Raw genomic sequence first — 57,671 nt, forward strand, 5'->3', positions numbered from 1 at the left:
AAGTTGGTATAAATGTCGCCACTCCCTCAAGGACTTTGCTAAGGTCCTAGTGGGGATACTCATTTTTGAAGTTCTGATTCTCTATATTGAAAAGAAGGGCTTTATGTCTGTTTTTGAAACCACTCGGATGGCCCTCTTTTTGTTGATTTTCTCCTCAAGCCTGCTGGTGCTTGTTCAGAATTCCATTTATATCAGTAAGGAAAGAGCTATTTTGGAGCGGGATTTCTTTTCCATTCTCAACCGAACAGATTATGCCCTAGCTAGTCTCCTCTTTAATGCGGGTTATGCCCTTGTAGAATCCCTAGTCTTCACGCTTGGTTACCAGGGACTCAGCCAATGGTTTGCTAAGGATTTACCCAGCAAGGGGCTGGTCTTCCATAGCTTCACTATTGAAGTCATCCTGGTCAGTTTCTTACTCTTCTTAGCTTCTCACTATATGGCTTTATTAATTTCGGCCCTGGTCGGTGAGAGTGAAATTAGCTCAGTCATCTTGGCGGTCATTGTGGGTATTGCCCAATTTTCTTTATCTGGGACCATCCTCCAGTTACCCAAGTCCATCGAGAAGGTTCAAGATTTCATCTTTTTGGGTTATGGTCACAAGGTCTTCGGTGCTACTAATAATTTACGGGATATTCCGGGAATGATGGCCAAATATCATGTCCCCATTGAGCAAACGGCTCTCAAGCATTTCCAACTCAGTCGTGGAGATATGGTGGGGGATTTCTTTATCCTCTTTGCCCACGCCCTTGTCTATGGTCTCCTCTTCTGCCTAGTCTTGCGTTTTAAGAAGGAGAAGTGATATGACAAAACAAGAATGGCTGGTAGAGTTTCAGGTCATACATGGCCGGCGACCGACAGAGCTTGAAGAAGCTGCGGCAGCAATTGACGGTTACAAATCGACTGGCCTGTCTAAATCTGGAAAATCAGCAAAATTCAGGTTCCCGAAATTGGATGGTCAGTTTTTCTTTAAAACATTTATTTTGCTTATCTTAGCTGTCTTTGGTTATGTGGTCGGCTTCTTATTTGCTTAGGGAGGATTGGAAATGCAAAAGCAAAAGAAATTTATTGCCCTTGCTATTGTTGTTTTCCTAGCTTTTTTAGCCCTGGGGAAATATAAGCAGTCAACTGTCCTAGCTAGTGCGGATGTCCTTTATACAACAGAGGTTCGAGATAAAAAAACGGGTCAGACCATTAAGTTTGAAATCCAGCAAACGAAGAAGCACCATTATCGTGTCAAAAATACCAAGTCCGGTCAGATTTATGAGACCAAAGCCAAAAAAGAGGAAGGCAACTATCTGCTTATCAGCCTGCCTAAGCGCCAGGGGGACATTGTCATCCGACAAGGTCTCAATCCTTTCCGTCAGCCAACGGTTCAAATGGAAAACTCGGACAGGTATGAACAGATTGAAGGCTCCTCAACGGTTAGCCCTGCCAAGCCGGCCGAAGATGGAACTACCGTTTCGCAGGACGACATAAGGAAACAAATCGTTTCCCTGAGCAAGGATCAGGAAGACAAGGTCGTCAGCGACTTTGGCGACTGGCTTTACCAGAGCGACTACGGCAAGGATGCCGTCGTGACGCGGGGGAAAATTTTTGACAACCTAGGAGCATCTGCGACAGATGCAGTTTTTTGGAAGATTAAAACTTCAGATGATACAGAGATTTTGACACGATTGATTGGCTATTCCGGAGGTGACTTGAAAGATTTGGATCGTCCGGCTTACGTTGATGGCAAACAAGGCAACGGCCAAGACCTCATCAATTACAAGAATAAGTTCAAGGTTACCATGTTGGGTAATGACTTATCAAGTGATGCTGCCGAAGACTTCCAGTCAACAGCCAGTTTCAGGCTCTACACTCTCAAGGATAAGAAACATAAATATTACGCCAAGTCCGAAGATGAAGAATCTCAGCTTCTAGGGAGTATGAATATCCCCTTGGAACACCAAAGCATGGCTGAAAATATTGGCTATGATTACTTCTATAAGAATTTTGTCGACCAATCTAAGGCTAGCTACCAAATCGTTCTAGCCACTGATGGTAAGGTCTATTACGTCAAGGACTACTGGTTTAAGCCATCCAAGTCTCTGGCCGACTATGTCTACGAAGAAGCACCAGACGATATGCAGAAGGCCTATTCTGATGCCATCAGCAAGTATGCTTCCAATACTGATAATGAGAATACTATCGAGTCGTCGGATGATGGAGTTGTGCCTGCTAATTTAGTTGGAACATGGTCTGGGAAAGCCCAGGATGTGAAACAGACCATGACTTACACTAAAGATGGTAAAGTTACAAAAAAAGTTGATGGTAAAACAACAACGACAACCCTAACAAAGGTGGAGAAAGTTTCAACTGGTCTCTATCGTTTTGCCGCCGGTGCTGAACTTGCCAGCACTATCCCTTCCTTTGGTATTGGAGGAGCAGGCTTTGATATGGAACTAGGGGTTCGATTCAATGATGACGGTTCTATTACCTATATTGAATGGACCGGTCCTTATAATTCCGACTTTGACCCTGAAACTTACAAATTAACTGAGTTGGGCACTTTCACCAAAGGAAACAATTAGCTATTTTTTAATCTTTAGCCAGTCCCTGCGGCTGGCTTTTTTACAGAGTTTTGATAGGAAAGTTTGTCTGTAAATTGCTATTTTTTTACCAAATTTTGAACCGAATTTTCGGAAATTGTTGATTTTTTTCCTTTTAGTCCTTATTTTTTATGGAAATCCTAAACTTTTATGCCTCAAGCTATTTATTTTTTGCCAGAATGGGAGTATAATAGTTTCATATTTAATTTTAAAAGGAGGAAAAGCCTATGAAGAAGAGCTTTATTCACCAGCAGCAGGAGATTTCTTTTGTTAAGAATACCTTCACCCAATATCTGATTGATAAGCTTGATATCGTTGAAGTGCAAGGCCCTATTTTGAGCAAGGTCGGGGATGGTATGCAAGATAATTTGAGTGGGATTGAAAATCCTGTGCGTGTGAATGTCCTCCAAATTCCTGATGAAACCTATGAGGTTGTTCATTCTTTGGCCAAATGGAAACGCCATACCTTGGCACGTTTTGGTTTCAATGAGGGCGAAGGTCTCTTTGTCCACATGAAGGCTCTGCGTCCTGATGAAGATTCTCTGGATCAGATTCACTCGGTATATGTTGACCAGTGGGACTGGGAAAAGGTCATTCCAGATGGCAAGCGGGACTTGGCCTATCTCAAGGAAACGGTTGAGAAGGTCTATAAGGCTATCCGTCTGACCGAGCTGGCTGTCGAAGCTCGCTTTGATATTGATGTAGTCCTACCTAAAAAGATTACCTTTATCCACACCGAAGACTTGGTTGAACAATACCCTGATTTAACACCTAAGGAACGTGAAGATGCTGTTGCCAAGGAATTCGGGGCTGTCTTCTTGATTGGTATCGGTGGTATCTTGCCGGATGGCAAACCTCACGATGGTCGGGCACCTGACTACGACGACTGGACCAGTGAGTCTGAAGACGGTTATCACGGTCTCAACGGCGACATTATCGTTTGGAATGAAAGCTTGGGTCATGCCTTTGAACTCTCCTCTATGGGGATTCGGGTTGATGAAGATGCCCTCAAGCGTCAGGTCGAAATTACTGGCGACCAAGACCGTCTCAATTTGGAGTGGCACAAGTCCCTCCTCAACGGTCTCTTCCCGCTGACTATCGGTGGCGGTATCGGTCAATCACGGATGGCCATGTTCCTCTTGCGCAAGAAGCACATTGGCGAAGTCCAATCCAGTGTTTGGCCAGACCAAGTCAGAAAAGACTATGATAACATTCTATAAAGCAATGCGAGTGGGCTCAAAATTCCCACTTGTTTTTTTGTCCAAACAAGGCTGAGGAGAAATAAGAACCACGGATTTTATAATAATCCTTTTCATTTTAATACTCTTTAAAGTTTAAAACCTGCTATTTTTTGCTCCATCATGGACACAATTCGCTAAAAAGCCGAGTACTTTAATTGGATGACAGAATGATAAAGTGATACTTTCGCCAAAGTGGTATTATTAGCGACAACTACAGTTTTAGCTAATAACGGGAATTTTCGAGACAATGGCTCGAAAATTAGCAATGAAACTTCGTGAGAAGTTTGCTTGCGTCCGCACATTTTAAGAAAGTATCAAAAATAAAAAATTTTGATGTTAAATGAGTATAAGCTGGTCTTCATTTTTCGTCACGACTGGGTGGCTGAAATCTGCCCAGGCTTTTTGTTATAATAAGAGAAAGTTGAAAATTGATAGGGGCGATAGAATGACCTTTGAAAGTCAATATTTTAAACGCAAAAGTCCGAATCCTCAGAAATTATTGGACTTTGGTTTCAAAAAGGATGAGACCAACTACCGCTATAGCCAAACCATTATGGCGGGGAACTTTGAGGCTCAGATTCTGGTGAGCCAGCAGGGCCAGGTAAGTGGACGGCTCATGGACACCGACCTTGATGAGGAATACACCGCCATCCATGTGGGCAGTCAAATCGGTTCCTATCTGGGCCAAGTTCGAGAGACCTACGGCGATCTTCTGCAAGAAATTGCAGCCAACTGTTTCGAAGACACACCCTTTGACCAAGCTCAGACCAATCGGCTAGTTCAGCATCTCAAGGAAAAGTTTGCGGATGACTTCGATCATCCCTTTGCCAAGTATCCCCAATATGCTTCTTTTCGCCATCCTGCCAACAATAAATGGTATGCCCTGGTCTTCCCGCTTAAGTTAGATAAATTAGATAGCCAGGCCAAGCCTTTGACAGAATCTGATTTGCAACGAGAGACAGAGGTTATCAATATCAAGATTGACAAGAAAGACTTAGATGACCTCCTGAAAAAGCCCGGCATTTATCCCAGCTACCATATGAACAAGCAGTCTTGGATTTCCTTGCTTATGGACGACAGTCTGCCGGATAAGGAGGTCTTTGACCTAGTAGAGACCAGTCGGGATCTGGTTGGCCCCAAGTCCTTTAGGGCAGAGTCGGGACCAGATTATTGGCTGATTCCAGCCAATCCTAAATACTATGATATTGATGCTGAGTTTGCAACTACAGATACTGTTTACTGGACTCAGAAAGCTCAAATTAAAAAAGGCGACTGGGTCTGTATCTATATGACCAGCCCTATTCAGGCGGTTCGCTATGCCTGCCAGGTGCTTGAAAGTCAGATTCCAAATGAGGTTTATCAAGACCGACCAGATGTTAAGGAGATTATGACGCTCAAGCGGGTTAAGACTTTTGCCGACCAAGATTTTCCCTTAGCAACCCTCAAGGAGGCTGGTGTCAAGGCCGTTCGTGGCCCCAGACGCATGACAAAGGCTTTGATTGACAAGCTTAAAAAAGCTCTTTAAGCTAAGGGAAAGTGGAGAATAGGTATAGGTGCTAATCTAAGCAGCCATCTTTGTCGGTGTGAGAAGATGGCAGAGGGATTAGGCCTAAATAACCAGTCCCAATAACTTCTAGGCTGTCTGCTTTTCGACCTTTTAATTCTTTATTGATTGGGAAATTTTGCTATAATAGCTTTTATGAGAATTATTGCAGGTAACTTTGGTGGCCGTCCGCTTAAGACCTTGGAGGGCAAGACCACTCGGCCAACCTCGGACAAGGTTAGAGGGGCCATCTACAGCATGATTGGCCCTTTTTTTGCTGGAGGGCGTGTTTTGGACCTCTATGCTGGTAGTGGCGGTCTTTCTATTGAGGCCATTTCCCGAGGTATGGATCAGGCCGTCCTAGTGGAAAGGGACCGACGGGCCCAGGCAGTTATTGAGGCTAATATTGCAATGACCAAGGCTCAAGACCAGTTCCGGTTGATTAAACGAGATGACAAGCAGGTTCTGCCGACCTTGACTGGTCAGTTTGACCTAGTTTTGTTGGATCCGCCCTATGCTAAGGAAGAAATTGTCAAGACTATTGGAAAACTGCAGGAGCACGATTTGCTGTCCCCAGAGGTCATGATTGTCTGTGAAACGGATAAGTCGGTTGACCTGCCGGAGACTCTGGGTGATTTGCGACTATGGAAACAAAAAGTGTATGGAATTAGTAAGGTGACGGTTTATGTCAAATAAAATCGGCTTATTTGCAGGCTCTTTTGACCCTGTGACCAAGGGCCACCTAGATCTTATCAAACGGGCTAGCCAACTTCTTGATCAGCTCTATGTTGGTATTTTTTATAATCAAAATAAGGCGGGCTTTCTCCCCCTAGCTAGGCGTCAGGCCCTGCTGGAAGCGGTAGTCAAAGGCCTTCCCAATGTTTCGGTCATTACCTCCCATGACCAATTGGCGGTTGATGTGGCCAAAGACGTGGGGGCTAGTGTCCTGGTTCGCGGTCTTCGTAATGGTCAGGATTTGACCTATGAGGCTAGCATGGACCACTTCAATCACGACCTGGCACCAGAACTGGAGACCATCTACCTCCTAGCTAAGCCAGGTTTGTCTTATGTTTCCTCGTCAAGAGTGCGTGAATTGACGCATTTTGGTGCAGACATCCGGCCCTATGTTCCAGAACCTGTGGCCTTAGAATTGGAGAAAAAACATGACAACAAGTAAGTCAAGCCAGGCCGCCTCTAAAAAGGGAGTTTGGGGCTTTATCAAACGGATTAAATGGTGGCTTCTGGGAGGTTTTGCCCTTCTGGCTCTGCTCTTTTGCTTTCTCGTTCCTCTGCCCTATTATGTTGAGGCTCCTGGCGGCGCCTATGATATCGATCAGGTCATGACCGTAAATGGCAAGACTAATAAGGACAAGGGTTCCTACAATTTTGTGGCAGTCGAAGTTCGCCCAGGAACAGTCTTTAATCTGGCCTATTCCTGGCTCAATCCTGATACCACCCAGATTGTTTCCAAAAAAGAACTAACCGGTGGCACCAGCACCAAGGACTATGAGCTGATTAATCAGTACTACATGGAAAATTCCCAAAATACGGCTATTTATCAGGCCCTCAAGCTGGCTGGTAAGGATGCCAAGTTGGATTACAAGGGGGTCTATGTGCTTCAGGTCGCTGATAATTCAAGCTTCAAGGGGACTCTCAATATTGCGGATACGGTGACGGGAATTAATGGCAAGAGCTTCAAGTCTTCCAAGGACCTGGTCAAATATGTCACAGGCCTCAAGTTGGACTCTCAGGTGACCGTCCAATACACCAGCCAAGGTAAGAAAAAATCAGCTGATGGCAAGGTGGTCAAGCTCAAGAATGGCAAGAATGGTATCGGCATTACTCTGACCGACCATACCGAAGTCAGCTCAAACGATAAGGTGAAATTCTCCACCCAAGGCGTTGGCGGACCTAGTGCAGGACTTATGTTTACCCTGTCCATCTACGACCAGCTCAACAAAGATGACCTCCTCAAGGGACGGATGATTGCCGGAACAGGAACCATAGAGCCGGATGGTTCGGTTGGTGACATCGGCGGAGTTTCGCAGAAGGTCGTTTCCGCTGATAAGTCAGGTGCCGAAATTTTCTTTGTTCCTGACAATCCCGTTGCCAAGGCAGACAAGAAGTACTACCCCAAGGGGAACAACTACCAAGAAGCCAAAAAAATGGCCAAGAAGCTGGGCAGCAAGATGAAAATCGTTCCCGTCAAGACGGCTCAAGATGCTATCGACTACCTAGAAAAAACCAAATAAGACCAAGCAACTGTTCAAAGTAGCAGTTGTTTTTTTCTGTCCTAAAGTGTCACAATCTAGCTGAGTCAGGCTTAGCGGTAAAATCTCAAATCAGGCTGAGGACTTCCAAAAAGTCATAATCATCAGCTTACAAACCGCCCAAAATAGTGTATAATATAAAGGTTCTAAACTAGATTACAATCATTATTAAGAGAGGACCCCATGAGAAAAGATATTACCCCTGATATGCTCAATTACAACAAATTTCCGGGGCCCAAATTCGTTCATTTTGACAACCAGGTCCGCTCGGAAGGTATCGAGTTGGAGCTGGTTGATAATGACAAGGAAGGCTTCAAGCTGGAGAATTTTCAGCAGCGCTTTTCCGATATTCTCCTCAAATATGACTATATCCTTGGGGATTGGTCCAGCGATGAATTACGCCTGCGGGGTTTCTACAAGGACGAGCGGGTCGTGAAGAATGACAGCAAAATCGGTCGCTTGGATGACTATCTCAAGGAGTACTGCAATTTTGGCTGTGCCTATTTTCTCCTAGAAAATCCCGAACCAAAAGAGCCTCAGCGAGAAGAAGAGGAGCAACCTCGTCGTAAGCGGGACAACCGTAAACGTCGCTCACGCCAGAAATCCAATCGAGATAGGCAAGATCTTAGGGTTCACTGGCAAGAGGACAGGGGCTATAAGAGATCCAAGCAGGATAAGCAGGACTTCAAGGTGCGCGAGCAAGACAGGTCCTACAAAAAATCTGAGCAAAAGCGTCGTCAATCAAGGTCAGATAACAAAGGGCGTGACGATAAGAATCAAAACCAGCACTTCACCATAAGAAAGAAGGGGAACTAAGATGCCAAGAAGCAGCAAGACCAAGCCAGAAAATCCGGAAATGAAACCATCTATCTATAGCCTGACTCGGGATCAGTTGATTGACTGGGCTCTGGAGCATGGGCAAAAGAAATTTCGGGCAACCCAAATCTGGGATTGGCTCTATAAGAAGCGGGTTCAGTCTTTCGATGAGATGACCAATATTTCCAAGGATTTTATCGCTATCCTCAAGGAAAATTTTGACTTCAACCCCCTCAAGCAACGGATTGTTCAGGAGTCAGCTGACGGCACCATCAAGTATCTCTTTGAATTGCCAGATGGCATGCTGATTGAAACGGTTCTGATGCGACAACACTACGGTCTGTCAGTCTGTGTGACTACCCAAGTCGGCTGCAATATTGGCTGTACCTTCTGTGCCAGTGGTCTGATTAAGAAGCAGCGAGACCTCAATAATGGTGAAATTACAGCCCAAATCATGCTGGTGCAAAAGTATCTGGATGACCAAGGCAAGGGTGAGCGGGTCAGCCATGTGGTTGTCATGGGTATCGGCGAACCCTTTGATAATTATGACAATGTTATCCGCTTCCTGCGAACCATCAATGATGACAATGGCTTAGCTATTGGAGCCCGTCATATCACGGTTTCCACCTCTGGTCTGGCCCACAAGATTCGCGAGTTTGCCAATGAAGGGATTCAGGTCAATCTGGCCGTTTCCCTCCATGCTCCCAATAATGAACTGCGGTCCAGCATCATGCGGATTAACCGTTCCTTCCCCTTGGAAAAGCTCTTTGATGCTATCGAATACTATATCCAGACAACCAACCGGCGGGTGACCTTCGAGTATATCATGCTCAACGAGGTAAATGATAATCCTGAGAATGCCCAAGAATTGGCCGACTTGACCAAGCCTATTCGCAAGCTTTCTTATGTCAACCTCATTCCTTACAATGCCGTTTCTGAGCACGACCAATACAGCCGTTCGACCAAGGAGCGGGTTGATGCCTTCTATGATGTCCTTAAGAAAAATGGTGTTAACTGTGTGGTTCGTCAAGAGCACGGTACGGACATTGATGCGGCCTGCGGACAATTGCGTTCCAATACCATGAAGCGGGACCGCCAAAAGGCGATGGCCAAGGCAGCGAAACATGACTAAATTATTTGGCAGATTATTTGATAAAGAGGCAGAAGTAACGGATTTAGGACGCAAGCTCGTTTGGTTTTTGCTGGCAGGCTATTTTCTCTGCCTGCTCTACCTCTGTTTCAGCCCGCAGCCCCTTGGTTTGACAGGAGTTGATACCCCCAATATTCATTACTGGGGTCGGGTTCCCTATCTTTTGGTTCCCTTTAATTCCTTTGTCTCCATCGGCAAGCTAGACACCTTTAAAAAGCTCTTCTGGGTCATCGGTCAGAATTTTTCTAACCTGCTCTTGCTGGCCCCTTTAGTCTTGGGAATCTTGGCCCTTCGTTCAGATTGGCGACGCTGGCCCAGGGTTCTCCTGATGAGTTTTGCCATGAGCCTGAGCATTGAAACGACCCAAGTCATCATTGACCGGCTCTTCAATGCCAACCGGGTCTTTGAAATAGACGACCTCATCTTTAACAGCCTAGGCGGCTTGCTTGCCCTCTGGCTGGTCCCCGTGGTAAAATTTTTAATAAAGAAAATCAGAAAAGACTAGGTGACGGGTTAACTCCTTACTTCTCAAAGTTGGAGCATCGGCCGCAAGCTCTTCATAAAACAAAAAAGGTTGGGAAGTCTTCCCAGCCTCTTGTTGTGATTAAAATTTTCTAAGCGGGAGCAGGACTGTCGAATGTTTCTGTTCATCCAGGTTCTGACCTAAGTAGGCACAGATTTCTGAGATGACAAGCGTTTATCCGTTTAAAGCTCGTTGGCACCTCTTCATCCTATTTATCAATTTTGAAGGAAATAACATGATTATCAAAAAACTCTGGTGGTTTTTCCGGCTGGAAAAAGCCCGCTATTTAATTGGGATTCTCTCTTTAAGTTTTGTCAGTATCCTCAACTTGATACCGCCCAAGGTCATGGGGCAGGTCATTGACTCCATTGATGCCAAAAATCTGACCATGGGCTCGCTTTTGACCAAGCTGGTTATCCTCCTTGCTGCAGCCATAGGCATGTATCTGCTACGCCTAATCTGGCGGGTCTTCTTGCTAGGAACTTCCTACCGCCTGGGAACGATTCTGCGTGGCCGGCTTTTTGAGCATTTCACCCAGATGTCTCCATCCTTTTTTCAAAAGTATCGGACAGGGGACTTGATGGCTCATGCCACCAATGACATCAATGCCTTGACTATGTTAGCGGGAGCAGGGGTCATGTCGGCAGTTGATGCTTCGATTACGGCTTTGGTCACTCTTTTGACCATGTTTTTGACCATTTCTTGGTTCATGACCTTGATTGCTATTATTCCTTTTTTCCTCATGGCTTTGACAACCTCTTGGTTGGGTCGCAAGAATCATGAATCATTCAAGGCAGCTCTAGCCTCATTTTCTGACCTCAATAATAAGGTTCAAGAAAGTGTTTCCGGCATTAAGGTGACCAAGTCCTTCGGCTATCAGGCTGATGAGTCCGCCAGCTTTGCCAAGACCAATCAGGCTAATTTCAAAAAGAACTTGATTAGCATGCGCTACAACAGCATGTTTACCCCAGTCACCATGATTTTTGTCGGGGCTTCCTATGTCCTCACCCTCCTAGTCGGTACCTATCTGATTTCAGCAGGGACGGTCACGGTCGGCAGTCTGGTTACCTTTATTACCTATCTGGATATGCTAGTTTGGCCCCTGCAAGCTATCGGATTTCTCTTTAATATTAGCCAGCGGGGAAATGTTTCCTACGACCGGATTTCTAAACTTTTGTCCGAAGACAGTGATGTTCAAGAAACAGCTCATCCCCTTGCCAGTATTGAAAATGGCCCTATCACCTACGATATCAAGGACTTTGCCTATGAGGACGAGACCACCCTATCTGACATTCATTTCCAGCTAGAAAAAGGTCAAACCCTAGGCCTAGTCGGTCAAACGGGTTCGGGCAAGACCACACTATTGAAATTGCTCCTGCGGGAATACGATGTGCAGGACGGTTCCATTAGCCTCAATGGCCATAATATCAAGGACTACAAGATCTCTGACCTCCGCAGTCTTATGGGCTATGTTCCTCAGGACCAATTCCTTTTTGCTATGTCTATCTTGGAAAATATTCGATTTTCAAATCCCGATTTGACCTTGGACCAAGTCCAGCAAGCGGCCAAGCTGGCCCAGGTTTATGATGACATCGTGGCCATGCCAGATGGCTTTGAGACCCTGATTGGCGAGAAGGGTGTGTCCCTCTCAGGAGGTCAAAAGCAGCGGATTGCCATGGCTCGAGCTATGATTATGGATCCAGAAATTCTGATTCTGGACGACTCCCTCTCGGCAGTTGATGCCAAGACTGAAAATGCCATTATTGAGCACCTCAAGGAGACACGTCAAGGCAAGACTACCATGATTACCGCCCATCGCCTCAGTGCCGTGGTCCACAGTGATTTAATTTTGGTCATGCAGGATGGTCGGATTATTGAGCGGGGGCGTCATGAAGACTTGTTGGCCCAAGGTGGCTGGTACGCCAGAACCTATGCCTCTCAACAATTAGAAATGGAAGGAGGAGACCATGGAGAATGAGTCCCAACTCATGGGCCAATGGCAGATTTTTAAACGCCTGCTGGCCTATCTTAAAACCTATAAATGGCTGACCTCTCTGGCACTAGCCTTCCTGCTCTTGACCTCGGTGGTGCAGACGGTCATCCCCCTGGTGGCCCGCTATTTTATCGATCACTATATCCAGCACCTTAGTCAACTGGCCCTGACAATTTTGGCTGGTTACTTCCTGCTTTACATCCTCCAGATGATTTTTTCCTATGTAGGGAATTACCTCTTTGCCAAGGTGGCCTATTCAATTGTCCGCAATATTCGGCAGGATGCTTTTGACAATATCCAAAGTCTGGGCATGGCTTATTTTGACCAGACCCCTGCGGGCTCCATTGTTTCTCGCCTGACCAATGATACCGAGGCCATCAGCCAGATGTTTACAGGTATCCTATCTAGCTTCATCTCAGCAATCTTTATCTTTGCCACCACCCTTTATACCATGATAGTTCTGGACCTGCGTCTGACTATCTTGGTGGTCCTCTTTCTGCCTTTTATCTTTATTTTAGTTGATCTCTACCGCAAGAAATCAATGACAGTGATTGAAGCAACTAGGGCCCGGCTCAGTGACATCAATACCAAGTTGTCTGAGTCCATTGAAGGGATTCGGGTCATCCAGGCCTTTCGTCAGGAAGAGCGACTCAAAGAAGAATTTGATACCATCAATCAGAGTCATCTGGCTTATGCTAACCGTTCGGTTCTGCTGGATTCTGTCTTTCTAAGACCGGCCATGTCCCTGCTTAAATTGCTGGGTTATGCCGTCCTCATGGCCTACTTTGGCCTGACTTGGAAGACCTTTGGCATCACGGCAGGACTCATGTATGCCTTTATCCAGTATATCAACCGCCTCTTTGACCCTCTGATTTCGGTCACGCAAAACTTCTCGACCCTTCAAACCTCCATGGTTTCAGCAGGACGGGTCTTTAAATTGATTGACCGCCAGGACTACGAGCCCCAGCAGGCCAATCAGGACCTCCAGGTTACTCAGGGCAGTATCGAATTCAAAAATGTCAGCTTTTCCTATGATGGCAAACGGCAGATTTTGGATAATATCAGCTTTAGCGTCAAGAAGGGCCAAACCATCGCCTTTGTCGGTCCGACTGGTTCGGGCAAGTCCTCCATTATCAATGTTTTCATGCGTTTTTACGAATTTGGCTCGGGTCAGGTTCTCCTGGATGGCCATGATATCAGAGATTATTCGCAAGCCGAGCTTCGTCGTTCGGTCGGTCTGGTTCTCCAAGACCCCTTCCTCTATCACGGGACTATTAGCTCCAACATCCGCATGTATCAGGATATCTCTGATCAGGAAGTTCGGGCAGCAGCAGAGTTTGTTAATGCCGCTGACTTTATTGAGAAACTGCCCCAGGGTTATGATGAACCAGTTACCGAAAGAGGTTCGACCTATTCGACTGGCCAACGGCAACTCCTAGCTTTTGCCAGAACGGTTGCCAGTAAGCCCAAGGTTCTAATTTTGGATGAAGCTACGGCCAATATCGACTCGGAAACCGAGGATGTTATCCAAAACTCCCTCAAAAAGATGCGGCAAGGGCGGACCACCATTGCTATCGCCCACCGCCTCTCAACCATCCAGGATGCCAACTGCATTTACGTCCTGAACAAGGGACGAATCATTGAATCTGGAACTCACGAAGAACTCCTAGCCAAGCAGGGCACCTACCACCGCATGTATCAGCTTCAGGCCGGCATGATGGACTAATCTTTATCTGTAAAAAAATAGCCTTCTATTCCTGAAAGAATAGAAGGTCATTTTGTGAGAATAGCAAACTATCGTTAGTATTATAACTAATAATGTGTTATAATATCCTTGTAAAGAAGTGAAGACGGTAGTTACGTTCTTTTCTGAAAGTGAGGTGATGCCTATGCGGTATTCATCAAAATCTAACAGAAGGGAGGTAACTTCTTGACTGCTTTTGAAGTGGTAGAGACTATTCTAGGTTTCGCTATGTTTACCATAGCCTTAGTAGGTCTCTGTTACCAAATCTTCAAAAATAGCAAAAAATGACCGTCATCGCTTTGGACTGCATGACGGTTAAATAAAAATAACTGTGATGTAACCACCGTTAAACGGCTTTACTTTGGGTCTTGTTGGTAGCAAGGCCCTTTTCTATTTATATTCTACCATAGTTGACTGATATTGCAAGTTTTAGGAGAATGGCTAAAGTCCTATATACAAATTTCAAGATAGTGGTTAAAGCTACTGCTCTTAAATAGAAGTGTATGCACCCCATCGCATTCATCATGCCAAAGGGAGAAGCAATTGTCTGGGCTAGAAATCTTGAATATACAGCCTCACTTAAAAACACCCTGGCTTTTGGCCGAGGGCGTTTTCTAGACTAGTCCGATATGAGTAATCTAAGACGATTAGTCTTGCTCTTTGATTTTGCGTTTAGCAGCAAGTCCAAGTCCGGCCATAACCATTACAGCACCGATAGCTGTTACAGCTGTTTGAGCGGAATCACCTGTAGATGGCAGATTCTTGTCGTTCTTGCTAGCGGTAGCAGAAGCGCTGCCCATGCCAGCTCCCATGTTTTCCATTTCAGCAGTTTGAGGAGCTACAGGAGTAGCATCTTGACCATTGCCGGCTGCCCCATTACCAGAATTTCCAGCAGCTGGGTCATTGGCTTGTTCGCTCTTGTCGGAACTTTTAGCATTAGGATCTTTGGTCACATAGTCTTTGGTCACATAGTGGAAGGTTGTCTTAGGCAAGAACTTAACGGGATTACCATTGTAAGTCAAAATCCAGTTGCCGTTAGCGTCCTTAGTTGTGGAAGCGAAACCATCTTCATTCTTGACATTGGAATTGCTACCAATTTCCAGCATAGCATAGAAGCCGCCAGTTTCCTTACCAGTACCATTGGCAATGCCGAGGGACATACCATCACCGCTGTTAGAGAGGATAGAAATAGCGTGACCGAATGACTTCAAGCCGTTAGCATCATCTTTGCTACCCGCAATATTGAAGTAGTCGGCAAACCAGTTGAGGGCCAGGTAATAGGCTGTTGCTTGGTCAGACCCCAAGTTTTTACCATCTTTAGTTGGTGTAATAGTGCTAAGGGAATCTTCATGGCCATCTTCGGAATAAATTTGTACGCCAGAAGGATAGGCTAATTTAGTCTCATGGTCAATGCTATCAGACTCTTGGGCCTCTTCATCAGCACGGCTTTGTGCCCAGTTCTTCATCAAGTCGTTAGCATCTGGAACGGGAACATTGATACCATTGATTTGACGCAATTGGGTCAAGTATTCGTTTAAATATTTGGCAATGTTGTCAGCATTTGGTGTATAAGCTTGGCTTGGGTCATCGATAGTGATGTAGACATCCTGAGAACCATCATAATTGACATCGGTAACAGGAGCGGTCTTAGCAGTGCTAGTTAGCGTCTTGTCAAAGTCAACGCTACCGTATTCAGTTGTATCTTCTGGCTTAGTCGTCACGGCTGGAGCAGGCTGGGTTGTAGTTGCAGATTTTGGTTTATCAGCTGTTTGGCCTTGCTCGGCTTGCCCATTTTGACTGCCGCCAGCAACAGTAGCAGGTTGGCTAGCTGTTTGTGCTGCATCTTGAACAGGAGTTGCACTAGTCGTAGCTTGACTTGGTGCTGCTTGTTGAGCTTGGTTTGTTTGAGCTGGTTGGTCAGCAGTGGCAGTAAGAGAAGCCGCTGGACTTGTTAGGGCTGTATCTTGATTTTGAGCACTTGTATCAACAGGTGTATTTTCAAAGGTAGGTTGATCTTGCTTGGTATCAGCAGTCTTGCTTGTCTGAGCAGCTGTATCTGTTGCTGATGTAGCACTTGCTTCATCGGCATGAACAGTTGCACCAACACCCATGGCAATCGTAGTTGTTGCAAGGATGGCTCCACAGAGACCGGCGAATTTAGTTTTGCGTTTGCTGAATGTGTTCTTCTGCATAGTAAATCCTATCTAAATATATTTTTATTTTAACAGTAAAATATTCTATCACAGTTTTTAGAATAAGCAATAAGCTATCGGGTGCTGAAAGGTCATCTACAGCTAAATAAGACAAAATATTGCTAGGCGAAAATCCTTGTTAAATAAAGCAAAAAATTCTTTTTTCGCTTGATGGCATTTGAGCTAAAAGGTTAGAAAATTAAAAAACCATGTCTAGTTTGTTACAAAGTTCTTAAATGTGACCAATACCTATTAACTTCCCGATTTCAAGGGCTTTATAGATGATAGTCTGCTTAATGTCGAACGAAATACTGCCTTTAAAATTTTTTGTCTAAAACAATAAAAGGTGTCAGAAAATTTAAGGATGCCTATCAAAACCAATAGAAGTTTAAATTAGCTTGATTCTTCAAATTTTCTTTGATACAATTAAGTAGATTTTAAGGAAAAGGAGAGCTTAGGAAATGAAATTTAAGGTCTATGATTTAAACACCATTAATCAAGCTAAGGCTGAATTGGGTTTCAATCCCAATAGTCTTAATCTGACAGTCTTTTTAGGGCCCGGTAATACTGCAGCTATGATTTCTTATTTAACCATGTTTGCTCGGGACTACTACAATCTGTCTTTTGAGCAAAACGGCCTGCTTCTCATTAAACGTAGCAAGGCAACCAATAAACTAATCAAGGAGGACTACACCTTTATCCCTAACGAGGAGATTCAATCCATCCAATTTAAGTCAGGCCTACTCATGCATCGTTTGTTTGTTACTGATAGGAGCGGTAAGAGGACAATATTTCGGACCAGTCGTTTTTGGCTAGGTATTCCGTGGCAGGCTCAAAGTGTCAAACAGGTGGCAGATTCCTATGGCAGGCAGTAATTTAGCAGAGGTGAGGCGGGAGTCCCGTCGGCTCACCCTGACCATGTTCAGTTATATTCTCCTCTGGCTAGGTTTCTGGCTAATCTTTGTTCAAGCTTGGCTGAGTTTAATCTTGCTTCTGATTAATATCGGACTTTTGATTTGGGCCTTTATTCTCGCTAAGGGAAGGAAGATTCTTGCCTTAGTCATTTCTTTGTCTTTGACTTTAGGTGCCCTGCTCTTTGCTTTGATTGTGGGAATTATTCTTTCAATCAGCTAGTTAGCGAGTTTGTCAAGTGTTCTACAAGGCCGTCTTCGTTGAAGGGCCTTGTTTTTTCTGCTAAAATAAGGGCAAGAAAAGGAGGCAAGTAGTGGCAACACTCATTAAGCACAAAAAAGTCGAATTGACCGAGCTTTTTTATGACTTGGTCTATGTTTATGGCATCAGCAAGATGACATCTTTGATTCATCATATTCACCATGGTGGCTTATCTTGGTCTAATTTTCTGGCCTTTGCTGTCGGTATGATTATCATGATTAATTCCTGGATGATTCAGACCGTCTTTACCAATCGCTTTGGTAAAAATTCCTTGACCAATATAGCCTTCATGTTTGCCCAGATGAGCCTCTTAATGATTTCTCTGACATCTGTGACTGGAAATTATGGTAGCCGGGAGAGCTTTATTTATTTTTATCTGCCTTTTACCCTGATTTCTCTGGTGCTTCTAGGTCAATATGCCCTAGAATACTATCGGTCGACTGATTTGGTGGATAGGAGTCTTATCAAGCGTTTCTTCTATATCTTGGGCCTGCGTTCTTTAGGCCTCTTGATTTCACTTTTTCTGCCCTTAAACCTCGGCTTGACTGTCGCTGTTATTAGTGTTTTAGGAACTTGGATTTTACCGGGGCTGATAACCGGTCGGAGAACTCAGGTAGCTGATGAAGCAGCTAATCTGACCAGCTTTCCCCATCTGGCTGAAAGACTTTCCCTTCTAGTTATCATTACCTTTGGTGAAGCCATTATTGGCATCGCTGATTATTTTTCCGCTGGGCACCTCAGTCCCCTTTCCTTTCTAGTCTTTACGGTCATCGCCAGTCTCTTCATGGTTTATATTGTCGAGATTGACCACATGCTGGACATTGAAACAGACGATAAGGAGGTCAATGCCTTGATTTATTGGCATTATCCGATTTTCTTTGGCATTAGTTTCCTCAATGTTTCTCTAGCCTACTTGGCTAATCAGGAAGTGGAAAATAGCTTTGCAGTCCTCATGGCCTACTTGGGTGTCTTTCTTGTCACCCTAGGAATATTTGGCTGTCAGCGCTTCAATAAGGAAAGCCATAAATTCACCAGTCATCTGGCTCTGGGCATGTTTCTTCCTATCCTGTTTGGTTTTGCTGCCAGCTGGCTGGTCCTTGGTCAGAGTCAGCTCCTAATTGCCATTCTTTTTCTAGTTACTCTGGTCATGTCCATCGTCTTCATACGTTTTAATCTCAGTCGCCTGGCAGATACTAATTCATAAACATAGCAACTATATGGCCCTCGTTAGGATTATATTTCTAATAAGGGCTTTTTAGCTTTCTTAATCTGACGAGCCCATTTAATGAAACCAAGTTTAGAGCAGTTGATGCAGTAGTGAAAACTATCTTTCCAACTGGTCCATAGTGATTGTGGAGCAGAGATTAGGGCTGTTAGTTTTGTTTTGCGAAATGAAGAATAAGAGCTACAGGCTCGTTAGAGCTAGAACGAACTTTTTAAATCTCTTAATGGAGGAAGTCTGAACGGCAGAGCCGACTTTAGAGTTAGAGATGACCTGTGATCTGTGCGAGTCCGTTCTTTAAAAATAGAGAGTGCTTTTTAAAGAACCCAGTTCGGTCTTGAGTCCGAATTTGGGCAGAAGCCCCCAAAAATACTCAGAATTTTGATATAATGAAAGTGTTTTATTAGAAAGAATGAAGTAGGAAATAGCAATGTCTAAAATTAAAATTGTAACGGATTCCTCAATTACCATCGAACCAGAACTAGTGGAGAGCTTGGGAATTACCGTTGTTCCCTTATCGGTCATGATTGATGGGGTTATATATAATGATAATGATTTGAAGGAAGAGGGCAAATTCCTTAATCTTATGCGTCAGAGCAAGGAATTGCCTAAAACCAGTCAACCTCCAGTTGGTGTCTTTGCGGAAGTCTATGAAAGCCTAATTAAAGAGGGCGCGGATAAGATTGTTTCCATTCATATCACCAGCAGTCTTTCAGGAACGGTGGAAGCTGCTCGTCAAGGAGCGACCATTGCTGGGGCTGATGTGACGGTTATTGATTCCACCTTTACCGACCAGTCCATGAAGCATCAAGTTGTTCAGGCTGCTATTCTAGCGGAACAAGGTGCTAGTCTGGATGACATCTTGGCTAAGATAGAAGAAGTGCGGCAAAAATCTGAACTCTTTATCGGGGTTTCTACCTTGGAAAATCTGGTGAAGGGTGGTCGTATCGGCCGAGTATCAGGGATGATTTCTTCCTTGCTCAATATCCGAGTGGTGATGGAACTCAAGGATTCTACCCTCAATCCCGTGGCCAAGGGGCGTGGTCAAAAGACCTTTGTCAAATGGCTAGATAGTTTTATTGACCATGCCAAAGGGTATCAGGTTGCTGAAATCGGCATTTCCTATTCGGGAACTCCTGACTGGGCCAATACCATGAAGAATAAGCTAGAAGTCCTAGTTGCTGGTGAGCATATCTCTGTCTTAGAGACCGGCTCCATTATTCAGACCCACACAGGCGAAGGTGCCTTTGCAGTAATGGTGCGGTATGAATAAGTGGCTTAAACGGTTTTTTATCGTTCCTGCTTTCTTTGTTGGTTGTCTACTGGTCTTTGCTTTTCTGATTAATTTGGCTTTACCGAGGGCTGACAGTCATTTGACGGTGTCTGACCTCAAGTATCGGAGCAAAATTTCTGCTTTTAAATATGTAGCTCTGGGTGATTCTCTGACTCAGGGGGTTGGCGATACGACCAATCAAGGTGGTTTTGTGCCCATCCTGTCAAGACAGGTTGAGTCTGATTATCACTATCGGGTGACTGCTAAAAATTATGGGGTGGCCGGCAATACCAGCCAGCAAATTTTGACTCGGATGAAGGAAAAAACTGATTTGCAGGATGATTTGAAAAAAGCGGATTTATTGACTTTGACTGTCGGAGGTAACGATGTCATGGCTGTCCTGCGCAAGAATTTAGCCAATCTGACAGTTGATAGTTTCACCAAGCCTTCTGAGGAATATCAGCAGCGTCTGCGAAAGATTATTGCCCTCGCTCGCAAAGACAACAAGGACATGTCTATCTATATTTTAGGTATCTACAATCCTTTCTATCTAAATTTCCCCGATATGACCCAGATGCAAGATATTGTTGACAACTGGAATAAGGGAACCAAGGCCGTTGCTGACGAGTATGACAAGGTCTACTTTGTCGAAATCAATGACCGCCTCTATAAAGGAATTGATGGCAAGGAAGGTGTCGCCGAGTCGGGAGACACCTCTGACACGTCTAATAAGAAGAATGATGTCCTCTTTGAAAAGGATCATTTCCATCCCAATAATACTGGTTATCAAATCATGGCCAATGCCGTTTTGGAGAAAATAAATGCAACAAAAAAAGACTGGTAAATTTAACTTCTGGAAGTGGGGCTTCCTAGTTCTTTTAGCTCTAAATATCGCCTTCATCGGAACGGTCGCCCTGCGAATTGGAACCTTCCAAGGCTCTGACACTCATGTGAGTCAAAAGGTCTCAGAATCTGATGTTAAGGTGGGAACCTTCAAGAGTTCCCGTGACCAGCTCAATGATACAGTTGAGGCCTATCTCAAGCAGTATCAGACTAAGAACAATACCTATAGCTTCAAGGCTACCTCAAAAAATGTTATGTTTGAGGGAACCTACTCAGTCTTGGGTTATCAGGTTCCTCTCTACGTTTATTTCACACCGGTTGTTCTGGGTGATGGTAGTGTCCAGCTCAATGTCGATTCGGTTTCAGCAGGAACTCTTTCCTTGCCAGTATCTGATGTCTTGAAATTTATCGCTAGTAATTATAAGCTCCCTAGTTTTGTGGAAGTCGACAGTAAGAAAGAAGCAGTTATCCTCAACCTTCCGAAGATGGACAATAAGGCGGGCCTCTTTGCCAAGGCGACAGATTTTGACCTAATCAATGATAAAATAACCTTCGATGTCTATAAGAAAAAATAAGTTCTCTTCAGAAGCTTAATCGGCTAAGAGAGCTTAAATCCCCCTATCTCCAAGATTTTCAACAGTTTTGGAGTTTTTGTTTACTTTTTTCAATTTCTCCCTGATTTCTACTAAAAAATCCCCTTTAATTGGCTAAATATGGCTCAAACTAACGTTTTATACTTGACCAAAGTGGGAAAATCAGATATGATAGTCTTTGTTAAAGCCGTTAGTTTCGACTTGATGGCTTAATAATATTTGGAGGATTAGTTAAATGGCTAATAAACAAGATTTGATCGCAAAAGTTGCTGAAGCAACAGAATTGACTAAAAAGGATTCAGCTGCAGCAGTTGATGCAGTCTTCTCATCAATTGAAGGATTCCTTTCAAAAGGTGAAAAAGTTCAATTGATTGGTTTCGGTAACTTCGAAGTTCGCGAACGTGCAGCTCGTAAAGGTCGTAACCCACAAACAGGTGCTGAAATCAAAATCGCAGCTTCAAAAGTTCCAGCATTCAAAGCTGGTAAAGCTCTTAAAGACGCTGTTAAATAAGAACGATTTCTTAATACAAAAGAGGCCGGGACTTGTCCTGGCCTCTTTTTAGAAAAGTAGAACGATGACAAAAACTACATTTTTAATTATTCTTCTCATCCTGTTGATTTTCACGATTACGAAATTTCTCATCTTTGGCTATATGTTCAAGGTTTTCAAGCCCAAGGAAATGACCGATAAGGAAAAAGAAGCTTTCGATAGGGAGATGGATGGTGATGATGAAGATGATGACTTCGATGATTTGACCTGAAATAAAGACCTTCTCTATCCTAATTAACTGTGCAGGGGTGAGAAATAAAAAGGTGCAGTGTGTACCTTGAATCCTGAGCCTAGAAACGAGAAAGCGAAGATAGTTTGAATAGACTAGACTTCCTGTGACACTCTTTTTGACTCGTCGATAATACTAGCCAAAAAGAGATAGTAAGGGAGGTAGACAGGTACACTAGTACTTGTCGTAAGTCTCCCTTAAACCTTAAAATGGGAGAGTGAGGTAAATTGATTTGACGAAATCACAATTTTTGTTCCCCCCTTCTGCCTTTTTAGTGGTTGAAGTTTTTGCCTCTTGCAATTTTTGATTTTCATTGGGGATAGGCTAGTTACTTCGTCAGTTCATAGAAAAAAGCTTGGAACCCCAAGCTTTTTTCTGATGTTTTGTTTTTTAATTGAGATAATTGACTTTGCCACGGAAGTCTTCTAGGCTTTGGTAGCCTTTTTCTACCATAATAGCTTGGAGTTCCTTAGTGATGCGTTCAAAGGCCTTAGGGCCTTCTTGGTGGAGAGCGGTTCCGATTTGGACCATGCTGGCTCCGCAAAGAATATGCTCAAAGGCATCACGACCGGATTTCACGCCACCAGTTCCGATAATTTGGATAGAAGGATTGAGGCGTTGATAGAAGGCATGGACATTAGCCAGAGCAGTCGGTTTGACATAGTCACCTCCAATACCACCGAAACCATTCTTGGGTTTGATGACCACAGTCTCATCATCAATAACCAATCCATTACCAACTGAATTGATACAGTTGACAAAGGTCGGCGGGTATTTATTGAAAATCGCAGCAGCTTGATCGAAGTGAACGATATCGAAATAAGGGGGGAGCTTAATTCCCAGTGGTTTGGTGAAGTAGCTGAAAACCTCGCTCAAAATCTTGTCGGTTGTTTCAAAATCATAGGCAATCTGTGGCTTGCCTGGTACATTTGGGCAGGAGAGATTGAGCTCAACCAAGCCCTGGTAGTCGCTGTCTTGAACAGCCTTGAGGATGGTGTGGGTCTCTTCTTGACTCATGCCGACTAGAGATAGGAAGTGGTTTTTGCTGCTAGGCTCTTTCTGGAGTTCGATGACATAGTCTAGATAGTAGTGGAAGCCCTTGTTGGGCAGGCCCATAGAGTTAATGGAACCCAGCCGAGTATCAGCGTAACGAGGTTCTGGATTACCAGGGCGTGCTTCCAAGGTTCCGGTTTTAGTGACAAAAGAACCAGCTGCAGACTTTTCGATTTCTGCTAATTCTTCCTTGGTCATGCAGTAGACCCCTGCTGCATTCATCAGGCAATTATCAAAGGAAAAGTTGCCGATATGTGTTGCTGTTGAAACCATCGTATCCTCCTTAAGTAAACGGTTTTTAAATTACCTACATTCTACTATTTCGTTCTACCAAAGACAAGTTTAAACGAATCATTTTATAAAAATTATTTACAATATTCGTGTTTTACTTAAAAAATTCTACTAAGCTTGCTTGAGTTAAGACTTTTATCTGAGCTAAGACTAGCTTTTTTAGGTATTTTCTTGTAAAATATAGGAGTAATGGCGTAATGCCGTAACCAAATTTAACCCTCGGGGCTATATTTTAAAAGGAGAATTACTAATGGTAAAATTGGTTTTCGCTCGCCACGGTGAGTCAGAATGGAACAAAGCTAACCTTTTCACTGGTTGGGCAGATGTTGACCTTTCAGAAAAAGGAACACAGCAAGCAATTGATGCAGGTAACTTGATTAAAGAAGCTGGTATCGAATTTGACCTTGCTTTCACATCTGTTTTGAAACGTGCTATCAAGACCACTAATCTTGCTCTTGAAGCTGCGGATCAACTTTGGGTTCCAGTTGAAAAATCATGGCGTTTGAATGAACGTCACTACGGCGGTTTGACTGGTCAAAACAAGGCAGAAGCTGCTGAAAAATGGGGTGACGATCAAGTTCACATCTGGCGCCGTTCTTACGATGTATTGCCACCAGCTATGGCTAAGGATGACGAATACTCAGCTCACACTGACCGTCGTTACGCATCACTTGATGATTCAGTTATTCCAGATGCAGAAAACTTGAAAGTTACCTTGGAACGTGCCCTTCCATTCTGGGAAGATAAAATTGCTCCAGCCCTTAAGGATGGTAAAAATGTCTTCATCGGTGCACACGGGAACTCAATCCGTGCCCTTGTAAAACATATCAAACACTTGGGTGATGATGAAATCATGGGCGTTGAAATCCCTAACTTCCCACCATTGGTATTCGAATTTGACGAAAACCTTAACGTTACGAGCGAATATTACCTTGGAAAGTAATCTTTGCCACTGGTAAAGATTAGCCTCTCAACTTAAAATAAAGATTTGAGAGGAGAAAGCCCGCGGAAGGCGAAGTAGAAATAGGAAAACAGGTGATGAAGTAGTAGACTTCAAGCCTGTTTTTTCTTTTTACACAGTCTTTAGGGCGGGTTCAATTGAAGAAGTATTTTAGGTACATGGCTTGTTTAACTATAGTTTTTAGTTCTGGTTGCCCTTTCTAATTTTAAAGAGTGCAGGTATACTCAATTCGGATAAGGAAGCGTTAGAAGTAGTAAAAATTGGTCTCTTAATTTGAAATAATGATTTGATAGAGTGAACCTAAGGAATAGTAATCTTAGAGACGAAGCGAGAGTACAAGACATTTTGATTTACTAGTATCTTTTTTGCAACCTTTTGGCTGATTTCAATTTTTTATAACTTATGGCTATTAGTCTTGTCTTACTAAGGGGGAGACGCCTTTTGTTTTTAAGGAATAGAAATTTTTGTCGGCTTTTCTGGAGGCCTTTTCATTGCTTTTAGTCAAACTTTTATCATGTTTCTTGATAACCGAATTTTTTAAATTCCCGTCTAAGAAGTCAAGTTTTTTTACCTGATTTGTGATAGAATAATACCGTTAGACTTTATCGAAATGAGGAGACTATGGACCTGAAGAATCCGTTTAAAAAAGGAAAAAAAGCAAAAGAAAAATCTGAGAAGAAGGGTGATACTAAGGCTTTAGCAAGGACAACACGAAAAAAGCTGAGGAGACGGACAGGTTTTCTGTCTAGTCTGACCAGTCGGCTCTATATCATTTTTGCCTTAGTGCTGACCCTGCTGGCGGTTTTAATCGGCCGCTTGGCTTATATGCAGATCAGCCACCACTCTTTTTACTTAGGTAAATTGAACAAGCAGACAACCTACACCGTTAAACAGTCTTCAGAGCGGGGACAAATTTATGATGCTACGGGACAGGCTCTGGTTGATAATGAAAAAAAGACTGTCGTAACTTATACGCGAAGTAACAAGGCTACAGCGGCGGATATTCTTAAGAATGCTAATGACTTATCAAAAATGGTTAATCTAACCGAGACTAAGGTATCTGACAGGCAAAAACGAGATTATTATTTGGCTGATAAGAAGCACTATCAAGCGATTGTAGAGAAGTTACCTGACAAGAAAAAGTTCGATAATTATGGTAATAATCTGACTGAGTCTGAAATTTATAAGAATGCTGTTAAGGCAGTACCTAAAAATAAGATTGATTATTCTGATGAGACCTTAAAGAAAGTTTACATCTTCAATCAAATGAACGGTGCTTCAAATTTTAGTACAGTGAATTTGACGACGGGAGATTTGACTGATGACCAAATTGCCTATATCACGGCTAATAAGTCGAAATTGCATGGTATCAGTATTGGGACAGACTGGAATCAAGAGATAACGACCTCTTCGTCATCCCTGTCTGACATCATCGGAACCCTCTCCAGCGAAAAGACAGGTCTACCGGAAGAAACTGCCAAGGAATACTTGGCTAAGGGGTATTCTCTCAATGACCGCGTAGGAACCTCTTATCTGCAAAAACAATATGAAGATGTTCTTCAAGGTACACGGACAACAACTAAAATCAGCGTAGATAACGATGGGAATGTTGTCAAAAACAAGCAGACTTCTAAGGGAAGTAAGGGAAACAATCTGAAACTGACCATTGACCTTGGTTTTCAAAATGGTGTTGAAGGCATCCTCAACCAATATTATGGTTCAGAAGTATCATCAGGAACGGCAGCTAATTCAGAAGGGGTTTATGCAGTCGCTCTTAATGCTGATACGGGTGCTGTCTTGGCCATGGCTGGTCTCAACCATGATACGGATACCGGTCAACTGTCTTCAGATGCCTTGGGCAATGTTACCAATGTCTTCGTCCCAGGATCTGTTGTCAAGGGGGCAACTCTGACGGCTGGTTGGGAAACGGGTGCTATTTCTGGCAATCAGGTCCTGACTGACCAGACCATCAGTGTCAATGGATCAAATGCTATTAAGTCTTGGTTTACCGACCAAGGCAGCCGCTCAATTACGGCTACTCAGGCCTTGGAATATTCCTCTAATACCTACATGGTTCAGGTTGCTTTAAAGATGATGGGACAAGAGTATTACCCAGGTATGACCTTGACTGATACAGGTGTTAATGAAACCATGAAAAATTTGCGGAATACCTATGCAGAATATGGTATGGGAACCAAGACAGGTATTGACTTACCCAATGAATCAGCAGGTTATACGACTGATGATTATAAGCCAGGTAATGTCCTAACCGAAGCCTTCGGTCAGTTCGATAGCTATACACCAATGCAGCTGGCTCAATATGCAGCGACAGTTGCTAACGGTGGCAATCGGATTGCGCCCCACCTGGTTCAAGGTATTTACGGCAACAATGCCGATGGTGGTCTGGGCGACCAAATCAAGGCCATTGATACCAATGTCCTCAACAAGGTTAATATCTCTGACGACCAAATGAGCTTGATTCAACAAGGTTTCTATGCGGTAGTTAATAGCTCAGATAGCTATGCGACTGGTAAGGGTATGCAAAGTTCTTCCATTTCTATCTCTGGTAAGACTGGTACAGCTGAAACTTTTGCAACGACAGCTAGTGGCAATAGTGTTACGACCGTTAATCTCAATGTTGTTGCCTATGCGACAGCCAATGATGGTACTAAGGTAGCCGTAGCAGTTATGTATCCTCATGCTGGTAACTCAGATACCAAGGCTCACCAATACATCGCCCGTGATATTTTAAATCTCTATCAATCCATGTATGGTGGTGGCCATTAAAGTAAATAAAAGCTATAATAGAAGGGCTGGAAAGAATTTCCAGACCCTTTTAATTACGAAAAGGAGAGAGATGTGCTTTATCCAACCCCTATTGCAAAATTAATAGATAGTTTTTCCAAATTGCCCGGTATCGGGACTAAGACGGCGACCAGACTGGCCTTTTACACCATCGGCATGTCCGATGAGGATGTCAATGACTTCGCCAAAAATCTCTTGGCTGCTAAGCGAGAGCTGACCTATTGCTCAATCTGTGGCAACCTGACTGATGAAGACCCCTGTGCTATCTGTACTGACGACACTAGGGATAAGTCGGTCCTCCTAGTTGTTGAGGAGAGCAAGGACGTGACCGCCATGGAGAAAATTCAGGAGTATCACGGTCTCTACCATGTTCTCCACGGTCTTATTTCGCCTATGAATGGGGTGGGACCTGACGATATTAACCTCAAGTCTCTTATCAATCGGCTTATGGATAGCGAAATTAACGAGGTCATCGTGGCAACCAATGCTACGGCAGACGGGGAAGCAACCTCCATGTATATCTCTCGAGTCCTCAAACCCGCTGGTATCAAGGTGACCCGCTTAGCGCGTGGCCTGGCTGTCGGCAGCGATATCGAATATGCTGACGAAGTCACCCTGCTTCGAGCTATCGAAAATCGGACAGAATTGTAAGAAGAAACTCGGATTGTTAAGGCAGTCCGAGTTTTTGATGCTTAAATTTTTTGAGCCAACTGGCTGATTTTATCCAGTTGCTTTTTAATTTTACTATCAGAGGTTCCCCGAACATAAGGGATGGAAGTTAGTTTTGTTGGCTTAATACCGCACATACCCAAGACCTGTTTTTTGAGAATACGGCCATAGTCCTGTACAAAGAGTTTCGCGAAGATAGCTGGTGTATCGTGAGTCGTGATAATCCAGGCTTTTTTCCCTTTGAGGTGAGCGACTGGAGTAATTCCCTTGTAGGAGTATGCGAAGTCTGCTGCAAAGACACGGTCAATAAAGCCCTTAAGAATGGCTGGCATACCACCCCACCAAATCGGGAAGATAAAGATGAGCTGGTCGGCCCATGTGATCAGTTGGCGATAGTTTTCCGTACTGGGGTCATCCTTCATGTCTCGTCTTTGTTCATAGCGAAGGACAGGGTCGAAATTTTCTTGGTAGAGGTTTAGCAGCTTAATGCTGTGAGATTTTGGCAGATTAGCTTGGATACGTTTAAGAATCTCTCCATTGAGGCTTGCTTCTTTAGGATGGGCGGTAATGATTAAAATATTCATGCTTTGGCTCCTTTGATATAAATGTCTAGCATATTAGCGATATTGCTTTTAATAGTTGAGGAATCAATAGTTTCTCCCCCTTGACTTTGACCTAGAATTGCTAGTCCAGCAATGTAAGACCAGAGATGAATAATAAGCTCTCTCTCAGGCAGGTCCAAATTTTCTTGAGCTTTCAAGTTTTGAACCATGGCCTTAAAGGTCTGAAAACCTGGCAGCTCGCAATCGAAGTCAATCTGATTTTGTCTAGTCTCCAGATAACCAAGGGGGGACTTGATTAATAGGATTTCAAAAAAATTAGGATAGTCCTGAGCAAAATTGAAGAAATTAGCCCCCATCACTTGTAGTTGCTGGTGGGCCGAATCCTCCTGATTAATATTGACCTTGAGTGCTTGGGCAAGTCTTTCTGAAATTTCGGCCAGTAGGACCTGAAGGTAGCCTTCCTTGCTACCAAAGTGGCGGTAGGGAGCACCGTGGCTGACCCCACACTTTTGAGCCACCGTCCGAATGGACAGCTGATTAATCCCCTTTTTCTCAATCTCGGCTACACCAGTCGCAATCAATTTCTGCTTGAGTTTTTCCGTATCTCTTTTCATGGCCTTCCTTTCTAGTTATTTGATATAAATTTTCAAAAAAAGTAGACAGTGATTACTTTTTGATTTGTGAATAGTTTACACTGTCTACTTTTTTATGTCAAGAGAAAATTGACAAGCTATTTTATTTTTGATATTTTTATTAAGTAACTTAACTAATAAAAAGAGGGCGAGTAAGAATGGTAGACCAACTATTAGACTTTAGTCAAAAACTTCAAAGCTTTCTTGCTAGCTATCAAAAGCTGGAGCAAGAGCAACATAGGATTCCCAATCATAACCTAACTGTGGCAGAAGTTCATCTCCTGGTTGCCTTGTCTAAGAATAATCGGATGAATCTTTCTCAGCTGGCTCAAAAAGAGCAGGTTTCTCGTAGTGCCGTGACCCAGTTGGTTAATAAACTAGTAAAAAAGGGTTATCTGAAAAAAGAAATTTCCCAACTAAAGAAGAGTTCTTATCACCTCCACTTAACCCAGTCGGGGCAGGAGGTTATTGGTTGGCACCAGAAGCAACATGACTTTCTTGCTACTCAGTTGGAAGAGGTATTGCAGGCCTATTCCAAGAACTTTTTAACTAATCTTGCTCACTTAATGACTGATGTAGAGGCAGTTTTAGAAGAGCTAGCCAGGAAAAAATACCCAGGGGTGGTCAGATGAGGATTCATTTAGTAAGTCAGGATAATCTAGCCGATAGCCCTTTTGATATTCAGATAAGTGGACTTGAAGCCAACGTGACCTATCTTGTTCGGATGACCTTAGTTGATTATTATAATATCAATGCTCCTATGGATTTGGAGGCGACTGTGCCTTGGCAGTCTCAAGGAATTTACACCGCAGATGAACTGGGACAGATTTCGGTCAATAAAACTTACTGTCAAACAGGCTCTTATCAGGGTCAGGTTGAGATGGGGCTATTTTTTAATAGCAAGCCTACAGAAAATAAACGGATGAGCTTGCAGTCCAACTTGTCTGATATTCCTCTGAGGGATAGCTTTGAGATTCAGGTAGAGCTACTTAAAAATGAGGAAGCCTTGGAGAAAGCTCGATTTAAACGTTATTACCAAACCCCTCAGATTAGACATGAGGAGTTGCATTTTTCTAAGGCTCAGGCTCGGATCTTTTATCCAGAAAGGGCTAAAAATCTTCCAGCCATCATCGTTTTGAGTGGTAGTGATGGAAGGATTGAAAAGGCTCAAAATATTGCACAAATACTGGCCAGTCGTGGCTTTGTCACTATGGCTGTGGCTTATTTTGGGTTAGAGAGGCTTCCTAAAGATTTAGATAGAATTGACCTAGATTCCATCGAGAAAGCTCTATCTTATCTAGCTTGTTTGCCTCAAGTTGATGGGGAAAGGATTGGAATTTATGGGCGTTCTAAAGGTGCCGAATTAGCCTTACTAGCGGTCTCGTTTTTCCCAGAACTAAAATGCCTTGTTGTTAATTCACCATCTTGTGCTGTCCTAGAAGGCATGAAAGGGTATCGGAACTCGGGCCATTCTTCTTGGACTTATAGGGGAAAGGAATTACCTTATACAAAATTTTCTTTCAAGGATTTTATCATGAGTAAATTACTGAGGAGGCCTCAAATCCATTATCAGACTGATAGTTATATTCCAGTTGAAAAAATTCAAGGTCACCTCTTTCTCATAGGTGCTGAGAAGGATGAAATCTGGCCAGCCTATGAGTCTATTGAAAAGATTGAGGAGCGGTGGAAGCGAAGAGGGACTTCTGCCTATAAGCTAAAAAAGCTAATTTTAAAAAGTAGTGGACACATGCTGACCCTTGCCTACCAACCCAATAGCCGATATAAGAAGTTGGCATGGAAAGGGGTGTTGGCTGATAGCGTCAAGTCCTGGCAAGCCACAGTGGAGTTTTTTAAGAGATACTTGTGAGTTCACATTTGCTTGCCCAAACTTTGACTTTTTTCCAAAATTTGCTATAATAATCTTGCGATGAAATAGTATTTCCCAATACATGGGATAACGGAAAAGCCCCAGCAGTACTAGTGCTGAGGCTTTTTATGTTATCTGAGATTAGCGACCTCCACCTCCTGACCGCCGTCTCTCTTGCTGGCCACTTGAAATCTAGGTTTATCCCTTTACCTGCCACCTCCAATCATCCGGCGATTTATGCTATAATAAGGGGCGAATAATTTGCTAGAAAAGAGAAATCATGTCTAAGAAAACTTTGATTTTATTGTATGGTGGTCGCTCGGCTGAGCATGAGGTTTCGGCCCTGTCGGCTGAGAGTGTCATGCGGGCTGTTGACTATGATAAGTTTAGTGTCAAGACCTACTTTATCACCAAATCCGGTGACTTTATCAAGACTCAGGAATTTACCAGCCAGCCTAGTCAAGACGAAAAGCTCATGACCAATGAGACTGTGGTCCCTAGCCAGGCTATCAAGCCCAGCGATATTTACCAAGAAAATGCTATCGTCTTTCCGGTTCTCCACGGGCCGATGGGGGAAGATGGCTCCATTCAAGGTTTCTTAGAAGTTCTCCGCCTGCCTTACGTGGGGACCAATGTCCTCTCCTCTAGCGTGGCTATGGACAAGATTACGACCAAGCATGTACTTGAATCCGCAGGTGTCCCTCAAGTGGCCTATGTAACCTATATGGAAGGTCAAGCCCAGTCAGAAGCCATCGCTAGAGCCAATCAAAAGTTGACCTACCCTGTCTTTGTGAAGCCAGCCAATATGGGCTCATCTGTTGGGATTTCTAAGGCTGACAACGATGGAGAATTGGCTGATGCCCTTGATTTAGCCCTCAAATACGATAGTCGGATTTTAATTGAGCAAGGTGTCGTGGCCAGAGAAATTGAAGTCGGTATCCTGGGCAATAGCCAAGTTAAAACAACCCAGCCCGGTGAAGTCGTCAAGGATGTGGCCTTCTACGATTACAAAGCCAAGTATATTGACAACAAGATTAGCATGGATATTCCGGCCAAGGTGCCTGAGGAAGTTATGGATAAGATGCGGGGCTATGCTGAGACGGCCTTCCGAGCTATCGGTGGTTGTGGCCTCTCCCGTTGTGACTTCTTCCTGACAGAAGACGGTGAGATTTTCCTCAACGAGCTCAATACCATGCCAGGTTTCACCCAATGGTCTATGTATCCTCTCCTTTGGGAAAATATGGGCTTGTCCTACAAGGATTTGATTAGCGAGTTGGCTGGCTTAGCTCAGGAAATGTTCGACAAGCGAGAAAGTCATTTGTTATAGACGAAAAAAGCGGAGCCTAGGCTTCGCTTTTTTTATGGGCCGGTGTGGAAGATAAGCCTGATTTTCGGGACTTTTCAAAGTATTTTCTGCTTAAAATGGAAAATTTGCGAAAATAAATTTAAAAAATATTTTGAAAATTGCAATAAATAGGAGTACAATAAAAGTGTTCTATTTTTATAGGAGGTTCTTATGCAGAAAGTAGTAAATTTTTCTTCTTGGATCAGTAAGTGGTTTACTCTGATTGTCATTGTCTGGGCTGCAGTCAACTATGCCCTGCCCCACACTAGCACTTGGGTTATCCCTAATACCTCTTATCTTTTAGGTATCATCCTCTTCGGAATGGGCTTAACCTTGACGACTGAAGACTTTGTCCGAATTTCTAAGCGACCAATTCCAGTCATTTTGGGGACCGTAGCCCACTATATCATCATGCCAGGTTTGGCTTGGTTGCTCTGCTTGATTTTCCAGCTCAAGGGAGCAACAGCAGCAGGGGTCATCTTGGTTGGTTCTTGTCCTAGTGGGACTTCCTCTAGTGTCATGGCCTTCTTGGCTGGTGGAGATGTAGCCCTTGATGTTTCCATCGAAGTCCTTTCGACCCTCTTGGCGCCACTCATGTTGCCAACGCTCTTGTCTGTCTTAGCTGGTCAATTTATTGCTGTTCCTGCCAGCAAGCTCTTCTTGTCAACCTTACAAATTGTTGTCGTGCCAATTATTTTAGGGGTTGTTATCCATATGCTTTTGCGGCATAAGATTGATGGCATCATTAAATTGATGCCTCTGATTTCTCAAGTTGCTATCCTCTTGATTATTGGCGCGGTTGTCTCAGCCAACCATGCCAATATCTTTACGGCTGCGACAGCCTTAGTTATTCCAGTCGTTATGCTCCATAATCTCTGTGGCTATAGTCTTGGTTTTGCCTTTTCAAAATTGCTTAAGCTCAGAGAACCGCAACAAAAGGCCATTACCTTTGAAGTTGGGATGCAGGATTCCAGCTTGGGGGCAACCTTAGCCATCAAGTACTTTGCGCCACAAGCAGCTATTCCTTCCACAATCTTCTCTATCTGGCACAATATTTCAGGTTCAATCCTATCATCCTGGTGGAAGAATCATTCCAAGGAAAGCTTGGTAGCAGAAGAAGACTAGCTTATAAAAACTTCATCACTCTTGGTGAAGTTTTTTTAGTGAGAAAAATCCCCGCCTGATGGCGAAGATGTTTGATATATGTAGGATTGAGGGGCTTTGACGACTTTGCCGTTGAAAGACTATCCCACTCCCTCATTTTTTGATTCCGGTTAATTGGCGCCAATCTCTCAGTCTTTGAAGCTGGGTCAGGACCAGCATGGTGAGGATAACTCGAACTGGAATTTCAAAGATTTTCAACCAACGGCCTGCGATAAATTGGGCAGCAATGGGAACTTTGAAATAGATTTGAGTTAAGAGGGGCGTGAAGATGAAGGTTCCAAAAATCATAATGACCAGAGTGGCTAGGCTGACATAGGCCCAGTCCATTTTTGAGGTCCAGCTCAGCGATTTTCCATAAAAGAAGAAACCGTAGAGGGCGCCTTGGACAGCCTCCATCAGGGTCCACCAGATAATGAAATTGGCTGTTCCGCCCGTCATGCTATCAATCAGATCAATCAGGGCTAGGGCAACAAAGCCGTAGGCAGGTCCGCCGATAGCCCCAATCATGGCCGAGGCGATGAAGGTCAGACTAAAGACCAGCTGATTAGGTATGATGGGGATGGAGAACTTGCTGACCACAACCGACAGAGCCATAAGCATGGCTAGGCTAACCAATTGTTTGGTTGAGAGTTTTGGGAAAAAGGGTTTAGAAAACATAAAAAGCTCCTTTCAAGCTGTCACCAAGCTGTTTCCACTTGCAAGAACAGGGGAATCATCCGTGGGAGCGGGAGCTCTTGGATTAATTGCAGTTTGCCGGTTGTCCTGTGTCTAAATGGATTGACACAAGACAGCCGCCCTTCTTCAAAGGTTTGTGGGTAAGCTCAGCTACTACTAAAGTTAGTGGAGCTGTTTGAAATGTTGCCTCTAGAACTGGGCCTATTGAACCAAGCTCAGAGGTGGCGATTAAAAACAGCGGATGCAGTGATTTACCGCGCTTTGCTTCCTTATGTGACAACATCCCATTCACATACACTTGACGCAAATCACTTACTCTGTATTTTGAATACGGCCCTAGTTTAGCACCTTTTCAGGAGTTTTCCTAGGTTTTCAGAGAATTTCATGACGATTGTTCGTATTTTTCTGAATTACTTTGTTAAATTACTTTTATTGGTCCAGCCTACTTTGGGTCTGGCATTTATGGTATAATTTTTCAAGAAAGATTTTGATACTGTAAAAAATAAGGAAGACTAATGAAATTAAGCTTACATGAAATTGCTGGAGTGGTGGGAGCCCTCAATGATATTTCCAAGTTTGAGGATTTCCCCATTCATGCTATTGAATTTGACAGTCGCAAGATTAGTTCTGGCGACCTCTTTTTGCCCCTCAAGGGGACACGTGACGGTCATGAATTTATTCCAACTGCCTTTGAAAATGGGGCTGTGGCTACCTTTTCTCGCATTGAGCTGGATGATGTGCCCTACATCCTGGTCAAGGATCCCTTGACTGCCTTTCAAACCCTGGCCAAATACTATCTGGAGAAAATGGGTGTAGATGTGATTGCAGTGACGGGCTCCAATGGTAAGACCACGACCAAGGATATGATTCACGATGTCTTGGCCACTAGCTATAAGACCTACAAGACCCAGGGCAACTATAACAATGAGATTGGCCTGCCTTATACGGCCCTCCACATGCCAGATGATACTCAGAAGATTGTCCTTGAGATGGGGCAGGACCACCTTGGTGATATTGATCTTCTGTCTAGGATTGCCCAACCCAAGATTGGTGTCCTGACTCTGATTGGCGAGGCCCATCTAGAATTTTTCGGTAGTCGTGAAAAAATTGCCCAAGGTAAGATGCAGATTGTTAATGGCATGGCTAAAGATGGCACCCTGATTGCTCCGGCGGATAAGATTATTAATGCCTATTTGCCTGAAAATCAAAAGGTAGTCCGCTTTGGCCCTGACCAAGACATTTTCTTGACTGAGCTGGTTGAGCGCAAGGATAGTTTGAGCTTTGCGGTCAATTTTATGGATGGTTTGATTGAGCTCCCCGTGACTGGCAAGTACAATGCCACCAACGCTATGTTGGCAGCCTATGTTGCCCAGCTTGAGGGCGTGGCCGATGAGGACATTCGCTCGGCCTTGAAGCATTTAGAATTGACCAAGAACCGCACCGAGTGGAAGAAGGCCAGCAATGGTGCCGATATTTTGGCAGATGTTTACAATGCCAATCCGACGGCTATGAAGCTGATTTTGGAAACCTTCCTGACTATTCCAGCCAATGAGGGCGGCAAGAAGATTGCCCTCTTGGCTGATATGAAGGAGTTGGGAGCGGATTCGGTTCAGCTACACAATAATATGATTATGGCCATTAATCCAGAGGATTTGGACTATCTGATTTGCTACGGGGAGGATATTGCTGGTCTGGCGCAATTAGCCAGCCAGATGTTCCCTCTGGGCAAGGTCTGTTATTTTAAGAAAACCGATCAGGAAGATCAGTTTGAGGATATGGTCAAGCAGGTCAAGCAATTGCTAGGGCCTAACGACCAAATTTTGCTCAAGGGGTCTAATTCCATGCACTTGGATAAGGTCGCCCAAGTCCTAGAAGAATAGTGGTGATAGAGGAGAAAGCTAGCGTGACAGAATTTTGGCAACATTTTTTTACAACCCAACAGGCGCAAGTGCCGACCATATCTTCTTTCTGGTATGCGATGATTCTCCTGGGTCTGGTCGTCCTGGCCTGGTTGACTGCTCTCTACCATGACCGGCCTGCTTATGTTCGCTTCTTCAAAGGGCTTCAACTGGTTCAGCTGGTCGCCCTCTATGGCTGGTATTTGCTTTGTCGAATTCCTTTGGACTACAGCCTGCCCCTCTATCATTGCCGAATTGCCATGTTTGGTCTAGTCTTTTTGCCAGACCGCTGGCGCTTCAAGCAATACATTGGTCTGATGGGCTTCAGCGGGGCAATTTTTGCTCTGGGATATCCGGTGATGGACCCCTACAGTTTTCCTCACATCACGGGAATTTCCTTCCTGCTTGGTCACTTTGCTCTCTTTACCAATGGCTTGATTTATCTGCTCAATTATTTTAAAAAGGACAATCTCAGCCTGACCAAGATAGTGGTCTATACATTTGTCCTGGACCTCTTCTTGCTAGGTGTTAATCAGCTGACGGGTGGAAATTACGGCATTCTGCGCGAGCCTCCCTTTATTGATCCTAGTAATGTCTGGTTCAACTATCTGGTTGTTTCAAGTGTTTTGAGCCTAGCCTTGATTCTAACGGAACTTGGCTTCAGACGATTTAAAAGAACTCAATAAGAATTACGACATAAAAAAGCTCTCACACTCTGATAACCGGTTTCTTGAGTATGAGAGCCTTTTATTTTGAAAAAGAGTTTTTATTCACCTTTGTGCCTTATCCGATAATGAGTATTAAATTGGTACATATCCAGCAATATTTTAAGAAAATCAGAGCATTGGTTTAAGCCAAACAGAGTATTAATTGATTTGACATGAAGGGTAAAGCTGACTTATTTTGTTTCTTTTTCATCTAACAGAATGTAATCTTTTTTAAATTTCTGAGAGCTGATAATTCTTTCATTAGTCAGGTCAATGATATCTCCAACATAAGCGATAGCGTAGATTCCATAACCCCAGTAATGGTCATTTTTTGACCAATGTGGGAAAAGACTAGGAACCATAATTTGAAGCTTTTTATCATCTTTCCAGATTAGTTGCTTCTTCTTGAAGGCAGAGAGAACCCAATCGGGTTGGGGCCCATTTTGACTAACTTTCCAGACCTGTGCTGATTTTCCTTTATATAATACTTTCATAATTAATTTGTCTCTTGTTGAGTGGTTGAGGAAAAGAATTTTCAAAAGGCAAAACCAATTCATTTAGGGATTACAGCTATTTGGGGTTCCACCAGTTCCATACGGAGAACAGGGTCTGCTTGGATGCCTTATTACATGTCCGTTTAATTGATCTAAGGTCACCCCACCGTCGTAGGCTTGAGCAAATCCAGCGAAAAGTGAACCCCAGAATCCACCGTTAACTTGGGATAAGCTTTCATCATTCGTAGGCTCAAATTTTTCAATTGATTGTGTTTTCATAGTAAATCCTCCACTTTTTATAAAAAAATTAGTTACTCTATGAATTTTGAGTTAATTGATAAGAATAGCTATTTTTATACTCGAGTAGGTTTCAAAATCATAAAATAAAACTGTCTGATATATCTGACATAGTCATAGTAGCACAAAATGAAAACGATAACATCCAACTGTCGTGAAATAGCCAAAATAAGTCGTGAACGGAATTTCTATCTTAATTACCCGCTTTATAATATCATTTAGTAGCAAATTCAATAGTGATTTTCGCATAGCTTAGTTACCAGCAGAATGGCCTCAATTATGCTATAATATAAAGGACTGTAATTCGACTTAGCTAGGCCAGTCTTGGAAATTAGGGCGGCTAAGGACCGTTGGTAAAAATAATACTCTTCGAAAATCAAAAGATCCGTCGTTAACTCACTTTGCCGTACTTATTGAAGAAAACAGAGCTTTCCCCATTCTGCACCTCAAAAGGTCTCCCAGACCTTATGAGCTATCTACAGTTCGTGCGATAGCTCATAAAGTTGGTAAAATCAACTAACTTTATGAGCTTAGTGAAGAAACTAGTCAGCCAACCATAGTTGCTGACGTTCTGTTAGTTAAACGACAGTTTTTACTAACAGATGTTTCTCCCCTCGGTAACTTCTGATTTTTATTGAGTAAAAGATGACAGCTTGGTCATCGGTAAGAATAAAATATAGCGATAGCCAGATAAGAGAGCTGATAAGGCTCGAGTATCGGACTTAGTAAGGAGTTTTGTCACCATGAGTGATATTAAAATTATTGCCCTGGGTGGGGTGCGTGAAAACGGGAAGAACCTCTACCTAGCGGAGATTAATGAGTCCATCTTTGTTTTGGATGCTGGGCTCAAGTACCCAGAAAATGAGCAGCTGGGGGTTGATGTGGTCATCCCCAACATGGACTATTTGATTGAAAATCGGGACCGAGTACAGGGTGTTTTCCTGACTCACGGTCACGCTGACGCTATCGGTGCCCTGCCTTATCTTTTGCAGGATGTGCGGGTGCCAGTCTTTGGGTCTGAATTGACCATCGAATTGGCTAAGTTGGTGGTTAAGAATAACTCACAAGTTAAGAAATTCAATAACTTCCACGTGGTTGATGCCCAAACAGAAATTGAATTCAAGGACGCGGTCGTTTCCTTCTTTAGCACAACCCACTCCATTCCTGAAAGCTTGGGAATTGTCTTGAGAACTGACCAAGGTAATATTGTTTACACCGGCGATTTCAAGTTTGACCAAGCGGCTAGTCCTGGTTACCAAACCGATTACGCTCGTCTAGCGGAAATTGGTCAAGAAGGTGTCCTGGCTCTTTTGGCAGACTCAGCTAATGCGGACAGCAAGGTTCAAGTAGCCAGTGAGGCAGAAGTCGGCGAAGAAATGGATGATGTCATTTCAGACGCTAAGGGGCGGATTATTGTCGCTGCTGTGGCCAGTAACCTGTCCCGAATTCAACAGGTCTTTGATGCGGCCGCTGAATACGGCCGTCGCGTTGTCCTGACGGGATTTGACGTGGAAAATATTGTCCGGACAGCCATTCGTTTGAAGAAACTTAGCATTGCTGATGAAAAGCTGATTGTCAAACCTAAGGACATGAACAAGTACGAGGACCACGAGCTGATTATCCTAGAAGCTGGTCGGATGGGGGAACCTATCGAGGGCCTGCGGAAGATGTCTATCGGACGTCACCGCTATGTGGAAATCAAGGATGGCGATTTGGTCTATATCGTGACCACGCCTAGCGTTGCCAAGGAAGCCGTTGTCGCTCGTGTGGAAAATATGATTTACAAGGCTGGGGGCTCTGTTAAGCTGATCACGCAGAACTTACGAGTGTCTGGTCATGCTAATGGTCGTGAACTGCAGCTTTTGATGAATATCCTGCGACCTAAATACCTCTTCCCGATTCAAGGGGAGTACCGAGAACTTCAGGCCCATGCAGACCTGGCAGAAGAAATTGGCATGTTGCCAGAAAACATCTATATCATGAAGCAGGGTGACATCATGCTTTTAGGTGACCAAGGCTTCATGCATGAAGGTGGTGTACCAGCTAGCGATGTGATGATTGACGGTAATGCCATTGGCGATGTGGGCAACATTGTCCTGCGGGATCGCAAGATTCTTTCCGAAGACGGTATCTTTATTGTGGTTATCACGGTTAACAAGAAGAAAAAGACCATTGTCTCCAAAGCCAAGGTCCATACTCGTGGATTTGTTTATGTGCGCAAGAGTCGGGACATTCTGCGTGAAAGTGCCGACCTGGTCAACAAGACTGTGGCGGATTATCTGGCAACCGAAGGCTTCGACTGGGGCGAACTCAAGGGCTCTGTTCGTGACGAATTGGGCAAGTTTCTCTTTGACCAAACCAAACGTCGTCCAGCTATCTTGCCAGTGATTATGGAAGTACGCTAAGCGCTTAGGTTCTTTCTGATTTTAGCACAGTTATTAAACAAGAGGAGGTTGGGCCTGTCCCGCCTCTTTATCATAGATAGGAGAATTTTATGGCATTTTTTCAAATCGAATATCATTCAAAGGTTCTAGGATATGAACGGCAGGTCAATGTCATCTATCCAGATAGTTTTGAGATGACCCAGGCAGAAGCAGATAGCAAGGATGTCCCTGTTCTCTATCTCTTGCATGGCATGGGTGGCAACCAAAATTCTTGGCAGAAGCGTACCAGCATTGAGCGACTTTTGCGACACACCAATCTGATTGTTGTCATGCCATCTAGCGACCTGGCCTGGTACACCAACACGACCTATGGTCTCAATTATTTCGATGCCCTTGCCAAGGAGCTTCCTCAGGTTATGCGACGCTTTTTCCCTAATATGACCAGCAAGCGGGAGAAGACCTATATTGCTGGCCTTTCCATGGGAGGTTATGGGGCCTATAAGATTGCCCTTTTGACCAATCAATACGGCTATGCCGGTTCTTTCTCTGGTGCTCTTAAGCTGGACCTGGCTAATCTTAGGGATAATGTTGATGCCAATTTAGCCTACTGGCAAGGGGTCTTTGGTGACCTGGATGCTGCTGATATTGATAAGTATCAACTGAGCTCCATGGTGGCTAAACATGATAAAAAGACCAAGTTTTTCGCCTGGTGTGGTCAGGAAGATTCTCTCTTTTCACTCAACGAGGAAGCCATTGCTGACTTTAAGGATCAGGGCCTAGATGTGACCTACTCTAGTTCACCAGGCCGGCATGAATGGTATTATTGGGAAAAACAATTAGAGGCCTTTTTACGTTGGTTACCCCTAGATTACGTTGAAGAAGAGCGTTTATCTTAAGCTTATCAGCCCTTTAACAAATGAGTAACAGCTAGCTTGAAAGTTGTATTTTTGGCTTTTGCTTGTTATACTTGTGGTCACTTAAAAGATTGAGGAGGGGAGTGTTTATGAAAGGTTTCTTCAAACTATTATGGGCTATTCCTAGGGCCATTCTCAGTTTTGTTTGGCATTTTTTCTGGGGTTTTATCAGGACTCTGGCCATTTTCGCTCTAGTTATTTTTGCCCTGGCTTGGTACGCCAATCACAGTCAGTCTCCATTTGCTCAGACCGTGCGGACGGGCTTAACCAATGTAACTAGCCAATTTTCACCCCAGGCTAATCTCAAGCAAAATCTTAAAAAGATAGCGACTGATGCTGCCTCTGACCACCAGGGTCAAGGAGCACGTTGGGAGACCAACTCGGCAACGGTTTATATTGCTTCCACGGATTCGACCTTTGTTTCAGCCTATCAGGAAGCTATCACGGCCTGGAATAATACGGGGGCCTTTAGCCTGAATCTTGTATCAAATAAGGACTCTGCCAATATTATTTTGACCGATCAATCCGACAGCTCCAGTCAGGCAGCGGGCGAAACCAAGACAACGACGGAATCTTTAACCAATCGGATTACCCATGCAGATGTCTATCTCAATTCTTACTACCTGCTCAATGATGCCTATGGTTACAGTCAGGAGCGAATTGTCAATACGGCAGAGCACGAATTGGGTCACGCCATGGGTTTGGATCACGATGATAGTCAGGCTTCTGTTATGCAATCGGCTGGTTCTTACTACAGTATCCAGGCGACTGATATTGCTGCCTTGCAAAAACTTTATGCCAATTAGGGGGACATATGATTGCCATGTTTAAAGGCTGGGCCCATCGTTATCCAGAACAAGCTTTCTTACTGATTTTCAATAGTGGGGTTTTTGTCTGGTTACGTCTGGCTGGCTCAGCTATCTCCAATAAATTAGCCCTGGGCTGGGACCATGCTGTCCACCTGCCCAACTGGCTGATTAACCTAAGCCACAATAGTTTGGCCGGTTTGCAAGGTTTCTTCGGCCATACAGCTCTGACTTGGTTGATTGTGTCCATGGTCTTGACCTTAGTGCTACGCTTTATCAAGGGCTTGGTCAAACTCCTGCTTTTTCTCCTGATTGTGGGAGTGGGAGTCTATCTGGTTTATCGTCATCAGACCATTCTGGGGCAGCTCCCAGGGTAAAAATCAATTGAGAAACTCTATATTGGGTTGCTTTTTTTGAACACTCGATTATTTCAAGGCTTGGCCGTTATGGAAGTTTATATTTTACGATTCAGATCACCAGCAGGAGTGCCCAGAGGTGGGAATTTTGCTATAATACTTTTATGATTATTTTACAGGGAAATAAAATTGAATGCTCTTTTTCGGGGGATGTCCTCTTTGATAATATTACTATTCAGGTTGATGAGCGAGACCGGATTGCTCTGGTAGGTCGCAATGGGGCTGGCAAGTCTACCCTGCTGAAAATTTTGGTGGGTGAAGAGGCTCCAAGCTCAGGGCAAATCAACACCAAGAAGGATCTCAGTCTCTCCTATCTGGCCCAAGATAGCCGTTTTGAATCCCAAGATACCATCTATGATGGCATGTTGCGGGTCTTCCAGGACCTGCGTCAGCAGGAGCAGACCCTGCGAGCTATGGAAATGAAAATGGGTGACCTGTCGGGAGCAGAGCTGGACAAGCTCATGCAAGACTATGATCGCCTCTCCGAGGATTTTCGAGCCCAAGGTGGCTTCACTTATGAAGCTGATATTAAGGCCATCCTCAATGGTTTCCAGTTTGATGAGACGACTTGGCAGACGCCGATTTCAGACCTCTCTGGCGGTCAAAATACTCGTCTAGCCTTGGCCAAGATGCTTCTGGAGAAGCCGGAATTGCTGGTTTTGGACGAACCGACCAACCATCTGGATATTAAGACCATTGCCTGGTTGGAGAATTATCTGGCCAATTATCAAGGGGCCCTGATTATCGTCAGCCACGACCGCTATTTCTTGGATAAGGTGGCGACGGTGACCTACGATTTGACCCCGCATTCCCTGGATTGCTATGTGGGCAATTATTCCCATTTTATGGATGCCAAGGCGAAGAAATTGGCTAGCCAAGAAAAGGCCTTTGAAAAGCAGGCCAAGGAAATTGCCAAGCTGGAAGATTTTGTTCAAAGAAATATTGTCCGAGCTTCAACAACCAAACGGGCTCAGGCCCGTCGTAAGCAGCTGGAGAAAATTGAGCGACTGGATAAGCCCCAAGCTCAAGCCAAGTCGGCCAACATGACTTTCCACGCTGACAAGCCTTCCGGCAACGTGGTCCTAACGGTATCCGAGGCGGCCATAGGCTATGATAGCCAGATTCTCTCGCAACCAATTGATTTGGATATCCGTAAATTTGATGCCATTGCTATCGTTGGTCCCAATGGCATTGGGAAATCAACTCTTGTCAAGTCCATTATTGGCCAGATCCCCTTTATCGAGGGAGAGAGTCATTACGGGGCTAATGTCGAGGTGGGCTACTATGACCAAGGTCAATCCAATCTGACAAGAACCAACACAGTTCTGGATGAGCTCTGGAATGATTCCTCGACCACGCCGGAGGTGGAAATCCGCAACCGTCTGGGGGCCTTTCTCTTCTCGGGTGATGATGTCAAGAAGTCTGTCGCCATGCTCTCAGGTGGAGAGCGGGCTCGTCTGCTTCTGGCCAAGCTCTCTATGGAGAATAATAATTTCCTGATTTTGGACGAGCCAACCAATCACCTAGACATTGACAGTAAGGAAGTCTTGGAAAATGCCCTGATTGACTTTGATGGAACTCTCCTATTTGTCAGCCATGACCGTTACTTTATCAATCGAGTGGCGACCAAGGTTCTGGAAATTTCAGAAAATGGATCCAAGCTCTACTTAGGTGACTATGACTATTACCTAGAGAAAAAAGCTGAGGAAGAAGCTCTGGAACAGTTGACCAAGGAGCAAACAGGACAGGCTAGGCAGGACCAGCCAGTCTCTTCCAGCTCTGCCGATAATTATCAGGCACAAAAGGCCAATCAAAAAGAGGCCCGCAAGCTGACCCGGCGGATTGAGCAGATTGAAGAAGAGCTTGAAAAACTGGAGCAAAAAGAGAATCAAGTGTCTCAGGCCATGACCCAGACCAATGACACCCAAGAATTGGTGGATTTCCAAGCCGACTTGGACCAGCTGAGTCAGCAGCAGGAGGAACTGATGGAGGACTGGGAAGCAGTTAACCAAGCTTTAGAAAATTTACAATAATAAAATATTTTTATTGGGAGCCGGCCGTTTTACTGACCGACCTCAAATGAAAAAATGAATAGACTTTTACCACAATCCTTGCCGGAGCCCCATTCCGACAAGGATTTTTCTATGCCGCTTAGCGATTGCTGAAAGCAGAGCTTAGAAATACTGACTTGGGTGTTTAATGACTACAAGGTAAGGAGAGGGCATCTCGCTTATTTCAGGTAATCTGCCAATTCAGCTCTTAATGATTGACAAAGGCAGAGCATAGAGGCATTGCCTAGTTTGGTTGGAAGGATAATAAGAAGAGGCACAAAAAATTTGTGAAAAAATGCTCATGTAATCCTTTTATAATCCTTTACTTTCTTGGTAAAACTACGATTCAGATGTTTGAAGTTTGTGAATTATTCGAGTAGAATAAGAGCGTAATAAGAAAAATTAGGAGGTTATTATGGCAACTTTATCTAAAGACCAATATATAGATTTATATCTAAAGATGGAAAGAATCCGTGAGTTTGATCTGCGAATCAACAAGTTGGTTCGTCGTGGTTTCGTTCAGGGGATGACCCACTTTTCCGTTGGTGAAGAGGCGGCTAGTGTCGGAGCTATAGCTCCGTTGACCTACGATGATATCATTTTCTCTAATCACCGGGGTCACGGTCAATCCATCGCTAAGGATATGGATCTGAATAAGATGATGGCTGAGCTAGCTGGTAAAGCTACTGGTATCTCCAAAGGCCGCGGTGGTTCCATGCACTTGGCCGACTTTGAAAAAGGAAATTATGGCACCAATGGGATTGTTGGTGGCGGATATGCTCTAGCTGTTGGAGCCGCCTTGACCCAACAATATAAGAAGACCAAGAACGTTGTGGTTGCTTTTTCAGGTGACGGAGCAACAAATGAGGGTTCCTTCCATGAATCGGTCAATCTCGCCTCAGTATGGAAGTTACCAGTAATTTTCTTTATCATTAACAATCGCTACGGAATCTCTATGGACATTACCGAGGCGACAAACATTCCTCACCTCTACACAAGGGCAGATGCCTATGGTATCCCTGGCTACTATGTCGAGGATGGTAATGATGTGATGGCGGTCTATGAGCGGATGAAGGAAGTAGTTGATTATGTCCGAGCTGGCAATGGTCCTGCCATTATTGAAGTAGAATCTTATCGCTGGTTTGGTCATTCGACGGCTGATGCTGGAAAATATCGTAGTAAGGAAGAAGTGGATGCTTGGAAGCAGAAGGATCCTCTGCTTAAATTCCGCCAATTTTCTCTCAAGGAAACTGACTTGACCCAAGAAGATTTGGATGCTGTGCACCAGCAAGTGGTGGCAGAAATTGATGCAGCTTATGAATTTGCACAAAATAGCCCTGAACCAGAGCTTTCGGTTGCTTTTGAAGATGTCTGGGCGGATTAGGATGTCTAGTCTCATTGCAAATTTATACTGAGTGAATATCAAAATTAATATTTTTGATACTTTCTTAAAAAGTGCGGGTGCAAGCAAACTCCTCACGGAGTTTCATTGCGACACGAGGTTAGGCCAGTCGATTTTACTGGCGTAACCGAGTTAATCAGGGGGCTAGCCAATCACTCTAGAGATTGGCGTCAGGCATCGCTACTTTAGTAGTTGATGGCTTTGCCCCGTGATAAATTTTGAGCCCCTTCGCTTTTGAACTTTCAGGCTCAGGCGGATTTAGTCTACCGGACTAAATCTCTCTCAAAATTTCCCTTATTAGCAACAAGCGTACTTGTTGCTAATCTACCACTTTAGCGAAAGTATCATCCTCGACCTCCTTGTTGGTTAAAAAACTATGTTTTTTAGCAAGAATGTGTCAGTCGTAGGTTTTGAACTTAAATGTATTAACATTTAAGGGATTCAATTAGATATAGATAGGAAAAGTATTATGACAGAAACAAAGAAAATGGCCTTGCGGGAAGCTGTCAATCTGGCCATGACAGAAGAAATGCGAAAAGACGAAAATATCTTCCTGATGGGAGAGGATGTCGGTATCTACGGAGGCGACTTTGGAACCTCAGTCGGCATGTTTGAAGAGTTTGGTCCGGAGCGTGTCAAGGATACACCGATTTCTGAAGCAGCCATTGCTGGTTCAGCGATTGGTGCAGCTATAACGGGTTTGCGTCCTATTGTTGATGTGACCTTTATGGACTTCTTGACCATTGCCCTAGATGCTATTGTCAATCAGGGAGCTAAGAATAACTATATGTTTGGTGGTGGTCTCAAGACCCCAGTGACTTTTCGGGTTGCTAGTGGTTCTGGTATTGGTTCGGCTGCCCAGCACTCTCAGTCCCTAGAAGCCTGGTTGACTCATATTCCTGGGATTAAGGTTGTTGCGCCTGGTGATGTTAATGAGGCCAAGGGACTCTTGAAATCTGCTATTCGGGATGATAATATTGTTATCTTTATGGAACCCAAGGCCCTTTATGGTAGAAAGGCTGAGGTTAATTTGGACCCAGATTTTTATATTCCACTGGGCAAAGGCGACATTAAGCGTGAAGGGAGTGATTTGACGATTGTCTCTTATGGCCGTATGTTGGAGCGGGTCTTGCAGGCTGCTGATGAGGTGGCTGCTCAAGGTATCTCTGTTGAAGTCCTTAATCCTCGTACCTTGATTCCCTTAGATAAGGATTTAATTATTAACTCTGTTAAGAAGACTGGCAAGCTGATGTTGGTCAATGATGCTTATAAGACAGGTGGATTTGTTGGAGAGATCGCCACGATGGTTACTGAAAGTGAGGCCTTCGACTATCTTGACCATCCTATTGTCCGTCTAGCCGGTGAAGATGTGCCGGTTCCTTACGCTAGAGTTTTGGAACAAGCTATTCTACCGGATGTTGAAAAAATCAAGGCTGCTATTATCAAAATGGCCAACAAGGGCAATTAGACAGCTTTGAAAATCATTAGAATTTGATTAGAAAGGGATAGAAATCTCGGTCATCTATCAGTCTGAGTAGGTTGGTGGCTGACTGGGGATTCAAGAGGATATTATGGCAGTAGAAATCATTATGCCCAAGCTCGGTGTGGACATGTCGGAAGGCGAAATCATCGAGTGGAAAAAGCAGGAAGGCGACAGGGTCAATCAAGGGGACATCCTGCTAGAAATCATGTCTGACAAAACCAATATGGAGCTGGAAGCTGAGGAGTCAGGAATACTGTTGAAGATTGTCCATCCAGCTGGCGATACCGTTCCTGTTACCGAGGTCATTGGTTATATCGGAGAGGAGGGTGAAGTCATTGAAGACATTGTGGAGAAGTTAAATCCAGCAGAAAACAAGGGACAGACGGTAGCAAATACTGACAGTCCCGTTCAAGGTACTGCAGCACCACTAGCAGCCAACCAAACTGAACCAACTTCTGAACCCCAAGGAAATGGCGGCAAGGTTCGTGCTACTCCAGCAGCTCGTAAAATGGCCCGTGATTTAGGTATTGACTTGGGCCGAGTCTCTGGAACAGGACCCAAGGGGCGTGTTCATAGGGACGATGTAGAACAGTTCCAAGCAGCTCAACCTAAGGCTACCCCTCTGGCTCGTAAAATGGCCCTTGATTTTGGCCTTGATTTGGGTCAGATTAAGGGAAGTGGTATCTTTGGCAAGATTACCAAGGAAGACATCTTGGCGGTCGGTCAACCTAAGGCCAGCCAAGAAGCAGAAGAGGTGGCTCCAAAAGCAGCTCCTCTGGCAGAAGGTGTGGAAGTCAAACCAATGTCGGCTATGCGCAAGGCAATTGCCAAGGGCATGACCAACTCCTATCTGACCGCACCAACCTTTACCCTCAATTATGATATTGATATGACTAATCTGATGGCCTTACGCAAGCAATTGATCGATCCTATTATGGATAAGACGGGTCTCAAGGTGACTTTTACAGATCTGATTGGTTTAGCTGTTGTTAAAACCTTGACCAAGCCCGAACACGAGTACCTTAATGCTTCCCTTATCAACGACGCCAAAGATATCGAGTTGCATCGTTTTGTCAATCTAGGAATAGCCGTTGGTCTGGATGAAGGCTTGATTGTGCCTGTTGTTCATGGTGCTGATCAGATGAATCTGTCGGAATTTGTTGTGGCATCTAAGGAGCTTATAAAAAAGGCTCAGACTGGTAAATTAAAGGCAGCTGAGATGTCAGGCTCTACCTTCTCTATCACTAATCTAGGGATGTTTGGCACTAAGTCCTTCAATCCGATTATCAATCAGCCTAACTCAGCCATCTTGGGAGTCTGTGCCACGGTTCAAACGCCGACGGCTGTTGATGGTCAAATCACCATTCGACCAATCATGCAGCTCTGTTTGACCATTGACCATCGGATCGTTGATGGCATGAATGGGGCTAAATTTATGGTTGATCTCAAGCATATTTTAGAAAATCCAATGGAATTGTTAATTTAATTGCTTACTAAGGTTAAAAATAAAAGATTAAAAGAAAGGAAGAGAGCGAAAAGGCAGGCTTATGGGGTTTCTGATTGAATCCCAACGGAATCTTCAGAAAAAAGTTGAATTTCTTACAAATCAAGATTTTAACCTTTTCTAGTTTCAGTCGCTTCTTTTCGCTTGTGGTATATCAAAGATGGCAGTAGAAATTATAATGCCCAAGCTCGGTGTAGATATGTCCGAGGGTGAAATCATAGAATGGAAAAAGCAAGAAGGAGAGAGTGTTCAAGAAGGGGACATCCTGCTGGAAATTATGTCCGACAAAACCAATATGGAGCTGGAAGCCGAAAGCTCAGGGATTCTCCTGAAAATTGTCCATCCAGCTGGTGATACGGTCCCAGTAACCGAGATCATTGGTTATATCGGTGCCCAAGGAGAAGTGGTGGAAACTGCAGCCGCTAGTGCATCAGAACCTGCGTCAGAAGTGGCCCAAGTATCTGCTGATTTGCAGGCAGCAGGTCTGCAGGTGCCAAAGGCTCCCAAGTCTGACCAACCAACTCAGGTGGCTGCTGGCAAGCCGGAGCTAGCCGAGGATGAATACGACATGATTGTTGTCGGTGGTGGTCCTGCTGGTTATTACGCTGCTATAAGGGGAGCCCAATTGGGTGCCAAGGTTGCCATTGTTGAAAAGTCAGAGTTCGGTGGAACCTGCCTCAATAAGGGCTGTATCCCAACCAAGACCTACCTTAAGAATGCTGAAATTCTCGATGGTCTGAAAATTGCAGCGGGTCGCGGTATCAATCTGGCTTCAACCAACTATAGCATTGATATGGATAAGACGGTTGATTTCAAGAACTCAGTAGTCAAGACCTTGACCAGCGGTGTGCGTGGCTTGCTCAAGGCCAATAAGGTTGCCATTTTCAACGGCCTAGGAACCGTTAATCCTGACAAGACCGTCACTATCGGATCAACTACTATTAGAGGGCATAGCATTATCCTAGCAACAGGCTCTAAAGTTTCTCGGATTAATATCCCTGGTATTAACTCATCCTTGGTAATGACTTCTGATGATATCCTTGATTTACGAGAATTACCAAAATCTTTGGCTGTTATGGGTGGTGGTGTTGTCGGTATTGAACTGGGCCTGGTCTTCGCCTCCTATGGTGTTCAAGTTACTGTTATCGAAATGGCTAATCGGATTATTCCGGCTATGGACCAGGAAGTGTCCAAGGAGTTGGAAAAAATTCTGACCAAGAAGGGCATGATTATCAAGACTCAGGCTGGAGTAGCTGAAATTGTGGAAGCCAATAATCAGTTGACTCTCAAACTCAATGATGGTCAAGAAGTCGTCGCAGATAGGGCCCTCCTTTCAATCGGTCGGGTGCCTCAGCTCAATGGCTTGGAAAATCTCAATCTTGAGTTAGAACGTGGCCGGATTAAAGTCAACGACTACCAAGAAACTTCCGTTCCAGGAATCTATGCTCCCGGCGATGTTAATGGACGAAGGATGTTAGCTCATGCCGCCTACCGGATGGGTGAGGTAGCAGCAGAAAATGTGGTTTGGGGTAATGTTCGCAAGGCACACCTTGATTACACACCGGCAGCCGTTTACACTCATCCAGAAGTGGCCATGTGCGGAATTACTGAAGAGGCGGCTCGGCAGAAGTATGGCAATGTCCTAATCGGAAAGGCCAGCTTCACGGGAAATGGTCGGGCTCTAGCCTCAAATGAAGCCCAAGGCTTTGTCAAAGTTGTTGCTGATAGCAAGTACCATGAAATTCTCGGTGTTCATATTATTGGCCCATCTGCCGCTGAAATGATTAATGAAGCGTCCACTATTATGGAGAATGAACTAACCGTTGATGAGCTCTTACTTTCCATTCACGGACATCCAACCTTCTCAGAAGTTCTCTATGAAGCTTTTGCGGATGTATTGGGAGAAGCCATTCATAATCCACCAAAACGCAAATGAGACTAGGTCTATTAAGTAGGGAAAGAGTTCCTAAATTGGACTCTTTTCTTTTGAGAACTTCTTGTCTTCTTGAAAAATCAAGTTCCCAGTTTATTTTAATGATGAAGGAGAATCTATGAAATATATTGTCAACCATTCCCATAATCCAGCCTATAATGTTGCTCTAGAAGCTTATGCCTTTCGTGAGTTAGTTGATGAGGATGAACTTTTTATCCTCTGGATTAATGAGCCAGCCATTATCATCGGTCGACATCAGAATGCTATTCAAGAGATTAACAAAGAATATACCGATGCTCATGGCATTCGTGTTGTTCGCCGCTTGTCGGGGGGTGGAGCCGTCTATCATGATCTTAACAATCTCAACTACACCATTATTTCAAACAAGTCCGACGAGGGAGCCTTTGACTTCAAAACTTTCTCTCAACCCGTCATTAAGACCTTGGCGAATCTAGGTGTTAAAGCAGAGTTCTCCGGGCGAAACGATTTGGAAATTGCAGGTAAGAAAATTTGTGGTAATGCTCAAGCCTATTATAAGGGACGAATGATGCACCATGGTTGCCTTCTATTTAATGTTGATATGTCTGTCCTTGCAAAGGCATTAAAGGTTAGCAAGGATAAGATTGAATCTAAAGGGGTCAAGTCTGTCCGAGCCCGGGTGACCAATATTCTCAGTCAATTGCCTCAAAAGATAAGTGTTGACGAATTTTCTGATAAGATTTTGGACAAGATGAAGGAGCTCTATCCTGATATGACTGAGTATGTCCTCGATGACAAGGACCTAGCAAGAATTGACCAGCTCTATCAGGAACAATTTAATACCTGGGACTGGACTTATGGACAGGCACCTGATTATACGGTTGAACGCAATGTCCGCTACACAGCTGGTAAAATCAATACCTTTGCCAAGGTCGAGAACTCTGTCATCAAGGGCATCAAAATTTATGGAGATTTTTTCGGAGTTTTAGATGTTAGTGATGTTGAGCAGGCCTTGCTTGGCAGTCGCTATGAATACAGCGATATATTGGAGCATCTTAAGTCCCTTGATATTAGTCACTACTTTTCAGGGATTAGCCGAGAAGAAGTCGCAAAAGCTATCGTTGCCTCGTAACTTTTTGCGGTATGCAACATTGCTTTGAAAGAAAAATTACCCCCAAATAACAAATATTACATAAAAAATACAAGAGTATTGAGTTTTTTTATAAAGTATTCTTAAAGGGCGTATGAGTTTGATTTTTGATAACCATTTTGTTACACTAATTGACATAGCAAGACGTTTACATGAAAAATATTGTTGTAACAATTGCTAAATCTTTATAATCTAGAAGGGTTACAAAATGGGAAAGAAGAAATTGACGCAATACTCACTTCTTAGTGGTTTGGTATTGACTACACTAGCTGCAGGTCAACAAGTACTTGCGGATGAAGCTACAGACACAAGTGCTAACACAGCGACTGATAACCAGGCTTCACAAGTTTCAACTACAGGACCTCAAGTTAAGGTTATTGATCAACAAACTGAAGGCAACAAAACAACAACAACATCTGAAGTTACATCACCTGAACTGACACAAGCCGTTAATGATGTTAATAGCTTCAATCAAGCTAACACACCATCAACTGACAACACTAACAAGGGTAATACTGACAAGAGTGGTGCACAAGATGCTAACACAACGCAATCAAACGTTGTTGTTCCACCAGTGACAATCTCTCAAGGTGAAACAAAGACTTACGATACAGTTGAAGAAGCAGATGCTGCCAATAAGGCACAAGCCCAAGAAATTCAAAACACTTTGGCTCAGTACCAAAAAGATGTTGCTGACTATAAAGAAAAATTAGCTAATTACAACAAGGCAAATGAAGAATATGTTGCTGCTAAGGCTGCATATGATGAAAAGGTTAAAGCCTACAATGACTACCAAGCTAAGGTTAAAGATTTGACAAACCCTGAAAATGCAGAAGTTGCTAAGGGACTTGTCTTCAACAATGAACCAAATGCTGTAGTTTCTGTTGATGGTGTTAAACAATACGTTACCAAAGAAGCTCAAGGTAAGCACGTTCAAGACGAAATTCTTCAACAATTCAATACTGATAAGTACTCAGATTCTGATTTCACTTCAGAAAATCCATATGCGCCTAACGAAGACTCATGGTTCAAGATGAATGTTGGTGATACTGTTACTGCAACATATACAAATCTTGGAAATGCTGAATATCTCGGAACTAAGATTGGTAAAGTTGTTACAACTTACAAGTTGACTGATTCAACCAGCAACGATGGTTCAGCTATTGTAAAACTCTACCATGACCCAACCAAGACTATCTTCATTGGTGCCCAAACTTCAGATGATCCATCTAAAGCTATCAAGGCGGACATACAAGTTAAGTTCTACGATGAAAATGGTAACTTGATTAATATCAATGGTGATAACTCAGTTATCAGCTTGGCTTCACTTAACCACTGGACAACCCAATATGGCGACCATGTTGAAAAAGTTCTCAATATTGGTAATAACAAGTTTGTTGCCTTCAACGATTCTTCAATCAAACTCAATGCTGATGGTGCTATCTACTCACCAAATGACAACGAATTTGTTAACAATGGCGCAGCCCTCAATAGTGATGGTGAAAATGGTTGGGATAAAATCAACGCTGATGGTGAAAAACGTACAACTTCTTCAACCTATGGTGCAGCAGCTATGACTTACGATGGAGAACCATTCTCTATCTCAGCTTCAGGTAACAATGCTGAAGTTCCAACAGCTATCTGGTTTGCTGTAAATTCATTCGCAGTGCAACAACCAGGTGAAGCGCCAGTAGCACCAGTAATGCCTAAGTTGGATGCTGCTAAGGTAGTAGTTAACAGGGCTAACGTTAAGCAAACAGCCGATAACAAAACTCCAGAGCCAAAGCCTGGAAAACCAACTCCAGAAAACCCAACAACTCCAGAAACACCTAAGTCTACAACTCCAACACCAGAGAAACCGGCTACTCCAGTTAAACCACAAGCTCCTTCGACCACCAAGGAAGTTGCTCCTAAGACTGAAACTCCAACAGCAACTTCTCAACGAGCACAAACTGCTCAAGTACTGCCACAAACAGGTGATGCTAATAGCTATGGCCTTGCAGCATTTGGTGCAGGAATCGTCGCTTTCTCAACTCTGACACTTCTTGGAGGCATGAAGCGTAAAGAAGACTGAGAAGAATCCACCTGATTTGGCAAAATAAAATACGTTAAGACCTGCTCATTATATGGAGACAGGTCTTTTTATGATGTTATTCTTCTACAGTATTGAATAGTTACTTGTTTTTTTTGGGGGGGGGTTATGGTCTTTGCACAAACTAGCCATCTTACAGGTGATTATGATTCCCCTTTTGTGGGAAAAGTGATAGATTAAATCAAGATTAAAAAAAGAGGACCTTAAAAATGACAGCAGATGAGAAAATTTTGGCCTTGATTAAACCAGAATATCTGGAAAGGGTTCCGAGAATGTTTCGTGGTCATGCTACAAAGACAACTGTAAAAAAAAAGATTGCTCAAGAGTATCCAGACCCTTATGCTAAGACGGAGGTGGCGGGGGATCTGCCAGATGAAACGACTCAGGAGTTATCAATCATTATCAACGGTATCTTTGAGGTTAAGATAAAAAAGCATAATTTCTAGTAAATTTAGCATTAGCGGTTCATTTTTGGACTGCTTCTTTTGCTAGCTCCAATAATTTTTTAGTTGAAATAATTTTAATGAACAAAATAGTTTACAAATAGATTGCTTAATGTTACTATGCCTAATGATGAGGTAACGATTCAATGTGTGAGAGTATTGAATGAGTTATGGAAGTTCATCGAATAAATAAACTTTTTCTTTTAATTATCTTTGGGAGGATAATCGAATGACAACAAAAAAACTCAAAAGCTACACGCTCTTTAGTAGCTTATTTTTAGCGACCGTTTTTGCAACCAACACAGCCTTTGCTGATGATGTTGTTAGCAACGATCAAGCCAATCAACCGACTGCGTCACAAGAGCAAGCGGCACCAGCCACTGGGGACCAAACGGCATCACAGGATGCTCAAGCCGGAAATAATAATGCTGCAAGCAATCAACATGAAGCTCCAGTTACTGATCCGACGGTTAGAGAAATTAACAAGGTTGATAATGGAGATGGGACTTCAACGACAACTTCGGAAGTGACATCACAAGATTTGGAAGCGGCTAAAGCTGATGTTTCTAAGTTTAATGAAGATAACAAAGACACGGTTAATCCAGCTGCCAATTTAACTGAAGCTGACCCTCAAGAACAGGCAAATGTTGAAGCAGCTCATGCTGATAACCAAAAACAAGCTGAGAACATTGAAAAGTCTTTGGCGAATCAAAAAGCAAAACTCGACCAATATAAGGTTAAACTTGAAAACTACCAACGAGCTCTTGCAGCTAAGCCTGAACTTGATAAAAAATTTCAAGAAGATTTAGTGAAATACCAAGCTAACAAAAAAGATTATGATGCCAAATTGAAGGCTTGGCAAGACTATCAAGAACAGGTTAAAAATGGCACAGCTGCAGGACGCGTTGAAACTGCTCAAGGCCTAGTTTACCAAAGTGAACCAGGAGCCGTTATTTCCCTTGAAGGTGTCAAAAACTACATTACTAAAAAAGGAATGCAGGAAGTTACTTCTAATAGTGATGTCTTGCAGCATTATAACACTGATAATTATGGTAATGATAAGTTAACTGAGGAAAACCCATACAGTGGTACTGAGGATACTTGGTTCAAGATGCAAACGGGGGATACTGTAACAGCGACCTACAGCAATTTAACCAAATCTAGCTATGGTGATAAAAAAATCAAGAAAGTTGTAATCACTTACAAGCTTAATAGTTCATCAAGTGCCGATGGTTCTGCGATTGTTGAACTTTTCCATGATCCAACCAAAACAATCTTTATCGGTGCGCAAGTACCAGAAGGTGGTGAAAAAGGACCTGTTAGTGTAACCATGCGAATCCGTTTTTACGATGAGGATGATAATGAAATTGATATGAGTGATAATAAAGCTATCATGAGCTTGTCCTCTCTCAATCACTGGATTAGCGATCTTGGTAATCATATTGAAAAGGTTTCTGTTGGTGAAAATGAATTTATCAAGATTCCGGGATCATCGGTAGACTTACATGACGATTATATCTACTCTGATAAAGAAAATCAACGTAAGTCAAATGGAGCTATCTTTGACGCTGATGGTGAGAATGGCTGGGATGCGATTAATGCTGACGGTCAACCTCGCTCAGCAACTGCTTTTTACGGTGCAGGAGCTATGACCTACAAGGGTAAAGAATTTACTTTTGAAGCTAGTGGTAATAATCCCTATATTCCGACTACAATCTGGTTCTCTACTAATTCTGTTGTAGCGGTTCCTAAAAATCCGGGTGATGCTCCTCAACCACCTAAACCAGTTGAAGATCCTAAAGAGCCAACTAAACCAGACCCTTTAAATTTGACATGGCATAAAAATATTGTCAAGGAAACTGTTGCTAATCCGATTCCTGTTAAACCAGTTATTCCCAAAACAATAACTTCTGTTGAAACTCCAAAACCTCAGCCTCAACCAAAACCTCAGCCACAAACACCAACTACTCCAATTCCAGTTGAGGTTGCTGATCCAAAACCTGCTGCCCCAGTTCAAAAACAGACAACTCTTCCACAAACTGGTGACTCAAGTGGTTACGGTCTAGCAGCCTTTGGTGTTGGCATTGTTCTCTATGCTACTTTAACCTTGCTTGGTAGTCGTAAAATGGATGAAAATAATGATTAAGTAAGCCTAATGAGAAGCAGTAGAGGATGACTTAAGTAAAATAAGCGAACTTTCATCTCACAAGAGGTGAAAGTTTTTGTAGAGCTTGATTGGACTCGGATAAATAATAGTCTGTCATGACCATTTTCCCTTGAACCTGAGAACAATAGAACAAAGAAAAAGCCCGAGATTAGTCTGGGCTTTTTGCTATTTAAGCTAGGGAATCAGCCTTATTTTTCGAACTCTGCCTTGCTCTTGACATCTGCGTATTCTTCAGGTACTTCCTGAGTTAGAATATCGTCATAGCTGGCCAGCTTAAGGTTTTGACCGTATTTATTTTTTAGAGCCGTGGTAACTAGGCGGTAGGCCAGATTGGCATTGCGAGATAGGATAGGGCCATGGAAGTAGGAGCCAAAGACATTCTTATAGTGGACGCCTTCGGTACGGTCTTCCTTGTTATTACCATTACCATAGAGGCAGATGCCCAGGGGCTTTTCGTTGTCAGCCAGGAAGGTGCGACCCTGGTGGTTTTCAAAGCCATAGTAGGTTTCGTCAAATTCATCGTTGCGAATCTTGATGTCGCCAATATAGCGGTTATTTTCTTGGTTGAGGGTGTAGTGGCCCATGACACCGATACCGTCAATTTTTTGGCCGTTGGCTTGGACGTAATATTGTCCCAAGAGTTGGAAGCCACCGCAGATGGCTAGGAGAACGCCGTCATTCTCGATATAGCGACCGATAGATTCCTTAATGCGAGGCAGGTTTTTGGCAACAATGGATTGCTCGTAGTCCTGACCGCCACCGAAGAAGACTAGGTCGTAGTAGCTGTCATCAAAGTCATCGTCCAAGGAAACAATATCCACAGTGACCTTGGCTCCCAGCTTTTCTGCTACGTATTTGAGCATGAGGATATTACCATTGTCCCCGTAAGTATTCATCAGGTTGCCGTAGAGGTGGGCCAGGTGGAGTTCATAGTTATAGTCTCGATTGTCTGGAGACTGTAAGGAGGTATAGACCATTAGTGCATCTCCTTTCCAACAGCATGCCGGCTGGCAAGAATTTCTCTAAATTCCAGCATAGCAGTGTAGGTGGCCAAGATATAGGCATACTCTTCCTCTTGCTTTTCAATCAGAGTCATGATGTCCTTGAGACTCTCGGCCTGGGTAATCTTATCTTCTGGATAGCCAGTTACCCGCAAACGTCTAGCGATTTCGGAGTGGCGGACACCGCCAGCATTGATTTCCGGAATATCCATGTCCAAGATACTTTCAAAATTAGCATCCCAAATCCAGCTGGTGTCAATCCCGTCAGCATAGTTGGCGTTAAGCAGGACAGACAGGCTAAATGGATAATGGGCCAACTTAATCATGTCCAAGGCCTGACTGGCTCCAACAGGATTTTTAATCAGGACCAGAGTACAAGATTTGTCGCCGATTTTAAAGGTTTCTTGTCGACCAAAGACGGCCCGGCTATTATCAAAACCAGCCTTGATTTGCTGAGGTTGGACACCGAAAAATTCAGCCACGGCTACGGCTGCTAGGGCATTGTAGATATTGTAGAGACCGCCAACATTGATTTTATAATCCTGACCATCAATAATAAACTTGGAAGTTGTATTGGTAATT

General features: G+C 43.7%; 53 protein-coding genes and 1 riboswitch (2 of these 54 cut by a window edge). Of the genes, 44 read left to right on the forward strand and 9 right to left on the reverse strand.

Going from position 1 to position 57,671, the window contains the following annotated elements; genetic code table 11:
• From BS63_RS0100570 to BS63_RS1000000112215, 14 genes are all read left to right on the forward strand, one after another.
• Positions 1-799, forward strand: partial view of an ABC transporter permease gene (locus BS63_RS0100570; protein WP_002962988.1) — the 3' portion only. It extends 20 nt beyond the left edge of the window; only the last 799 of its 819 coding nucleotides appear in the window; its start codon lies beyond the left edge, outside the window; the stop codon is at positions 797-799.
• Between the two features lies 1 nt (position 800).
• On the forward strand, positions 801-1,031 hold the full coding sequence (locus BS63_RS0100575; protein ID WP_002962987.1) for a hypothetical protein: 231 nt from the start codon (positions 801-803) through the stop codon (positions 1,029-1,031).
• A 12-nt stretch (positions 1,032-1,043) separates the two neighbouring features.
• On the forward strand, positions 1,044-2,570 hold the full coding sequence (locus tag BS63_RS0100580) for a hypothetical protein (protein ID WP_002962986.1): 1,527 nt from the start codon (positions 1,044-1,046) through the stop codon (positions 2,568-2,570).
• 245 nt (positions 2,571-2,815) lie between these two features.
• On the forward strand, positions 2,816-3,808 hold the full coding sequence (asnA, locus tag BS63_RS0100585) for an aspartate--ammonia ligase (RefSeq protein WP_028798371.1): 993 nt from the start codon (positions 2,816-2,818) through the stop codon (positions 3,806-3,808).
• A 466-nt stretch (positions 3,809-4,274) separates the two neighbouring features.
• Positions 4,275-5,354, forward strand: coding sequence for an MmcQ/YjbR family DNA-binding protein (locus BS63_RS0100590; protein WP_002962595.1), 1,080 nt, complete (start codon positions 4,275-4,277; stop codon positions 5,352-5,354).
• Positions 5,355-5,528: 174 nt separating this feature from the next.
• Complete coding sequence (gene rsmD, locus BS63_RS0100595; RefSeq protein ID WP_028798372.1) at positions 5,529-6,068, forward strand: 16S rRNA (guanine(966)-N(2))-methyltransferase RsmD; 540 nt, start codon at positions 5,529-5,531, stop codon at positions 6,066-6,068.
• Positions 6,058-6,549 (forward strand): pantetheine-phosphate adenylyltransferase, encoded by a 492-nt coding sequence (coaD, locus tag BS63_RS0100600; protein WP_002962602.1) that lies wholly within the window; start codon positions 6,058-6,060, stop codon positions 6,547-6,549. Before rsmD ends, coaD begins: the two co-directional genes overlap by 11 nt.
• On the forward strand, positions 6,536-7,624 hold the full coding sequence (locus BS63_RS0100605; RefSeq protein ID WP_002962604.1) for a SepM family pheromone-processing serine protease: 1,089 nt from the start codon (positions 6,536-6,538) through the stop codon (positions 7,622-7,624). Before coaD ends, BS63_RS0100605 begins: the two co-directional genes overlap by 14 nt.
• A 201-nt stretch (positions 7,625-7,825) precedes the next feature.
• Entirely contained in the window at positions 7,826-8,458 is a 633-nt protein-coding gene (locus tag BS63_RS0100610; protein WP_002962606.1) for a YutD family protein, read from the forward strand.
• A gap of 1 nt (position 8,459) precedes the next feature.
• Positions 8,460-9,590, forward strand: coding sequence for a dual-specificity RNA methyltransferase RlmN (gene rlmN / locus BS63_RS0100615; RefSeq protein ID WP_019770413.1), 1,131 nt, complete (start codon positions 8,460-8,462; stop codon positions 9,588-9,590).
• A complete protein-coding gene (locus BS63_RS0100620) occupies positions 9,583-10,113 on the forward strand; it encodes a VanZ family protein (RefSeq protein WP_002962609.1) in 531 nt (176 codons plus the stop codon). The genes rlmN and BS63_RS0100620 overlap by 8 nt, the downstream gene beginning before the upstream one ends.
• A gap of 253 nt (positions 10,114-10,366) precedes the next feature.
• Positions 10,367-12,109, forward strand: coding sequence for an ABC transporter ATP-binding protein (locus BS63_RS0100625; protein WP_002962611.1), 1,743 nt, complete (start codon positions 10,367-10,369; stop codon positions 12,107-12,109).
• Positions 12,099-13,850 (forward strand): ABC transporter ATP-binding protein, encoded by a 1,752-nt coding sequence (locus BS63_RS0100630; protein WP_002962613.1) that lies wholly within the window; start codon positions 12,099-12,101, stop codon positions 13,848-13,850. Before BS63_RS0100625 ends, BS63_RS0100630 begins: the two co-directional genes overlap by 11 nt.
• A gap of 204 nt (positions 13,851-14,054) precedes the next feature.
• Positions 14,055-14,156, forward strand: coding sequence for a putative holin-like toxin (locus BS63_RS1000000112215; protein WP_002962260.1), 102 nt, complete (start codon positions 14,055-14,057; stop codon positions 14,154-14,156).
• Between the two features lie 359 nt (positions 14,157-14,515).
• Here BS63_RS1000000112215 and BS63_RS0100640 read toward each other — a convergent pair whose 3' ends face one another.
• A complete protein-coding gene (locus BS63_RS0100640; RefSeq protein WP_019786799.1) occupies positions 14,516-16,060 on the reverse strand; it encodes a putative cross-wall-targeting lipoprotein signal domain-containing protein in 1,545 nt (514 codons plus the stop codon).
• Positions 16,061-16,521: 461 nt separating this feature from the next.
• Here BS63_RS0100640 and BS63_RS0100645 point away from each other — a divergent pair, with 461 nt between their 5' ends.
• The 8 genes from BS63_RS0100645 to BS63_RS0100680 all read left to right on the forward strand — a co-directional run bounded on the left by BS63_RS0100645 (position 16,522) and on the right by BS63_RS0100680 (position 21,925).
• A complete protein-coding gene (locus tag BS63_RS0100645; protein WP_019768795.1) occupies positions 16,522-16,935 on the forward strand; it encodes a hypothetical protein in 414 nt (137 codons plus the stop codon).
• The gene (locus tag BS63_RS0100650; protein WP_002962265.1) at positions 16,922-17,194 is read left to right on the forward strand and encodes a hypothetical protein; all 273 of its coding nucleotides are present in this window, start codon (positions 16,922-16,924) and stop codon (positions 17,192-17,194) included. Before BS63_RS0100645 ends, BS63_RS0100650 begins: the two co-directional genes overlap by 14 nt.
• 91 nt (positions 17,195-17,285) lie before the next feature.
• Positions 17,286-18,437, forward strand: coding sequence for a low temperature requirement protein A (locus BS63_RS0100655; protein ID WP_002962267.1), 1,152 nt, complete (start codon positions 17,286-17,288; stop codon positions 18,435-18,437).
• Between the two features lie 448 nt (positions 18,438-18,885).
• Positions 18,886-19,728 carry a DegV family protein gene (locus tag BS63_RS0100660; RefSeq protein WP_002962269.1) on the forward strand — a complete coding sequence of 281 codons (843 nt, stop codon included), beginning with the start codon at positions 18,886-18,888 and terminating at the stop codon, positions 19,726-19,728.
• Entirely contained in the window at positions 19,721-20,572 is an 852-nt protein-coding gene (locus tag BS63_RS0100665; RefSeq protein ID WP_002962271.1) for an SGNH/GDSL hydrolase family protein, read from the forward strand. The genes BS63_RS0100660 and BS63_RS0100665 overlap by 8 nt, the downstream gene beginning before the upstream one ends.
• The gene (locus tag BS63_RS0100670; RefSeq protein WP_019768792.1) at positions 20,550-21,146 is read left to right on the forward strand and encodes a YpmS family protein; all 597 of its coding nucleotides are present in this window, start codon (positions 20,550-20,552) and stop codon (positions 21,144-21,146) included. The genes BS63_RS0100665 and BS63_RS0100670 overlap by 23 nt, the downstream gene beginning before the upstream one ends.
• Positions 21,147-21,399: 253 nt before the next feature.
• Entirely contained in the window at positions 21,400-21,675 is a 276-nt protein-coding gene (locus tag BS63_RS0100675; RefSeq protein WP_002962273.1) for an HU family DNA-binding protein, read from the forward strand.
• A gap of 64 nt (positions 21,676-21,739) precedes the next feature.
• A complete protein-coding gene (locus tag BS63_RS0100680) occupies positions 21,740-21,925 on the forward strand; it encodes a hypothetical protein (protein ID WP_002962274.1) in 186 nt (61 codons plus the stop codon).
• A gap of 408 nt (positions 21,926-22,333) precedes the next feature.
• On the opposite strand, the gene BS63_RS0100685 is transcribed toward BS63_RS0100680, so the two are convergent.
• On the reverse strand, positions 22,334-23,269 hold the full coding sequence (locus BS63_RS0100685; protein ID WP_002960470.1) for a dihydroorotate oxidase: 936 nt from the start codon (positions 23,267-23,269) through the stop codon (positions 22,334-22,336).
• 268 nt (positions 23,270-23,537) lie between these two features.
• Here BS63_RS0100685 and BS63_RS0100690 point away from each other — a divergent pair, with 268 nt between their 5' ends.
• The 3 genes from BS63_RS0100690 to recR all read left to right on the forward strand — a co-directional run bounded on the left by BS63_RS0100690 (position 23,538) and on the right by recR (position 27,704).
• On the forward strand, positions 23,538-24,230 hold the full coding sequence (locus BS63_RS0100690) for a phosphoglycerate mutase (RefSeq protein ID WP_002960468.1): 693 nt from the start codon (positions 23,538-23,540) through the stop codon (positions 24,228-24,230).
• Between the two features lie 639 nt (positions 24,231-24,869).
• On the forward strand, positions 24,870-27,035 hold the full coding sequence (pbp2b, locus tag BS63_RS0100695; RefSeq protein ID WP_028798374.1) for a penicillin-binding protein PBP2B: 2,166 nt from the start codon (positions 24,870-24,872) through the stop codon (positions 27,033-27,035).
• A gap of 72 nt (positions 27,036-27,107) precedes the next feature.
• The gene (gene recR, locus BS63_RS0100700) at positions 27,108-27,704 is read left to right on the forward strand and encodes a recombination mediator RecR (protein ID WP_002960462.1); all 597 of its coding nucleotides are present in this window, start codon (positions 27,108-27,110) and stop codon (positions 27,702-27,704) included.
• Between the two features lie 41 nt (positions 27,705-27,745).
• Here recR and BS63_RS0100705 read toward each other — a convergent pair whose 3' ends face one another.
• Both BS63_RS0100705 and BS63_RS0100710 read right to left on the reverse strand, forming a co-directional pair.
• A complete protein-coding gene (locus tag BS63_RS0100705) occupies positions 27,746-28,306 on the reverse strand; it encodes an NAD(P)H-dependent oxidoreductase (RefSeq protein ID WP_028798375.1) in 561 nt (186 codons plus the stop codon).
• Positions 28,303-28,899 carry a TetR/AcrR family transcriptional regulator gene (locus tag BS63_RS0100710; RefSeq protein ID WP_002960458.1) on the reverse strand — a complete coding sequence of 199 codons (597 nt, stop codon included), beginning with the start codon at positions 28,897-28,899 and terminating at the stop codon, positions 28,303-28,305. The genes BS63_RS0100705 and BS63_RS0100710 overlap by 4 nt, the downstream gene beginning before the upstream one ends.
• A 176-nt stretch (positions 28,900-29,075) precedes the next feature.
• Between BS63_RS0100710 and BS63_RS0100715 the strand changes: the two genes are divergently transcribed.
• From BS63_RS0100715 to BS63_RS0100730, 4 genes are all read left to right on the forward strand, one after another.
• Positions 29,076-29,549, forward strand: coding sequence for a MarR family transcriptional regulator (locus tag BS63_RS0100715; protein ID WP_019768786.1), 474 nt, complete (start codon positions 29,076-29,078; stop codon positions 29,547-29,549).
• Positions 29,546-30,784 (forward strand): acyl-CoA thioester hydrolase/BAAT C-terminal domain-containing protein, encoded by a 1,239-nt coding sequence (locus tag BS63_RS0100720; protein WP_002960454.1) that lies wholly within the window; start codon positions 29,546-29,548, stop codon positions 30,782-30,784. The genes BS63_RS0100715 and BS63_RS0100720 overlap by 4 nt, the downstream gene beginning before the upstream one ends.
• Positions 30,785-31,064: 280 nt before the next feature.
• Positions 31,065-32,111 carry a D-alanine--D-alanine ligase gene (locus tag BS63_RS0100725; RefSeq protein WP_028798376.1) on the forward strand — a complete coding sequence of 349 codons (1,047 nt, stop codon included), beginning with the start codon at positions 31,065-31,067 and terminating at the stop codon, positions 32,109-32,111.
• A gap of 189 nt (positions 32,112-32,300) precedes the next feature.
• Positions 32,301-33,254, forward strand: coding sequence for a bile acid:sodium symporter family protein (locus BS63_RS0100730; RefSeq protein WP_002960450.1), 954 nt, complete (start codon positions 32,301-32,303; stop codon positions 33,252-33,254).
• A 132-nt stretch (positions 33,255-33,386) separates the two neighbouring features.
• Here the strand turns inward: BS63_RS0100730 and BS63_RS0100735 are convergent, their stop codons facing one another.
• Positions 33,387-33,950 (reverse strand): folate family ECF transporter S component, encoded by a 564-nt coding sequence (locus BS63_RS0100735; RefSeq protein WP_002960447.1) that lies wholly within the window; start codon positions 33,948-33,950, stop codon positions 33,387-33,389.
• 251 nt (positions 33,951-34,201) lie between these two features.
• Positions 34,202-34,290: riboswitch (THF riboswitch) on the reverse strand.
• A gap of 193 nt (positions 34,291-34,483) precedes the next feature.
• On the opposite strand from BS63_RS0100735, the gene BS63_RS0100740 reads away from it, so the two are divergent.
• The gene (locus BS63_RS0100740) at positions 34,484-35,848 is read left to right on the forward strand and encodes a UDP-N-acetylmuramoyl-tripeptide--D-alanyl-D-alanine ligase (RefSeq protein ID WP_002960446.1); all 1,365 of its coding nucleotides are present in this window, start codon (positions 34,484-34,486) and stop codon (positions 35,846-35,848) included.
• A gap of 23 nt (positions 35,849-35,871) precedes the next feature.
• On the forward strand, positions 35,872-36,552 hold the full coding sequence (locus BS63_RS0100745) for a YwaF family protein (RefSeq protein WP_002960443.1): 681 nt from the start codon (positions 35,872-35,874) through the stop codon (positions 36,550-36,552).
• Positions 36,553-36,764: 212 nt separating this feature from the next.
• Here BS63_RS0100745 and BS63_RS0100750 read toward each other — a convergent pair whose 3' ends face one another.
• Positions 36,765-37,067: a hypothetical protein gene (locus BS63_RS0100750; protein ID WP_002960441.1), complete on the reverse strand. Its 303-nt coding sequence runs from the start codon at positions 37,065-37,067 to the stop codon at positions 36,765-36,767.
• Positions 37,068-37,130: 63 nt separating this feature from the next.
• Positions 37,131-37,346: a hypothetical protein gene (locus BS63_RS0100755; RefSeq protein ID WP_002960439.1), complete on the reverse strand. Its 216-nt coding sequence runs from the start codon at positions 37,344-37,346 to the stop codon at positions 37,131-37,133.
• A 761-nt stretch (positions 37,347-38,107) separates the two neighbouring features.
• Between BS63_RS0100755 and BS63_RS0100760 the strand changes: the two genes are divergently transcribed.
• From BS63_RS0100760 to BS63_RS0100820, 13 genes are all read left to right on the forward strand, one after another.
• Positions 38,108-39,769 carry a ribonuclease J gene (locus BS63_RS0100760; protein WP_002962508.1) on the forward strand — a complete coding sequence of 554 codons (1,662 nt, stop codon included), beginning with the start codon at positions 38,108-38,110 and terminating at the stop codon, positions 39,767-39,769.
• 89 nt (positions 39,770-39,858) lie between these two features.
• Positions 39,859-40,644: an alpha/beta hydrolase gene (locus BS63_RS0100765; RefSeq protein ID WP_002962510.1), complete on the forward strand. Its 786-nt coding sequence runs from the start codon at positions 39,859-39,861 to the stop codon at positions 40,642-40,644.
• A gap of 107 nt (positions 40,645-40,751) precedes the next feature.
• On the forward strand, positions 40,752-41,468 hold the full coding sequence (locus BS63_RS0100770) for a matrixin family metalloprotease (RefSeq protein ID WP_002962513.1): 717 nt from the start codon (positions 40,752-40,754) through the stop codon (positions 41,466-41,468).
• An 8-nt stretch (positions 41,469-41,476) separates the two neighbouring features.
• Positions 41,477-41,845: a hypothetical protein gene (locus BS63_RS0100775; protein WP_002962515.1), complete on the forward strand. Its 369-nt coding sequence runs from the start codon at positions 41,477-41,479 to the stop codon at positions 41,843-41,845.
• A gap of 143 nt (positions 41,846-41,988) precedes the next feature.
• Complete coding sequence (gene abc-f, locus BS63_RS0100780; protein WP_028798377.1) at positions 41,989-43,917, forward strand: ribosomal protection-like ABC-F family protein; 1,929 nt, start codon at positions 41,989-41,991, stop codon at positions 43,915-43,917.
• A gap of 433 nt (positions 43,918-44,350) precedes the next feature.
• Positions 44,351-45,319: a thiamine pyrophosphate-dependent dehydrogenase E1 component subunit alpha gene (locus BS63_RS0100785; RefSeq protein WP_002962283.1), complete on the forward strand. Its 969-nt coding sequence runs from the start codon at positions 44,351-44,353 to the stop codon at positions 45,317-45,319.
• 487 nt (positions 45,320-45,806) lie between these two features.
• The gene (locus BS63_RS0100790) at positions 45,807-46,805 is read left to right on the forward strand and encodes an alpha-ketoacid dehydrogenase subunit beta (protein ID WP_002960145.1); all 999 of its coding nucleotides are present in this window, start codon (positions 45,807-45,809) and stop codon (positions 46,803-46,805) included.
• 103 nt (positions 46,806-46,908) lie between these two features.
• On the forward strand, positions 46,909-48,306 hold the full coding sequence (locus tag BS63_RS0100795) for a dihydrolipoamide acetyltransferase (protein WP_028798378.1): 1,398 nt from the start codon (positions 46,909-46,911) through the stop codon (positions 48,304-48,306).
• A 178-nt stretch (positions 48,307-48,484) separates the two neighbouring features.
• On the forward strand, positions 48,485-50,260 hold the full coding sequence (gene lpdA, locus BS63_RS0100800; RefSeq protein ID WP_032798523.1) for a dihydrolipoyl dehydrogenase: 1,776 nt from the start codon (positions 48,485-48,487) through the stop codon (positions 50,258-50,260).
• Positions 50,261-50,375: 115 nt separating this feature from the next.
• The gene (gene lplA, locus BS63_RS0100805; RefSeq protein WP_002960154.1) at positions 50,376-51,368 is read left to right on the forward strand and encodes a lipoate--protein ligase; all 993 of its coding nucleotides are present in this window, start codon (positions 50,376-50,378) and stop codon (positions 51,366-51,368) included.
• Positions 51,369-51,594: 226 nt separating this feature from the next.
• On the forward strand, positions 51,595-53,460 hold the full coding sequence (locus tag BS63_RS0100810; protein ID WP_019769418.1) for a GbpC/Spa domain-containing protein: 1,866 nt from the start codon (positions 51,595-51,597) through the stop codon (positions 53,458-53,460).
• A 227-nt stretch (positions 53,461-53,687) separates the two neighbouring features.
• The gene (locus BS63_RS0100815; RefSeq protein WP_002960159.1) at positions 53,688-53,924 is read left to right on the forward strand and encodes a hypothetical protein; all 237 of its coding nucleotides are present in this window, start codon (positions 53,688-53,690) and stop codon (positions 53,922-53,924) included.
• A gap of 226 nt (positions 53,925-54,150) precedes the next feature.
• Complete coding sequence (locus tag BS63_RS0100820) at positions 54,151-56,067, forward strand: GbpC/Spa domain-containing protein (protein ID WP_002960160.1); 1,917 nt, start codon at positions 54,151-54,153, stop codon at positions 56,065-56,067.
• A 209-nt stretch (positions 56,068-56,276) separates the two neighbouring features.
• Here BS63_RS0100820 and gatD read toward each other — a convergent pair whose 3' ends face one another.
• Together gatD and murT are read right to left on the reverse strand one after the other, a co-directional pair.
• The gene (gene gatD, locus BS63_RS0100825; RefSeq protein ID WP_002960161.1) at positions 56,277-57,065 is read right to left on the reverse strand and encodes a lipid II isoglutaminyl synthase subunit GatD; all 789 of its coding nucleotides are present in this window, start codon (positions 57,063-57,065) and stop codon (positions 56,277-56,279) included.
• A protein-coding gene (murT, locus tag BS63_RS0100830; RefSeq protein ID WP_021673752.1) for a lipid II isoglutaminyl synthase subunit MurT crosses the window boundary here: on the reverse strand, positions 57,065-57,671 show its end. The gene runs 737 nt beyond the window's last position; only the last 607 of its 1,344 coding nucleotides appear in the window; the start codon falls outside the window, past its right edge — the gene reads right to left on this strand; its stop codon occupies positions 57,065-57,067. Before murT ends, gatD begins: the two co-directional genes overlap by 1 nt.

Origin of the sequence: Streptococcus sobrinus DSM 20742 = ATCC 33478, from assembly GCF_000686605.1 — a bacterium.
Lineage (GTDB): Bacteria > Bacillota > Bacilli > Lactobacillales > Streptococcaceae > Streptococcus > Streptococcus sobrinus.

Bases quoted from the DNA above. Each gene is read 5' to 3' on its own strand.
- BS63_RS0100575 (WP_002962987.1), top strand. From the start codon at position 801: ATGACAAAACAAGAATGGCTGGTAGAGTTTCAGGTCATACATGGCCGG.
- BS63_RS0100580 (WP_002962986.1), top strand. From the start codon at position 1,044: ATGCAAAAGCAAAAGAAATTTATTGCCCTTGCTATTGTTGTTTTCCTA.
- asnA (WP_028798371.1), top strand. From the start codon at position 2,816: ATGAAGAAGAGCTTTATTCACCAGCAGCAGGAGATTTCTTTTGTTAAG.
- BS63_RS0100590 (WP_002962595.1), top strand. From the start codon at position 4,275: ATGACCTTTGAAAGTCAATATTTTAAACGCAAAAGTCCGAATCCTCAG.
- rsmD (WP_028798372.1), top strand. From the start codon at position 5,529: ATGAGAATTATTGCAGGTAACTTTGGTGGCCGTCCGCTTAAGACCTTG.
- coaD (WP_002962602.1), top strand. From the start codon at position 6,058: ATGTCAAATAAAATCGGCTTATTTGCAGGCTCTTTTGACCCTGTGACC.
- BS63_RS0100605 (WP_002962604.1), top strand. From the start codon at position 6,536: ATGACAACAAGTAAGTCAAGCCAGGCCGCCTCTAAAAAGGGAGTTTGG.
- BS63_RS0100610 (WP_002962606.1), top strand. From the start codon at position 7,826: ATGAGAAAAGATATTACCCCTGATATGCTCAATTACAACAAATTTCCG.
- rlmN (WP_019770413.1), top strand. From the start codon at position 8,460: ATGCCAAGAAGCAGCAAGACCAAGCCAGAAAATCCGGAAATGAAACCA.
- BS63_RS0100620 (WP_002962609.1), top strand. From the start codon at position 9,583: ATGACTAAATTATTTGGCAGATTATTTGATAAAGAGGCAGAAGTAACG.
- BS63_RS0100625 (WP_002962611.1), top strand. From the start codon at position 10,367: ATGATTATCAAAAAACTCTGGTGGTTTTTCCGGCTGGAAAAAGCCCGC.
- BS63_RS0100630 (WP_002962613.1), top strand. From the start codon at position 12,099: ATGGAGAATGAGTCCCAACTCATGGGCCAATGGCAGATTTTTAAACGC.
- BS63_RS0100640 (WP_019786799.1), bottom strand. From the start codon at position 16,060: ATGCAGAAGAACACATTCAGCAAACGCAAAACTAAATTCGCCGGTCTC.
- BS63_RS0100645 (WP_019768795.1), top strand. From the start codon at position 16,522: ATGAAATTTAAGGTCTATGATTTAAACACCATTAATCAAGCTAAGGCT.
- BS63_RS0100650 (WP_002962265.1), top strand. From the start codon at position 16,922: ATGGCAGGCAGTAATTTAGCAGAGGTGAGGCGGGAGTCCCGTCGGCTC.
- BS63_RS0100660 (WP_002962269.1), top strand. From the start codon at position 18,886: ATGTCTAAAATTAAAATTGTAACGGATTCCTCAATTACCATCGAACCA.
- BS63_RS0100665 (WP_002962271.1), top strand. From the start codon at position 19,721: ATGAATAAGTGGCTTAAACGGTTTTTTATCGTTCCTGCTTTCTTTGTT.
- BS63_RS0100670 (WP_019768792.1), top strand. From the start codon at position 20,550: ATGCAACAAAAAAAGACTGGTAAATTTAACTTCTGGAAGTGGGGCTTC.
- BS63_RS0100675 (WP_002962273.1), top strand. From the start codon at position 21,400: ATGGCTAATAAACAAGATTTGATCGCAAAAGTTGCTGAAGCAACAGAA.
- BS63_RS0100680 (WP_002962274.1), top strand. From the start codon at position 21,740: ATGACAAAAACTACATTTTTAATTATTCTTCTCATCCTGTTGATTTTC.
- BS63_RS0100685 (WP_002960470.1), bottom strand. From the start codon at position 23,269: ATGGTTTCAACAGCAACACATATCGGCAACTTTTCCTTTGATAATTGC.
- BS63_RS0100690 (WP_002960468.1), top strand. From the start codon at position 23,538: ATGGTAAAATTGGTTTTCGCTCGCCACGGTGAGTCAGAATGGAACAAA.
- pbp2b (WP_028798374.1), top strand. From the start codon at position 24,870: ATGGACCTGAAGAATCCGTTTAAAAAAGGAAAAAAAGCAAAAGAAAAA.
- BS63_RS0100705 (WP_028798375.1), bottom strand. From the start codon at position 28,306: ATGAATATTTTAATCATTACCGCCCATCCTAAAGAAGCAAGCCTCAAT.
- BS63_RS0100710 (WP_002960458.1), bottom strand. From the start codon at position 28,899: ATGAAAAGAGATACGGAAAAACTCAAGCAGAAATTGATTGCGACTGGT.
- BS63_RS0100715 (WP_019768786.1), top strand. From the start codon at position 29,076: ATGGTAGACCAACTATTAGACTTTAGTCAAAAACTTCAAAGCTTTCTT.
- BS63_RS0100720 (WP_002960454.1), top strand. From the start codon at position 29,546: ATGAGGATTCATTTAGTAAGTCAGGATAATCTAGCCGATAGCCCTTTT.
- BS63_RS0100725 (WP_028798376.1), top strand. From the start codon at position 31,065: ATGTCTAAGAAAACTTTGATTTTATTGTATGGTGGTCGCTCGGCTGAG.
- BS63_RS0100730 (WP_002960450.1), top strand. From the start codon at position 32,301: ATGCAGAAAGTAGTAAATTTTTCTTCTTGGATCAGTAAGTGGTTTACT.
- BS63_RS0100735 (WP_002960447.1), bottom strand. From the start codon at position 33,950: ATGTTTTCTAAACCCTTTTTCCCAAAACTCTCAACCAAACAATTGGTT.
- BS63_RS0100740 (WP_002960446.1), top strand. From the start codon at position 34,484: ATGAAATTAAGCTTACATGAAATTGCTGGAGTGGTGGGAGCCCTCAAT.
- BS63_RS0100750 (WP_002960441.1), bottom strand. From the start codon at position 37,067: ATGAAAGTATTATATAAAGGAAAATCAGCACAGGTCTGGAAAGTTAGT.
- BS63_RS0100755 (WP_002960439.1), bottom strand. From the start codon at position 37,346: ATGAAAACACAATCAATTGAAAAATTTGAGCCTACGAATGATGAAAGC.
- BS63_RS0100760 (WP_002962508.1), top strand. From the start codon at position 38,108: ATGAGTGATATTAAAATTATTGCCCTGGGTGGGGTGCGTGAAAACGGG.
- BS63_RS0100765 (WP_002962510.1), top strand. From the start codon at position 39,859: ATGGCATTTTTTCAAATCGAATATCATTCAAAGGTTCTAGGATATGAA.
- BS63_RS0100770 (WP_002962513.1), top strand. From the start codon at position 40,752: ATGAAAGGTTTCTTCAAACTATTATGGGCTATTCCTAGGGCCATTCTC.
- BS63_RS0100775 (WP_002962515.1), top strand. From the start codon at position 41,477: ATGATTGCCATGTTTAAAGGCTGGGCCCATCGTTATCCAGAACAAGCT.
- abc-f (WP_028798377.1), top strand. From the start codon at position 41,989: ATGATTATTTTACAGGGAAATAAAATTGAATGCTCTTTTTCGGGGGAT.
- BS63_RS0100785 (WP_002962283.1), top strand. From the start codon at position 44,351: ATGGCAACTTTATCTAAAGACCAATATATAGATTTATATCTAAAGATG.
- BS63_RS0100790 (WP_002960145.1), top strand. From the start codon at position 45,807: ATGACAGAAACAAAGAAAATGGCCTTGCGGGAAGCTGTCAATCTGGCC.
- BS63_RS0100795 (WP_028798378.1), top strand. From the start codon at position 46,909: ATGGCAGTAGAAATCATTATGCCCAAGCTCGGTGTGGACATGTCGGAA.
- lpdA (WP_032798523.1), top strand. From the start codon at position 48,485: ATGGCAGTAGAAATTATAATGCCCAAGCTCGGTGTAGATATGTCCGAG.
- lplA (WP_002960154.1), top strand. From the start codon at position 50,376: ATGAAATATATTGTCAACCATTCCCATAATCCAGCCTATAATGTTGCT.
- BS63_RS0100810 (WP_019769418.1), top strand. From the start codon at position 51,595: ATGGGAAAGAAGAAATTGACGCAATACTCACTTCTTAGTGGTTTGGTA.
- BS63_RS0100815 (WP_002960159.1), top strand. From the start codon at position 53,688: ATGACAGCAGATGAGAAAATTTTGGCCTTGATTAAACCAGAATATCTG.
- BS63_RS0100820 (WP_002960160.1), top strand. From the start codon at position 54,151: ATGACAACAAAAAAACTCAAAAGCTACACGCTCTTTAGTAGCTTATTT.
- gatD (WP_002960161.1), bottom strand. From the start codon at position 57,065: ATGGTCTATACCTCCTTACAGTCTCCAGACAATCGAGACTATAACTAT.